Raw genomic sequence first — 57,671 nt, 5'->3', positions numbered from 1 at the left:
GCGTTCTCAAGGTCAAGCTGGGCATTCAGTTCACACTGCCTTGCCAGCTTTTCTTCCAGTTCCTTGCTGTACGCAAATGGCTTGTCATACTCAGTCTTTGATGCTTCAAGGTCATTCTGGTACTGCTCAATCTTCTTTTCCAGGAAATCAATGTTCTCATGGAGTCCGTTGAACAGGTTTTCCAGCTTCACCATACTGCCGACAGGACTTGTGGAAAGCTCTGCCTTGTACTCGGTCTTTCCACGAAGCACCATATAATTGATGCCAAGGAAGTTCTTTTCCACAAGCAGCTCAAATCCGTGGAATTTACCGATTGCAGTTGTCTCTCCGGTCTTGCATTTGCTGATTGCTTCAAGCATCATCGTTCCACCATCCACACGCTCAGTATAGGTTGCTTTGCCTATGGTAATGGCAAATTCCGGATTATCAATCAGCTCTTTATCCCTTGCCTTTACATCCTCTCTTACATTGGCAAGCTTTTCGGTTGCTGTCTTAATGAGCTTCGGGTACTTGATCATAAAGTTATCCTGCAAGCCATATCTCTGATTATCATAGGATGCCTTTAAGAGCTTTAATCTCTGGACATCATTGTCAATCTCCATCTTTTCCTTGATCAAAGGATTACCTGTAGCAACCGCCTTGATCTCTGCATATGAAAGTGTAGCCTCGTCGATATCCTCGCAGCTTCGGCTTACAGCCTTGCTTGTCATAACCTGACTGATAAAACGCTGCTTATTCTCGACGAGTGACCAGTTGTATGCATCAAAGGTTCCTTTGGTGACATATCTGTAGATTGCCACCTCTTCATTTTCGTTGCCTTGTCGTATGCCTCGTCCTTCCCTCTGTTCAATAGAAGAAGGCTTCCACGGACAATCGACATGGTGCATTGCAACAAGGTGTGTCTGCACATTGACACCTGTTCCACACTTATCTGTTGAACCGATAAGAACTTTCTTTTTACCTGTCCTCATCTCCTTAAAAAGTGCATCCCTCTGTGCATCTGTCTTGGCATCATGGATAAAAGCTATCTCATCTGCCGGAATACCATACTGGATAAGTGTTTCCTTCAAATAATCATAGATGGTAAAGTCTTTATCCGGTCCCGGTGTGCCGATGTCCGAAAAAATAAGCTGGCAGCCTATATGACCGTTGGCATTTCCTTTCTCATATTCCTTCCAGACATTCTCCGCTACCTTATTGAGCTTTCCATCCGGATTATTTGGTGCATCCTTATCAATCAGCCTTGCATCTGTTCCGAGAAGTCTTGCCTCATGGGTAATCTTTAGGAAGTTATCCTCTCTTGGATCTACTCCACCGCCTCTGATACGCTCTGCCCTCACAACAAAGTCTTCCATGACCTGTTTTACATACCAGTCAGGCTCCGACTCCACAATAATAGGCTTGCCTCCACGAAGTGCTGGCACATCAAGGTCAAGCATATCTGCTGTCTGCACATCTGCTACCTCACGGAAGATATTCATAAGCTCCGGCAGATTTGTAAACTTATTAAATCTGCTCTTAAAACGGAATCCGCTTCCCTCTACAGTAAGCTCCAGTGCTGTTGTCACTTCACCAAAGTTCGCTGCCCATGAATCAAAGTGATAAATCCCCATCTCTTCAAGTGCCGCTTTCTGTAAGTAAAGCTGCATGACATACATCTCACACATGGTATTGGATATTGGTGTACCTGTTGCAAATACAATGCCCCTGCCATCATTTATCTCAGATAAGTACTGGCATTTAAGCTGCATATCCGTTGACTTCTTAGCTCCACTGCTGCTGATACCTGACACATTATTCATCTTGGAAAAAATCGCAAGGTTCTTAAAATTATGTGCTTCGTCCACCATAATGGAATCCACTCCAAGTTCCTCAAAGGTAATGAGGTCATCCTTCCTGCTCTCATCAGATAGAGCTTTCAGCTGCTCCTCCAGCTTTTTCTTCTGGCTTTCCATCTGTTTTACAGTCCAACGCTCCCCGTTACGCTCCTTCATCTCATCAATCGCATAGCTGATTTCATCAATCTGCTCATTGAGCATTCTTTCCTTTCTCTCTGCTGAGATCGGAATTTTTTCAAACTGCGAGTGAGACATGATAATGCAGTCATAGTCACCTGTCGCAATCCTTGATACAAACTGCTTTCTGCGGCTTTTTTCAAAATCACGCTCTGTGGCAACTAAAATATTTGCTGACGGATAAAGCCTTAAAAACTCTGATGCAGTCTGCCCGATAAGCGGCTTTGGAACAACCATGATCGTCTTATTGGCAAGTCCGAGTCTCTTCTGCTCCATGCAGGCAGCCATCATCTCAAAGGACTTTCCGGCACCGACACAATGAGCAAGAAGCGTATTTCCTCCGAGAAGGATTCTTGCCACAGCATTTTTCTGATGAGGCTTTAACTCAATCGCCGGATTCATTCCCGGAAACTGTAAGTGGCTTCCGTCATATTCACGCAGACGGATATTATTGAATGTCTCGTTGTAATACTCCACATACTTCTGTCTACGCTCCGGCTCTGCAAACAGCCACTCCTTGAACTTCTCCTTAATCATGTTCTGCTTTTCCCTTGCAAGCATTGTCTCATTCTTATTGACTTCGTAATGATATTTGCCATCACCGTCATCAATCCTGTCCCTGACTGTTACAGTCTTTAGGTTCAGCGTATCCTCAAAAATAGAATAAGCATCCATGCGGCTTGTACCATAAGTCTTAGTAGCTGCCACTGAATGCTTATCCATGCTTTTATTCTCAATGAACCATTCCATGCTCATCTTATTTAAGTGTACCTGTATGCCTGTATTGTAAAACTGACTTCTGACTGCCCTTGCCCGCCTTGGCGTATTGAGAAGTTCATAGATAAACTGCTCATAATCAAGCGGTTCAATCCATGTCGTGCCAATCTTTACATCAATGTCTGATGCTTCAATCCACTCCGGCTGCACCTTTTCAAGCGCTGCCACATTGCCTGCAAATCTTTCTGCCTGTGGATTGTCTGTATCCGCTGCCATAGCTTTTGCCACACGAAGCTTGTCTCTCACATTTCCGGAAAGATACTCGTCTGCTGTCTCCCAGCCGATGTCCGGATTATTCTCGTTGTAGCGGTCAGGATTAAGGAAAATCAGTCCATCAAGCTCTTCCACAAGAACTGCCCTTCTAAGCTCTGCCAAAGCATCATCACTTAGCGTTATCTCATATGCTGCCTGTCCGGACTTTTCTGCAAGCACTTCCTTTGCATTTGTAATATCCGGCTCATAGATAGAAAGCATATAGGCAAGATTTACATATCCAAATTCATTGACGGATACATTTAACGCTTCCACGGCAGTCTCAACCCTATCTATGACAGTTTTTGCCTTAATCGTCTGCTTATAAAACATATCCGCTTTTTTCACCTCCCCGTCTTCGTTTACTTCCTCAAGACTGCAAAGAAGCGGATAGTCGCTGTCATCTCTGAAAGCTATTCTGTTTGCTTTTGAGGTAATGGCTCCATACTGCTTTATAAAGGCATCGTATTTCACATTAAGAAGTCTCTGCTTATCAGAAAGCTCCTCCTCGCTGCAGCCATCCATCTGGATATCAATCAGCTCTCTTGTTATCTGTCTGATTTCATCAAGACTTCGGATTCGCTCCTCGGCAGTCTGTGATACTTCTTTTCTTACCATCTCGGAATTTTCCCTGTAATAGAGCTTTCCTTCATAAAATGTGTAAGTGTAGTTTCTCACATCCGGATCAGCCGGGATAACTTCCTCCGTCTGCTCCGCCTCGTCTGCCACTCTCTCAAAATCTGTCATCTGTGCTTTGATATTACCGATAGCTTTGTTTAATGCTTCATACATATTGAAGTTCTCGTCATCATTCACACAGACTGTATATCTGCTGTCCTGTCCGTAAATTCTTGTGTCATACTCCATAGAACCAAGCATCATTTCCGGATGCTCTGCAAAATAAGAGTTGACAGCAATGCCATTCTCAGTCACACCAAGGTGTACCCAGTCCGGCTCAATATCAATCTTTCTCTCCCTCTTCTGCAAAAACAGGATATCTGCTGTCACTTCGGTTCCTGCATTGTCTTTAAATGCAGTATTTGGAAGTCTTATTGCTCCCACAAGTTCTGCTCTTTCAGCCAGATACTTTCGTATAGTAGGATTTGTCTTATCAAGTGTTCCCTTTGTGGTAATCACCGCAACCATGCCTCCCGGTCTTACCTGATCAAGTGCTTTTGCCAGAAAATAATCGTGGATACGGAAGTTATACTTGTTGTACTTTGGATCAAATACCTTGTAATCACCAAATGGCACATTTCCGACAACCACATCAAAGAAGTTATCCGGATATGTGGTATTCTCAAATCCTGTGATACTGATATTGGCATTCTGATAAAGCTGCTTTGCAATTCTTCCTGAAATGCTGTCCAGCTCCACTCCATACAGTCTGCTCTCATGCATGGCCTGCGGCATGCTTCCAAAGAAGTTACCGATACCCATAGACGGCTCCAGTATATTGCCGCCTCTGAATCCAAACTGCATAAGTGCCGAGTTGATGCATGAAGCAATCTCCGGTGACGTGTAAAAGGCATTGTTTACTGTTGCCCTGGCAGCACTGTATTCCTCATCAGATAAAAGTTCTTTCAGCTCTGCATACTCTTTGCTCCAGCCTGCGTTTTCCTCGTCAAATGCCTGTGACAGTCCGCCCCATCCGACAAACTTCGACAGAACTTTCTGCTCCTCCGGTGTGGCAAGCCTGTTTCCTGATTCAATCTGCTTTAGAGTGCGGATTGCATCCATATTCCACTGGTATCTGGTCTTGGCTCCGCCTTTTTCCATTTCCCAGAGGTTATAGTGGAAGTTGTGCTTTTTCTGCGCCGCATCATCTGAAACTACATGTCCATTCTCATCAATCTTGGTATCCCAGCCATTCGCTATTGCTCTTTCCCTGGTTTCAAGACGATTGGCTTTTACACTATCCTCGATATCAAAGAATCTCTTATAGACCGGATTCATCTTATCCCGGTCAGCTTTCTGCTTTGTCTCCTGATAATACCTTTTCTGGTCTTCTCCGCAGTAAAATGGCTGTTTTACCATATAAGATAAGATTTCATATAACTCACGCCAGTCAAGTGCACCTTCCTTACGCACACCATTCCTGTTCTTATAGCTGATCTTCACATATCCGCTTCTGATTGAGTACTCCACAAGACCATACTTATTGTTGGAATATGCTTTTCTTTCTGCATTATCTGTCCCTAATGCAATATCCCTGATAAGGTCAAGTTTATTGGGCATAAATGCAAAATCAGACTGCACCACATCCATAAGGAATGCCCTAAACGGAGTGTAGCAGCTGCAATCTGTTACAAGAATCTCCGCCGCATCACGCAGGTCTTCATCAAGCTCTGCAATACGCTTTGCATAATCAATCGGTGTAATATACTGAAGCTCTGATGGATCTTTTTCAGTTGTTTCAGCTTCTATCTCAGCACCATATTCTGCCTGTGTTACCATGCGGTCTTCATCGGCAGTTTCCTGTGGTATCATGCCTTTTGCACTTACATAATCTCTGTTAGAAGCATAGCTCTCCGGCTCATCCGGTATTGCATAATCATCAATCTCTGATTCTGCCTCTTCCGGTTCCACTTCCCGGTATTCGGCATCAATGACCTCATCATCCTCACGGAGTCCGTCCATCGCAAGCTCATCAATACGAGGTGTCTCAGGCTGGTATTCCCCTGTAAGAATAAGGACGCCAAGCTCTTTTTCGATATCTTTCCATGAAACATATCCTTCAACCTCTCCATCCTCATCTCGCCACTGAAAACGCAGTCTGTTCCCATGAAATGTGTCATATCCGTGCAGTCCCAGTCCGTCAACCGGCCAGCCTGCACCTCCCTGACCATATTCTGCTTTGATACGCTTTGCCCTGGTTCCTGCATCAATCTCAGTTTCAAAAATCTTGCATACCCTGCCCTTGCCACCGATAAAACCTGTACCTCTCATAAGCACCTGTTTGATATATTCACTTGGTACTGTTGCAGACTTTTTGGGATTCAGGTAATTGTATTTACCTGCTAATGCAGCTTTTCTGTCCTGCTCGAACTGACGCATAAACTGATTATTGTTTTCGTCCTCAGTATGAATGGTGCCAATGCTTGCCTGCCCGTTCTGGTCGAAAAAAAAGGAAGCCTGTGTATATTCGGCTTCCTTACTAACACCCAATGAATTGATTTCATCAAGTTCCCTATTCAGTTCTGTATCATCTGATTCTAGTGGAATCGCATCACTATCTGATTCAGTACCACTTCCTCTGCCTGCATCTTCGCCTGCTCTCTTATCTTCCACATCTCCATTGTCGATGACGGATTCTGTGGCTTGTGCTTCGCCAGATACTGCATCTCCAGCTGGTCGTACAGCTGGTTCGCTTCCTCCTCTACCGCTGACATCTTCTCGTACATCTTCCCGAATCTCATCAGCGTCTTGTATCTTGCCGGCTCGTTCTCCTGAAGATAACTCATCGCCATCCTTCCGTATTTGCCCAGCTTCGTGAGATCCTCCGTCTCGTCCGGCATCTCTATCTGCGGATAAAGCAGTCCGTCCACTTCCTTGTAAGTCATTTCTTCTAACATATCCAATTCTCCTTTCGCTCTCGATTGCCTTTAAGTTACAACTAAATTCTCTAAGAACACTACAGGAGACATCGCATACAATGGAACCAAGACGGTAAATGATCTCTTCGTCTTTGATATTTACGATCTGACTAAAATCCTGTTCTTGCACAGATAAGTCAAATCCGCATCTCGTCCCTACAGCATACATGACACTTGCATATACAAGCTGCTCCATGTCCATTTCCTGCTGTAAGCCATTGCGTTTCTTACTTTCTTCCTTTATCACACTACCTGATAGCTGCATAAGCTCGGTCATTCGGTCTCCGAACTCTTCTTTTATTATAAACCAAACATCTGTTCCTGTAAACTGTTTTAATATATTTTTTAGAGACTCCCTGTCACTGTTATCGTACTGCTCAATCTGACCTTCTGACACAAGAAAATCCACATAATCCTTAAGATTTTCTCCCTCAAGGTCCCATGTCAGCTTAACATTCTTTCCTCCGGTATCACTGATATCAAAGATATACCTCATGCGTGGATTCAGTGCCCTTGATGGGAAGATAGCGCAGCCTTTCGCACCACGCTTTACATATCTTCCCACCTTTTTCCAGGTATCATAATCTGCCATGAGTGTGCTTTTTTCCGGAAGTCTCTGAGCTGTTACCATAACGATATTGTCAAATTCATAGCGGTATAACTGACCTGCGACCTTTAACACATCCTTCCAGTTCTTTTCTGATCTGGTGATGTTACCAATCTCAGAATCGTATATCGCTTTGACCTTCATATCAACGCCCATACCTTTGTCCTCCTCTACTTAAACATCTCTGCAAACAATCCCTTAAATAGCTTTAACTCATCCTTATCCAGCTCGATTGCAAATTCATTGTCGATTGCCTGTTTTTCGCATTTATCCTTTTTCTTTGCAATCTTACGCACCACACGAAGAAGCACATAGCATTCCTTGGACTTTGCAATGCTCTGTTTAAATGTCAGCTCATCCTCATCGACTGACTTCTGTGTCTGATAGATAATCTCTTTTAACTTATCATTAATACCATCTACTTCCTCAATGGAAATAATAACGGATGCCTTAGAAGCACCCGATCTGTCCCACTCCTTATGAAGTTCCTTTACTAAAAACTCCATGTTCTTAATTACTGTTGTTGAATCACTTGTCATCTTGCTCTTCCTCCGTTTTCTTTTAATGAAGAAGGGAGCTGACTTTCGCTGATAGGTGCAAAATCAACTCCCTTCATGTCCTCTGCTCCAAGGACTATCTGCTCTGCATAATACATATCCATTGCCTTATTGATGGCATCGTCAAGCGACTCTGCCTTTACTTTCTGTACTCGTGAAAGCACTTCTTTTATCTCAACATCAAATTCCTGTTCCATATGATATCGCCTCCTGTAAAAATCTCATCACCGGCTCTTTTCTTCCTTTACCTGTCTTTCCTTAAAGCCTTCATCGTACTTTCCATCTTCCAGCCTGTCGTAAAAACAGTCTTCTTCAATCGTTCCGAAATCCTCATACATCTGGTGAAGGAAGTCATTCTGCAGCTTCTTTGGCACATCATCATCCTTTGACATATCTTGATAAAAATAGAACTTCTGCTTTAGCTTTGCCCTGTAATCATAGATATCCTCTATCTTTTCCGGTGTGCCATACTCCCTCTTGTATGCCTTGAAATTTGTAGTTGAAAGTGTGGAACCTAGATAAATGCCATGCTCCCACGATACCCCGATTGTGGTATTGTCCTTTGTAGGCTTCTCATCCTTGGGATAACGCTTATACTCTGTCGCACCAAGGGCGATTGTAAGGGAACCTGACTTCATATCCATCACCACAAGATTCCTTGGTGATAATGCTTCAAGCACCATGTAATCATGGTCATTGAAGTTATGAAATGTCTGTCCCCTTTCAAATGAGCGGTTCTCCATTTCATAATGCAGGTTAAAATCATCCACCCAGCCCTTATCGGTCATTCCAATCTCCTTAAGCTTTGCAACACATTCAGAAGAACTGGATTCTTCATCAAACCGAAATTCTTTGGAATCGTTATAAAACCCCTGAAGAAAATGTCCCAGCTGAATATCATCCAGACAGAATCTCGCAGATAAAGTTACATTTGCTGCCCTGTAATACTCTGCGAAGTTATCTGCTTCACCAAGTGTTCTTCCAAGCTGCAACAAATTGTCTGCAAGCTCTGACATGTCATCAACTGCTATAAAACTCTTATAATCATCCAGAGTCATCAGCATATTTGTCTCTGTTCCCCTGTCGTTTTCTGTTACCAGTATCATATCTTTTAAATCCATTCTTACCTCCAGTCTCAGAGAGGGACTATGCCCTCTCTGCAAATTTCCTGTTATGGTCTTCCTATCACAACAATCTTTCCTGTGCTTGCCACATCACGGTAAACCACACCAAGACTTTCATTAAGTGCCTCTACCACTTTGCCATTTCCGACATATACTGCCACATGGCTGATGTTCTTATATCTTCCGTTGCTTGTAAAACTGTAGAAGATAAGGTCTCCCGGCTGTAACTCATCAAAGGAGACTGTCTTTCCGGCTTCATCCAGTCCCTGTGCCTCCGCTGCCGCTGTGGTTGCCCCACCGTAACTAATATCCACGCCTGCATCCTTCCATGAATAATAGGCTAAGGAGCTGCAGTCATAATAGTTACCGCTGTCTCTTAAATCCTGACTATAAGGGAAGCCAACTCTGTGAAGTGCATAGGAGCAGACTGTTTTCTGCCTGCTGTCTGTAATTCCACTAAGGATGGCATTGATTTCATCCTCAGTCATGGAGCTTACTCCCGGACTTCCGCCTCCGCCGCCACTTCCGCTTCCGGCATATCCAAGCTGTCCCATAAACTCCGGACTCATGATCTGCTCAAGCATTTCCACCTGATCAGAATTAAATCCATAGACCGAAATCATATCTCTGTACGATTTCAGTGTGACATTCACATACAGAACCGACTTCGTGACAGTAGTTACATTACCGTCTGCATCTGTTTCTTCCACATCCTTTGTTCCTGCGCTTGTGGTGTATGAACACATATCATTTACTACTGCCTGCAGCCAGCCTTTTGAAATGTCATTCATGACTGTTGCAGTATCTCCGATACCATGCTTGACCATATAGACTGCCATGATGTCATAGTAATTGCTTGGGTTTTCTTCCATACCTTCATAATCCACATATACAAGCTCTCCAAGGTCATATCCGGTATGCTCATTCACTTTCGTATTCACATCCCGGTTAAACTCCTGCACATAAGCACTCGTTACTGTCTGCACGGTATCTCCTGATTCAAGTGGTGGCAGAAATAAAGCAAATGGAGAATTGTAAAGGATTGCTATCACCGCTATAACCGGAACCGCAATCATGGCAACTACAAGAACAAGTAATAAAAGCACCAATCCGATAATCGGTACAGCTGCCTTTACCCAGGTAATCGCTTTTCGCACAATCAGATCCTTTACCAGTTTTGCCACGCTGTCTGTCTGATTCTCCTGTGCTTTCATCTTATCCAGAAAGAATTTTATCTTCCTGCTCCGGTTGGTCATCTTTTCATCCTTGACCTCTATGGACACACCTGCAGCATATCCGGCTGCCATGCCGATTGCAGTACCAACTCCCGGTGCAACCGCTGTTCCTGCCGCTGTAGCAGCTGCCTTTGTCGCAGTTTTTGTTGCAACCTTGGCAGTAGTCTTTGCTGTTTCTTTTGCCGTCTCTTTAGCTACCGTCTTGGCTGTATCTTTGGCAGCTTTCTTTGCTGTCTTTTTTGCCAGCTTCTTTCCTGCCTCTACCTTCTTGATACGCTTCTTTGCCTCGGCTGCCGCCTTTTTCCTGAAAAGTGCTGCCCCCTTGGAAGCAGTTCCGGTAACAGGTTGGCTTGCTTCATATGCAAGATATGCTGCCTGCGATACTTCCTGCCCGCCTTCCATCTGCTCTGTTACTGCCCCGGCTGTAAGTGCACCTGTTCTTCCTGCAATGTGAAGATTGGTGTTCTTGGTCTTGATGGAAGTGTTTGATTCTCTATAGTTTCGCTTAAATCTTGATAATCCCTTATTCTTCGGCTCTGACTGATGAATGGTGCTCTTGCGATAGGACTTCTTTCTATCCGTATCAGTTACCTTTGCACCAGCTGTCTTAGGACCTCTCTCTACTGTATAGATGTTGCTGCCTTTAATCTTGGCTCCCTTTGGCTCGTGGGCATGAATCTTGGCTTTCTCCTTGGTGTGAATGACCATCGGTTTGTCATCGACCTTTTTGATTTTCAATTTTCTCACCTCCTACTTTGAAAAATAAAATAAGCCGCTAGGGAGCAAAAATTACTCCTTAACGGCTATGTAAAATCATTCAATATTCAATTATTAAAAGCAACATAAAACTTGAATTTAACGTTCTCTTTTATGCCTATCAATAAGCAACAAAACAAACATAATAAACCATATCCCCCATGCAATCAAACAACCAATTCCTAGATATTGGATATCTATGATTATTCCAATAATAAAAGGAACTGACATAAACATCATTCTTTTTCCATATGCCTTACACATAGCATTCTCATCGTATTTCTTTCGTTCATCCGCTGATTTCATATTATAACCCGACAAGAAATTAGCAGCTTTTCCTTCTGATTTATAAAACCACATTCCAAACAAAAACATAATCACTGCCATCATAAAGTCAAAAACAATATAGATCATATAATCATAGAACATATAATACAATTTCTCCTTTCAACCAATCACTCTTATCTCTTTGAATTTTCTACATTACTCCTCATCTTTGACCAAACATAGCAAATCAGTATATCCTGACTGCATAAGTAATTGCTTAAAACCAGAAAGCACTTCTTCTTTTGTATAATTGTTATTTTTCAAAAACTCACTATCCTTCTCACTAAGGTATTGGTAGAAAAGAGCTGCTGCCATTACCTCATTTCTGTCTGTATAATCAATGCTATCTAAAAGTATATTCTCTGCTTCGTTAATTTCCCCAGAATCAATCATATCAAGAAAATCTTTCAAATTTTTCCCTGATACTTCATATTTATTTTCTTTTTCAAGTTCAACAGAAACATACTTTTTCCCAAACATTAAAGAAAATAATACTCTTACCATTTCTTTTATCATTCGCATAATATAGTCTTTTTCGTCTGTGAAATACATTTTTCACCTCCATAACTACCGATTTTACTTTGTAACTATGACTTTTCCTTCTGAATCCAGAAGAGGTGTAATAGCCGCTCCATATCCAGATTTCCAACAAAGATAGTTAACCTCAGTCTCTTTATCTACAAGGATTTGGCGAACTCCTTCATCCTTAAGCTGACTTCCGTCTCTAAATGTAACTTCAAATCTTTCTTCTTTCTTTGCCATGTTTATTTCTCCTTTTTTCAAGCGTTAAATTCAAAGTTTCTTTTCCCTAATAATTACAAATATTCCTTGGAAATTGCTTCCACACCATACATTTCCATAAATGCATCCAGGTCCGCTGCATCCCAAATCAACATATTCTCATCAAAGTGTACGATATGCATATCTTAAAATCCAGCCACATGTTCTCCGGTACAAATGATACATTTTAGAACTGCTTCCTTATTTATTTTTCATATCGAATCTTATATGCTTTTTTCTTAAAAATAGGGAATATCTAATTTATTATCATCAAGGTCGGACATTCATCCGACCTCTTGATTATACTATAGATTCTATAAAAATTCATCTGTTATCACTGCAGCATTGCTTCTTTTTTCTTCTGTTCCGCAATCTTCTCATGAATGTTGGTATTATACAGCCTGTACAAATCTGTATCCTTACTAATCTGATTATCAAACGGAATCACCACCGAGCCACACTTGATAAGTCCCATTCCCGATGCAGTATTGGTTACGAATCTTAGCTGTGCCTCTGATACCCCGATAACTTCCGCCATCTTGGAACTGTCTGTATTCGCCTGTTTTAAGAGTGCCACAAACTCAGAGTTTGCAAGCATTGTGGTTGCTGTATAGTTCTGCAACAGATCGACGACATTCTGCGTGATACCGGTACAAAGTCCTCCCTGCTTTCTTACTTTCTTCCAGAGCTGCTGCAGATATTTTGCAGAATACTCGGAATTAAGCAGGACGTGAAACTCATCAATATAGAGCCATGTTGCCTTGCCTCTCTTGCCATTCTCAACAATCCTGTTCTGAATAGACTCCATCATGACAAGCATTGTGATAGGACTAAGCTCCGTACCTAAGTCCCTGATGCCATATACTGTGAATCTGTTATCCACATCCACATTTGTCTGATGATTGAAGATATTAAGTGAACCATTTACGAAAAGCTCCAAAGACAATGCAATGTCCTTTGCCTCATCCTCCGGCTGTGCCATAAGGATATCGTAAAAATCACTCATCACCGGGATATACTTCTCTTTGCTCCTTGCAATGTCGATATACAGCTTTCTCACACAACGATCAATGATTGACTTCTGTCTTGAATTTAAGCTGTCCCCGATACACTGCTCACAAAGTCCAAGCATAAACTCGCCCTTTTCTCTTACCATTCCCTTGGAATCATTCGGATCAAGGCTCCATACATCCATCTCCAGCGGATTCACATAGTTATCCGTGTAGGTAGACATATTTACTACAGTTCCGCCATAAGTCTCAGCAATATCAAAGTATTCGTTCATTGGATCTATGACGATTATCTCATCATCACCCGACAAGAATACGCTGCCCATCTCCATCTTACAGAAGAAGGATTTACCGGAACCCGGCACTCCGAAAACGAAGCCATTTCCGTTAATGAGCTTCTTTCTGTTACCGATATTCACATTCTTGCTGATCTGGTTGATGCCATAATAGTTCCCTGTGCTGTCATTTAATTCCTGCACATTAAATGGCATAAGCACCGCAAGTGACTGGGTAAGAAGTGTACGCATTGTCTCCACCTGTCTTACACCAATCGGAAGTGCTGTGTTGAGTGCCTCCCTCTGCTTTAAGTAGTGTGTGTCAATCGTGCAGCTGTTACGTTTTCCGATAGTCTCTACTGTCTCACATACACTCTCAAGCTCCTTCTTGCTTTCTGCCATAAGAATAATGGTTACTCCCACAAAGAAAAGGCACTGGTCATTCTCACGGACATCATCCATGATTTCCTCAATCTCCTTTTTCTCCGTTCTTTTGGCATATGAGATTTCCGTAGAAAAATCGTTATTCTTATTACGGACTCTCTGCTGCTTAATGATATCCGACTCAATACCAAGGTATTTCTTCTGAAGCACCTTTGTTGTCAGATCCTTGGGAACTGGCACCACATCAATGCTCGTGATGGAATGAACTGGAAGGGAAGTAATCTCATTGATGAATCTGTCTGACAAACTGCTCGGATACTTTTTGATGAAAAGTGCCTTGCAGAATTTACTCTCATCCTCAAAATGGTCTGGGAAATATTTCACCATCCCATTGCACAGATCATTTCTAAAATCTGCCCCAACCTTCTTTGCCTTTTTGATATCAAAATCAAAGCTGCCCTCATCTCCAAGATGATAATAGTCATAGAGCACTTTCAGTCTCTCATTGCCATTAAGTGGTACAATCTCCGCACCAAGCTCAATGAAAGCCTTGTGTATCGTTGCCTCAAGGGTTGCAAACTGTGCCTTTGCCTCCTCGAAGTTCTTTCTCTCAATCGTGATTGTCAGGTATCTCTCCTGCTCAATCCCCTGTCTGCCCTCAATAATCTTCTCCTCAATGATGTCATTGTAGATACTTCTATAATTATTGAAGCCATCGTTTTTCTCAGCAATCAGAACCTTATCACGGAGTTCATCCATGTTTTTGTTCTTATTGTTGATCGTAATCTTATAATTACAGTCCAGCGAATTTAAGAACTTACAGTATCTCTCAAATATGCTGATCTGCTCATCCTCGGTTGCTGTCGTGTAATTGATGTCCTGAAAGCGGTAGCATTTGGAATACTTATTTTTGCTTACTTCAAAAATGCCATTTTCAGCCACCGCCATAATCTCTATGGTTTCCTGAATGGATTTAGGTGTCTTATACAAAGGCTCACTCGCCTTCTTTAATAACTTAAATCCGTCTGTAAATAAACCCATGTCTCTAACCTCGCTTTCTTATAATGAAAGCCCGCCGGGAACTTCACCCTGCGGGCTATGTTCCCGACCTTGCGGTCAGATACTATTCGTTTCTAATGCATTGCCTTATATGCTGCAATGCCTGCTACTGCCGCCACAATGACTGCGACAAGTCCAAGCAACATGTTTCTCGTCTTTTTCTTCATTGCTTCAAACTCCTTCTGCTTCTTTACAGCCGAATCAGCTGTTACAGTCTCCTGTTCTGCCTTTCTGCCTTTCTTCTTTACCTGTTCATTCTGTTCTGCTTCTAACTGCTTTATTGCAGGTTCTCCCTCTGTTGATACATAGGTAAGCGCCCTGTTGCCAAACATAAAGTGCAGTTTCTTTCCCATATACTCGTAGAAATTCATCCCATTAAAGGAATAAAATCCGCCAAGAGCAATCGGTGCCACACAGGGAATTGCCACATAAGCAGAACCCGTAAGACCGATATACTTGTAAAGAAGAAGGACGATACCGCCACCAACCACTACGCTTGCAATGGAAAATATAAGCTGCCTTGCAGTAAGTCCCATTGCAACCGATTCCTGATAGCGGTCAATATCCTTGTTTACTTCGATTACCATTGTCCCTGCCTCCTATCTTGATAAATCCTTTGTCTCCGGCTTTCTTGTCATTCCGATATTTGCCTCATACTTATCCATTCCATCCGGACACAGTTCTCTAAGCTTATCTACATTGAACAGATAAAGCGGATATTCGCAGAAACCGCTCCTTTGCGTGAATCCTGTAAACTCTCCAATGTCATTGTCTGTAATAAACTTTTCAATATCCGGCATGTCATTCACATTCAGATATCCGCAGTAATTTGGTGCTGCAACCGACAAATTCACAGTCACATCCCCAAAAGGCTCCTCATATCCATCTTCATTACACATAAGACCGATAAACATTGCCCTGTTATTCATATACTGCTGGATATCAAATGTCACCTGCGTTTCTCCGGTTATGCTTGAATTATAAGTAACCTGTTTCTTTTCATTATCCATTTCTGCCTCCTTCTATAATCCAAATGCCTTGCTTGTAAGTGTCTGTGCACCCTTCACGCTTCCAACAGTCATTGCTATCGTAAATGTCATTTCACACAGATATATAAGCGTCTGTGCCCAGTCAGCATAACTTCCTGTAAATGCCGGAAGCCCTGCATTGATAAATGCATTACATACCACAATCGCAAGTGCCATCGTTACTGCCTCAAACACACACGAAAGAAAATATTTGCAGTAGGTAGCCATTGTATGACTGACCATTCTGTTTCCTGCCATTGTGGAGCATGCAATCGCACCAAGCGGCACAATAATCAGTATCTTTAAGAACCTGAAATACACTGTGTAAATGATAAAGAATCCACAGATAATAATGATGATTGCAAGCAAAGCTGTAAGTATCAGCATTACCAGACTCTCACCAAATCCGAGTCCCTTAATGATGTCTGCCTGTGTACTGTCAATGGCAAGCTGCGTCGTTGTCCCGGCAGATATAAGTCCCACCAGATTTCCTATGGAAGTAAAAAACGCTTTCATAATCGTGACATTATTTGCAACAAACCATTCTGCAAGTCCCAGTCGGATAAGCATACGCAGGATTGATTCAAACCTCATCTCATCTTTTACATCAATGCTTTCCGAGCAGAAACCGATAACAAAGAACAGCACAACGAGGGATGAGCCGACTGCTACAAAGACTGGCTCTATACCCTCAATGACTGCCCAGGGACCTCCGCCCTTGAAACTGACCGGTGACTGTCCAAGCATTGCAAAGACCAGGGATATCTGATTGTTCCAAAACCCAAACACCGCCTCAAGAAGTGCAAGGATCTTGTCTCCAAGCTTAAAAATATCCATACTTGTTATTCACCTCTTTCCTTTTACTAAAAGGGGAAATGCATTTCCCCAATCTTAGAAGCCTAAGAATGTCAGAACTGTTGAAATACCAGCCATCATGACACCTGCCACAATTCCTTTCAGAGCGGAGTTCATGGTAGATGAATCCTGCTGCTGGTAGGCTTGTGCGAACTCCATGACATTCTTTGCAAGAATGATGACACCAACCGCACCAATGACTGCAATGATAAGTGTCTTTAAGTTCTCAAGCGGCTGTGTTACTGCGGAAGTACCTGTACCTGCTGCAAAACAAGTAGTGCTCATAAGCATTGCTCCCATAAGTGCCCCAGATAATGCCGGAACGAACCTCTTCTTAAAGTGAATGAATCTGTTCTTCATGCCTTTCTCCTCCATCTGATTGTTGTTAGTTGTAATAATCTGTTCTTTTCTCATGTTGTTTGTCTCCTTTTTGATAAAAAAATAAGCCAGCAGGGATAATCCCCTAACTGGCTGTTAAAAGTAACTCTATATGATCAGGCAATGCCTGTTGTAATGATTAAATCGGGCTTTCCCCGATGTGTTTAGCTGTGACCACATCCTTTCAAGGTGCAAAAAAGCACCTTAACCATATTGGCTAAAGTGCTTGTATTAGTTTGATATTAAATTGTTGTGAGTCAGACAAACTTGAAGTTTCCACTTTCCTGTACTTATGATTTTTCATCAAAGCGGCTGCATCATTTCAAGAATAATGCCATCCGGGTCTCTAAAATAAAAAGCTCGACTTTCCCCAAATCCATCTGCTCTAAAGTCGAAATACTGCGGTTCAGACAAGCAATCCACATGATTTTCGATAAAGGTTTTGTAGACCGAATCAATATCATCCGTGTAGAAGCACACTTCTGAGATAGAGGTTGTAAACAAATCCGATTGTGCTTTATGGATTTCGCTGTCTACAAACTGAATCAATTCGACTGGTGGTGCTTCAATAGCCTTCGAACCATTCAAATAAGCAACCCTTGCTTTACAATTTTTCTTACGGAACATTTTATCTGTTTCTTCGCCTTCCATAAAAAGTTCGCCTTGAAATTCAAGCCCGAGAATGTCCCTGTAGAAAGCAATGGAGCGATCTATATCAGAAACGGTTAAGCCAACATGATAAATTCTTCCAATCATATTTATAGCCTCCTGAGAAAATTGCGATTTGTAAAACACATTCTTTTTACATAGGCACAGTATATCACATTTCCTGTGCCTATGCGATATCATTTAATGCTTCTTCCGATATGAACTCATCTTCTCCACAGTTACCTCCGGATAGAAGTAAGTAAGAATCGTTGCTTTCGGAACTCCTGCGGCAAGTGCTTTCTTCACCTCTTCTTTCTGCTCCGGCGTATATGACCAGTGCAGCATTCGATTCGTAATCGTATCTTCCCACTTAGGCTTTTCCCTCTCAGGATTTCTTACAGGCTTACCACCAGCGTTTCCACTAGAACCACTGGCAGCTGCTGTACTATCTGCTTTCTGCGATTCATCAACATACTCAAGCTCATTTGCCTGTTCTCTGTCAATCTTTGCTTTCTGTTCTGCCTCATCCTGCATAGAGAATCTTCTGCTTAATTCTGCATCACCAAGCATCATAAACTGCTCATAGGTAAGAGAATCTATATACACATTCTCGCCCTTGTCCTTCATCTTTTCATAATGCTTTACTGCCTTATCCGATAAAATCTCAAATGGCGGACCGATAAGATTATCTGCTCCCCTTATCTGATGAACATAAGGCTCTCCCTTGCCATCTGCTGTCTGGTTAAACATCGGATGATTGAATGGTATGAACTTATTATCCATGATAGGATCAAAACCACGGATAAAAATAATACACTTCTTATTATCCAACTTTCTGACTTCATCGGGTGTAAACAGTTCCCTGCCTAATACATCATAATTCCTTGAAGAGCTTCCCTGTCTGCCCTTTGTCTCACCGCTTGACTTCTTATCAATCGTACCTTTTCCAAGCAGCTCTGAGACGTACTTATGCGTTGACTGCTCGTTGCCGCCAAGGTAGATGAAAGTATCGCAGTTGCCTGGAATTGTCTCCCAGGTGTCCTTAAAAAGTGCCTTCAACTGGGCAAAGTTCTGTATGATGATAATACTTGAAATCTCCCTGCTTCGCATTGTCGATAACAATGAACAGTAGTCATCCGGCAATGCGACATTCGCAAATTCGTCTAACATAAAGGTCACATGAATTGGAAGTCTGCCGCCACAGTTAAAGTCCGCCTGATAGTACAGTTCCTGAAATATCTGCGTATAAAGTAGTCCAATAATAAAGTTATAGGATTTGTCACTATCAGGGATTACACAAAAGAGTGCTGTCTTTGTCTCCCCATCACCATTTACTCCAATGCCGATATCAGACAGATTAAGCTCATCTTTTGAGAGTAATCGTAAAACCTGCTTGTTCTCAAGAAATGCAAGTCTTGAGTTGGCACTGATGATAATGGAACGGACGGTATCTCCTGCACCTCTCATACATTTGTTGTACTGCTTGACTGCCGGATGATTAGCTCCAAGCGGAGAACTTTCCTCTAAAAACTTCATACGCACATCGAGCTTTGATGCCTTCCCCTGCTCTGTAACCTCTGCCTCTCCAAGAAGTTTAAGTACTGTCTCAAAGTTTCTCTTTGCCGGCTGTACCTCCAGCCACACATAGTAAAAGATAGCCTGTAAGAACAATCCTTCCGCTTTTTCCCAGAACGGATCACTTGGTGTCGCTCCCTTTGGTGTCGTATTGCTGATAAGGTTTGTAATCAGCTTGACCACATCTGTTTCCTCTCTGATATAGGAAAATGGATTGTAACAGTCTGATTTATCCATCTCTAACAGATTAATGACTTTCAGGTTATATCCGTTATTTTTTAACATCTGCCCGCAGCTTCTAAGGATTTATAGCAATAGGTAAGGATTTGATATTATCTCCACCTTTTCCCCTGCTCTACACCGTACGTGAGACTTTCGCCTCATACGGCGTGCCATCATACATTTGCAAATTATTTATTGTCTAAACCTTTTGGTAATCATAATTTTGCCTTATATAATTAACTTTTTTCCATTGTTCTTCATTCAACTTAAATTTTCTTAATAAACCTTGGGCTTCAACCATCTTTCTCGTAAATATTGCCTTGTACACATCTGAATTTATAAAGATTATATTTCCGTTATTATTAGTTCCCCTCTTTTTTAAAGGTTTCTTTCTAATGCACTTCATATGGCTAACATCTAACTTCTTACCCGTTATGTAACAATTTCCTTGCTGAATGACATATGCTGATAAACTATTGTCATTAAATTCTATTGTTTCTGTTGGGTCTCTCATTTTAGCTATGGCTTCAAATTCTCTTTGTGTAATAAGCATTAAATTCTTGTGTATTTTCTCTCGACCTTTTGAAGTATAATTACTTATTTCCTGAGAGAAATTCATAGGACTCCTATGGTGAACTCCCGTTAATGGGAGTAAACACATATCTCCTATGGTTACAATTTTTGTTTCTTTCTGAATACCCATTGTTTGTTTTTGAAAATTAATGTCTGTTTCCTTAAATGGAATTGTTTTGCTAATGTCTCTAAGACGTATTCTTATGGTTGGTAAGAGAGCGTAATTCACATCCGTTAAATTGTTGTAAATATTTGTTGCTATGCAATAATAATTTTGTATTCCTCTAATGGCTGAATTATAGTTTTTAATTGCCACTGTTGGGTTGTCTTTTCGAATGTTAATTATTTTGGCTTTTAGATTGCTTTTTGCATTCTTAATTGCCTTGTCACTCATATCAGTCTTTGCTATATAACCATATCTGGTCTTCCCCTTTGGAACGACTTTTATTTTAAAACCTAAATATGTTGATGAGTTTTTCTTAAGATTTATGACTTTTGATTTTTCTTCACTTATGTCCAATTTCAATCTTGTTTTTAAGAAATCCACTGTTGCGTGATACCATCTCTGTGCTTCGTTATAACTTCCACACATTATTTTGAAATCATCTGCATATCTTATTAGAAATCCATCTTTCAGATTGGTGTATTTCTTCGCATATGTTCGAAATGCTGCAACATTAGACATTCTGTTTGGTTTGAATGTTTCCCATTGATTACTTATCCACCAATCTAATTCATTTAAGACTATTAGGGATAGTAGTGGACTTATTATTCCACCTTGTGGTGTACCTTTTGTCGGTATTCCTTCTCCCTTTATTTCTGACTTAAGTATCTTACTTATGATACTTATTAAACGCTTGTCTCTTATTCCAAGTGTCCATATCTGTTTCAAAAGTTTTCCGTGGTCGACATTGTCGAAAAACCCTTTTATGTCAACATCAACACAGTAGTAATGCTTGTACATATTTATCATACTAACTGTTCTACTAATTGCGTGATGTGTGTCTCTGTTTGGTCTAAAACCATATGAATGGTTGTGAAACTTAGGTTCACAGATTGGTTCAAGGACCTGCAATATGCACTGCTGAACCAATCTGTCCCATATACACGGAATACCCAATGGTCTTTTCTTGTCACTTCCTGGTTTTGGAATGTACACTCTTCTGACAGACTTAGGTTTGTAGTCAGCTAACATCTCTCTCACTGTATTAATCACAGTTTCATCTGTTAGTTCTTTAATATCGTCTATTGTCTTTCCATCAGTTCCCTTGGTATTACTACCTTTATTACTCTTTAGGTTTCTATATGCTAACCTGATATTTTCTTCTGAACCAATAATCTCCAGTAACTTATAAAAGTTGTTACCGTTTTTACTTGCTGAATACAATGAATCATATACTCTTTGCATATCATAATATTCGTTGTATCTCAATTTGGTTTTCTTTAGCATGGTCTGTAACCTCCTATCTAGGAGTGATTACATCTCTTAGTCTTACTCGAACCCATACCATTCGACTTTAATTTGCTTAACTGTATGACTAGAGGTCTTCCCTCCACCGCTTATTATCACGGTTTCTTCGGTACTATACCTCCGCTTTCACTGACATAATCTCACTTATATCACTATTGTGATTTTCCCGTTTGATACGTTTCGTAGAAAGTAGATTCTCCACGCTGTCAGCTTCCAACGTTCCAAACACACTATCTTTACATCTATCCTTAGGTTCCTTCTATGAGCCTGTTACCTTGACACTGCCTGTAACAATGTATGGACTTTCATAAAGGCGGAGTCTTACTCGCCCACAGTAACGACACTATTTGTGTCACTATGCATTTCTACATAGTCCCGATATAGACCCGTACATTCGAAGTTTCGTCAGAAGAGCTTAACTCTCTTCATTCTCACCATAGATAGTTTATAGACCCCCGGCATATAGGATACACATCTCACCTCTGAAATGCTTTCGACATCTAATCTGTTTCGGTATCTCTCTGCCGACTTCACCGAGCTTCTTACACTTTAGTTTCTACTAACTTAGGTGCAAGTCGGAGGATTAGGGTTGCCTTTCAGGACGTTACTCCATCATTCGACATATCGTGTGTTTAGTTCTCCGATTTACTACTATTTTTTTTATTCAATTATTAGTTGCAATCGTGCCATAGCTTTTCACTATGGAACGTTTCGCACCTCCCTTTGGATCGGTACAGATAAAGGAACAGTTATGCGGCATCTGCATCAGATTCGGCTTTACTTCATAAAATGTCTTTCCTGCTCCAGAACCACCACAGATAAGTATATTTCCATTGAGCTTGAGCCTTCTGAAATCCAGCGACATCTTCACATTCTGGCTGAGTATCCGGTTGAAATTTTCATCCTTATCTGCAAGTATCTTGTTGACCTGCTTCGGATTTTCAAATCTTGCCGTACCAAATTCCTTACCGGGCATATAGTTTCTCTGACTGGTGTAATACATAACAATAGCCATCGCATAGATACCTAATGCAATGGCTACTGCTTTTACTGTATTGGAATTGTAATAGTTGGCAAAGGGAACCGCACATACTTCATTGAATCTGTCCATAAATTCATTAAATGCTATTCCCTCTATCCACGCACCATTTATCAGATAACCAAGATACCCGGCTAACACTGCACCCACAAGAATGAATATCAGTGACGGCTTTTTCTTTGTTGTCTGCATAGGCTGCTACCTCGCTTTCTTCGTGGTAACAGTTTTCTTCTGTGTGGTCTTTTTCTGCTGCTTCTGCACTTTCTCGTAACGCTCCCTGACAGATGATTCCACCTTATCATAGTGAGTATAAAGCTCGGTTCCTTTCTGGGTTGTCACCACACGATTCTGCTCATCGTAGAGCTTATAATCCTTGGTTGAATCAAGGAAGGTAAGCATTGTCTTTCCACCATGAATCTCCATGATGTTTTCCTTACGGAGCCATACATATCTTGCCTCTTCTCCCCATGTGCCTGGGATTCTTGTCTTTACAGCATGGTCGTTTTCTTCAATAATCAGCTTCTTGCTGATAGTCACATCTGACAGGTTCGCATTTTTTGATGCTGCAACTGCCCTCATTCTCTCAGCAAGGTCCTGATAGCCTCTGACACGATTGATAAATGCATCCTTGTCCATCATGACTGTATGGGTGCCATCCTCATTCTTGCTGCCAAGCACACCGATTGTCTCAAGCTGTCTGATAACACTTTCAGCCTGCTCACCATTGATGCTGAAATTCTCTTTGACCTGATCCACACTGATAGCTTTCTTTTCCATTGCAAACATTCCGACTTTTTCAATCAGTCCGTCAATGGCGGAATTAACCTTATCACCTTCTATCGTGTGGCTTTTCTCGTTTCCCTGCTGTTTCTTCAAAAAATCCATCAGCTTGCCAAGGGATTTTTCATCTCCATTCTTCAGATAATCGTCAAATGTGGCAATCTTGCCAAACTTGAGCTTCTGTATCATCATATTCACACGTGGAACTGCCTCAGTATGGAAGATAACCTCACTCAATCCGTCTTTCCTGTTACAGTCTGGAAGTACCGAATACAGGATTCCATACTTCTTTGCCATCTTTTCAACCTTTTTCATATCTTCGGTATTAAACTGCAATACCTGTAAATCACCGCCCTTTAAGAGCAGCTTTCTCATGGATGTCTTGCCAAGTGACTTTTCATAATCAAGCATCCCTTTTAAGAAATCTATTGCCCTCTGCATGGCAGCTATTCCGCCACTTCCTACCTTCATGGCAATCTCAATGCCATCATAAGCTACACGGATGATCTGCACCGCTTCCTGAATCTCTTCTGCCATTATCGCACCTCCACTTTCTCTCTGACTGTTGTTTTAAGTGTTTCTGTCTCTGTTGTACGGATTTCCTCGGCTGATACATCAATACCATAAGCAGTCAAAATATCTGCCAGATGATTGATTGCTTTTTCCTCCTCGATACGGTACATCTCAAGTGCCACAAGCAGGTTTTCCACCTGCTCCACCCATGCAGGCTTCATATCATATTTAGACCTGTATGTGACCATAATCTCGTCCGACTCAGCCTCATCCGCTGAATGTGCCAATGCTTCAATAAGAGAAATCGTATCTTCCTTGCTGCCGCTTCTGAATGCGAACTGGACAACAAAGTTTTTCTCTTCCTCTGTAAACTGATGCTCCACACCATTCATCTCTGTTACTGCTTCATTTACTACTGCTAAATTCATAAGTTCCTCCTAATCTGCCATGCTGTTTTCAAGCACAGCAATCTCAATGATCTCCTTCATCTTTTCCGCTGAAATGTTGTTGTTGATAAGCTCTACAAGCTGTGACTCAGTAAGTCCCTTTTCTATTGCACTCTTAATCTGCACAAGCTGCGCCGGAACAAGGTCTCCCGATGCAACCAGCTTTACAATATCTGCCCTTGACTTTTTCTTAAATGACAGTCTTGCAAAAAGACCTGCCACTCCGCTGTTGCCGCTCTTTCTCACACTTCTCTCAATCGGAAGTCTCTGCACCACATTTCCAGTACCATCAACTATCGGAATCTGATAATAGACCGGAATCCCGTTTGCCACAGCCTGCATATTCTGAGGAACTGCAACTGTATCAACCATCTTTTTATCTGCCTGTGATACGGACTGGCTTTCCTGCAGCTCTGCCTTACTTTCTGCTTCTTTTTTATTCTCTGTGGCAACACTTATGATCTTATCTTCCAATGACTCTATTCTGTCTCCCATACGCTTCATCTCCTTATCCTTTTTCTCAATATCATCCCTGAGTCTTGCAATCGTACTGCTTGCCTTATTCAGTTCATTCTGCTGACTGTTTATAAGAGCGTCCTTATCCTGGTTCTCCTTGACCAGACGCCCCCTGACTTCCTCATCATCTTTGGAAGTCTCTATTTCAGAAAGCTTCTTATTCAGGGCATCATACCTTTCATTCTGATGATTGATCTTTGCAACCACTTCATCCATCTGAGAAATGAGTGCTTTCACATACTCAGACTCTTCTGGAATCTGGTTCTTGACTTTATTCAGCTGTTCCAGAACTTCCTCATATAATCGTCGCATGGTAATAGGTTTTTCCCCTTTGTCCATAACCTCCTTAATTGTTTGAACAGGTACACCCTTTTCATAAAATTCAAGGGACACCTGCATCTGATGAACCGAATACTTGGTATTCTTGATAATATCAATCACATCTTTTGGAACATCCTTGTGCAGACATTCCGATAAAATCTTCATCTGTTCAATGTCGTATGACTTATTGAGATAAAGGCTGATCTCCTCCTCTTTCAGTCCATATTCATAATCACTTTTTACAAGAGCAATCGTATCTTCACTAAAATGCTTATTTCGGAGAAGCTGCAATTTTTTCTCGATTGCTATCGCACTAAGCGGTTCTCTGTTTTCTTCCATATATGCCTCCTAACTACTAAAAAAACAGCCTAACGTTCTGGCTGCTCTTTCCTGTCTCGTATTGTCTCTTTGTTGTACTGTGCATCTTTTCCATCTGATACGCTGTCTGGAATAAGACTCTTCCATATAGATTTACCAATATTCAACTCTTTGAATACTGCCCTTTCTTTTGCACATGCTTTGGAATACTCCTCTTTATAATGTTTACGCAGTGCTTCCACCTCTTCAAGGCTATATCCCTGTGATAAAAGTTTCTGTTTCAAAGTTTCCCATTGCAGATGCTCATCCGTAAAAAATTCATCTCCCTGGAGGAAAGACTTCTCAGCAGGTTCTAACTCTTTCATATCATCTGCTATATCAAAAAGTTCTCGACTTCTCTCCCTAGCCTTATAAATGCGGCTTTTCTCTGCTGAAACTTCTTTTCTTTTATCTGTCAATGAGCTGATTACACTGACAAGCTCCTCTGCTGAATGAATGTCATGATTTACAAGGAACAAATACTCCTCCTGCAGTTTATGCATCTTACGGATATCATCCTTATACTTCCATACCTGACTGTATGGCTTCTTTTTCAGCTTTCCTATCCGGTATAGCTTTGCATAGTATCTCTTTTGAAGCCCCGACATCTTTGCCCTTCGGTATCTTCTCACCTTACACTTACAAAGAACCGGTTGTACTTCTTTCTGCTGTTCCCGGTAAAATGAAATATCCTCTTTTTCTATCCTTTCCCGGATTGCCTCATCAGAATACGTGTCACCTAATGTCTTACATCTGCGAAATCTCGTCATTCCTTGTGGCTTTACCGCCAGATACTTTCCCTGCTTGACCTCATATCCTTTGTCAGATAACAGCTCCAGAAACTGCTCATAATTTCCTGCCTGCAGTATGCAGGAATCCAGGTCTCTCTTAATCATATCTGCCCATACAAAACTGCCTTCACGATATTCGCTCCAGTCCTTATAGCTTTCATGCTCTTTTTCCTTACTGCCATCATCAACATCAATGATTGAAAGACCATATTCCTGACACAGCTTATTCGTGATTGGCTGGATATACTTTGCCCAGTCTCCTTTTTCATAGCGGTACTTTTTCCCATCCACAAAACTCACACTGTTAAATACAATGTGTGAATGAACATGTGCTGTATTATCATGCACCACATATACTGCCTCATATGATTTTCCAAGATACTCTTCCACGAATCTCCGGGTTATCTCAAATGCCGTATCAGGATTCACTTCATCTTCCTTAAATGAGAGAATGATATGATATCCCTGCCTTTTATCAACTTTTCCAAACTTCCGTTTTGTAGCTTTCATCTGTTCAAAAGCAGAATCGACCTGACAGTTGATTGCACCAACGAGCCTTCCATCCTGTGTTTTCTCCGGATTCATCACATAATCAAGAGATCTCTTCAGATGTTTTCCGTGAAAATGCCCACCACAATCCTTCATATTAAGGATTTTACTGATTGCCAATCTTTACCACCGCCTCATCTACCTTCTGATTCAGTTTTCGCATATAAGCTATCAGCTGTGTCTTATCTTCCTTGGAATACAGCCCGGCATTATTGTTAAATACTATCTGATTGATATTTATTCCAATTCTGTTGACTTCATTAATGAGTTCCTTCATAATCTTCCTTACTTCCGGATAATCATTTGGTTTCTGACTGATAAGAAGACGGATATACTCAGCCTCATTCATTCCATTATCACATGCCTTTTTTGCAAGAATCTTGGCTTCCTCTGGCATTAGTCTTAGTGTTTTCCTAATACAATGAACTTTATCTGCCATAGACTCACCTTCCTCTCTTACCCGTACTATAATCCTTAATTCCTTCTGCAACTGTCACCGCAGCTTTTTCCAAATCATCCCTGCTACTTAGATGACTAATGAATGATTCCACCAAAGCAGCTGCCATTTCATCAATCTCCTTTGCATAACAGGTCTTTTCAAATAACCTGTCCAGCCTCTTTTCATCTGCTTTCAAACTGTCATACTTATCCTGAAACTCACTGTAATCTTTAAAATCCTTTGGATCATTCCTGTGTGCATCAGCATCAAGTATCAGTTCATAGTTCCATTCACAAACAGTATCTATAACATCATCTATCGGGTATGGTTCAATTTCACCATTCTCCTCAGCTACATCCTGTCTGTACATCTTTCCATCAGAATCTATGCCAATAGCATAATCATGACCTTCCATATAATTAAGCAATATTGCAGCATCTTCTATCGAAGGGTTAAGTAAGATATCAAATGTGTCTGCCCAGGCAATCAGTTCTTCTGGTTTTGAAAATAGCGTAACTTCTGCATCCATTGCTTCCTTGCACCTCCTTATCCGTGTTTAGTAAATATTCACCAAAGCTCCAGTCTCCAGTTAGTCCCCGGCGACTGCTAGATACGCATTAGAGACATCTCTGTCCTAATGCCATCTAGTTAGGGAGAAAATCTCCCTAAAACCCTCTGTTTATGAAAGTGGGGGCGCTTTTTGCCCCCACTTTGCTACTTTGGGGGCGCTTTCTGCCCCCATCTTGTTATTTTGGGGGCGCTTTCTGCCCCCACTTTTATTTTTACTTCAGTCCAGATTTTGTCGTGTCCAAATTGCGGGGGCACTTTTTGCCCCCACTTTGACATTTTGGGGGCGCTTTCTGCCCCCACTTTGCTGTTTTGGGGGCGCTTTCTGCCCCCACACATCAAAATCCGGTTTTTCATGCCCTGACTGGTTCATCTGCTCGCTTATTCATCCTGTTCAGATTAAGCTTTGCCGCTACAAGCCACTCGTTGTAATCCTTATATCCGGCTGGAGGCGGACAGTCTTCTACCTCATATCCAAGCTCATAATACTTTCTCATAAGTTCAGCTGCTGCTTTTCTCCCCGGCTCATCTCCATCAAGGCAGAACCGGATGGAAGTAATCTGCGGATGTTCCCGAAGAAAAGTCTCAAGTGGTGCATCTGCAAGCATCCCAAGTGCCAGCTTATTCGATTCATAATCTGCGAAGATATCGACATAACTCATAAGGTCGATTGCAGCCTCAAATACTACAAGCTCTGTACTGTTAACATTTACCACATTAAATCCATAGTTCTTATCATTTCCTGTGACATCACACTTGAATGGCTTACCCTGCTTATCAAACACTCCCCGCATACTTGCAAATCTTGTCACTCCATTTTTATCATTTCCTTTGAAAACAACATTGTGGTAATGCCTGCTCTCATAAATCAGTCCATCTTTTAAAAACAGATCTATGACTGCTCTGCTGATTCCTCTCTCCTGATTCAGATATGAAATAAGATAGGAATTATCTCCTGCCGGTTCCGGTAGGACAAACGGCTTTCTCTCCTCTGCCTGCTTCTGCGATACCTGATGAACAAGTGGCTGCTTTACAGGATTCTCGATCCTTCTGTATCCTGCAAAATCTAAAAGCCAGAACACAGCCTCTTTTACACTCATTCCACAAAACACCCGCAAGAAATCTATCTGTGAGCCGCCATTGTTGCCTTTGTCAAACTGCCTTGACCATCTGTACCAATGGCTTCTGTTATAGATACGGATGGAATCCATCTCTTTTAAAGTGTGGTATTTGCCAATCCTCTTTACTGTATACCCAAGACTTTCTGCAACTGCACACAAGTCAACACTCTTTGCTATGGCAAGCTCTTCATCCGTAAATCTTCCATCCATGCTTTCACCTTGCCTTTCCCTGCTCTGCTACAAGCGGTGACTTGATATCAAGTGTCCGGTAATCAGTGCTCAGGGTAATCTTAGGATTATCAATCATGCCTTTTTCCCTGAAACTGAAAAATTCACGATTGTCTCCACCGACTATGATATGGTCAATGAGCGGTATTCCCATCAGTTCACACAGCTTGTTCATGCGGTCTGTCATCATCGTGTCTGCCTTGCTTGGGAATACATTCCCGGATGGATGACAATGGATTAACATCATGCTTGCAGCATTGCTTAAGATACTTGATTTAAACAGCTCTCTCGGATGTGCCATTGCCTCATTTAAAGAACCAACACTTGCAAAATGCACATTGATAGGTTTTAAATCTGACCTTAGATTGACCACACACACTACTTCCCTGTCAAACTGGCACATACAGTCTCCCATGACAGCAGCTATATCCGCCGGATTATTAAAGGTGTGCTCCGAATAAATCGGAGCATCCTTTACAAGTCTTACCGAAACCACATCAAGCTTGAAGTCATTCTTCTTTGGCATCAGACACCGCCTCCTCTCCAAACTCGACACGGATAACAAAGTCACCTTTCTGGCTGTTTATGAGAGCAATGAGTTCTTCCATTGTAAGTTCCTGCTCCATAACTGCCTCCTATCTGGACTTTTCCTTCGCATCATATACAAGGGGAGGTTCTGCAACGATACCATCAAGTCTCTTGTTTGGTGTATCAGTTGCAAGGGTAAGTTTTCTTAAATCCTTATCATAGTGATATACCTGATTGGAAAGTCTCTCGTCCAAAGACACCTCCTGCATATTTACCTCGACTACCATCTGTGCTAGCATCTCAGGGCTTCCCATATCTGAAGATACTGCAATAACCTCATGCACGCTCGAAGGGAGAATATAAAGGTCACTCTCTAAACTCTCTGCCAGCTCATGAAGCTCATTCTCATAAAGCATGGATGCTGCACCATTGATACCATTTTCATTGGAAATCACCCACATCGTCTGCTCCGGTGGAATCTCAGCTATCATCATCTCTGCGATCTCCTGTGGCATCCCATCCCTTGCGAACATTTCTTTCATAATGTCATTCATACTACGAACGACAGGTGGGAAGAGTCTTCTTGTGTTTTCCGCTGCACACTTAAAGAGCTGTTCCTCGCTCATTCCAAGTCTTTTCGCAAATTCATTTGTAATTTTTGAACTCTGCACCGCATCCTTATCTGCACTGATTATTACCTTATACACAATAGAAAGATCCTGGAACTCTCTGTGCGGCACCTGTTCCAAAAATGTCTTATTCTGCTCTGTATTGATGAGCTGGAATACAATCTTCTCGTTAGCATCTCTCATAATGCTGTCCACATCAACAACCGGAGCCTGCTCATATGCCCTTTCCATGAAGTCACATGCAGCCATAAGTGTTTCCTCAAGGTCACCACAATCCTGATACTTCTTATACATGTCATTGATATAAATCGTAGGCGAAATGTTCCTGCCTTCCTCTCTTAAGATGATGCCATCAAGAGTCACATTCACCTTTTCCACGGGTTCTACCACAAGCTCCATTCCTTTGAACTTCTCAGGCATATAATCCATAAACTTTTCTTTTACTACTTCCTTAAAAATCTCGTAATTCATCATATTACGGTTCCTCCTTAATCTAAAAAAGCGGGGAACATAAGTTACTGGCTTACATTCCCCGCAAGGTTAATTGTTACTGTTTATTCTTTTTCTTTCTTCCACGAAGTCCGACTCCAACACCTGTAATAAGTGCAAGTGCACCGATTCCAAGATAAAGAAGCGGATTTGCATTGTCGCCTGTCTGTGGAAGCTTAGGCTCTGTCGGTACATTGACAAGCTTAAGTGTTGTTACAACAACTTCCGGTGCATTGTCATCATATCGAAGAGTTACATCGTGAGCTGTTTCATCAAGGATATATCCGTCAGCTGCTTTTGTCTCAACTACTGTATAATGGATATCTTCCTTAAATGAACCATCCTCATTGTAAGTACAGATAGGAAGCTCCTTGCTCTCTGCATGACCATTCTTGTCAGTAGTGAGTGTATCAAGCACCTTTCCGTCCTTATCCCTTACTTCAAATACAACACCCTCGATCGGCTTTCCGGTTACTTTGTCAGTTTTCTCAATGACAATCTTACCGACTGCCTGTTCATCTTTCATGGATACCTTCTGGATTTCTGCTGTCTCCTTTACTTCAAAGGTTACATCACTTGCCACCTTATATCCATATGGTGCAGATTCCTCTCTGAGTGTGTACTTTCCGACAGGAAGTCTCTCAATCATATGAGTCTTTCCTGCCTCTGATGTCCAGCTCTCAACAAGCTTTCCATCAGCATCAATAACCGAAAGCTTTGCTCCAGGCAATTCTTTCTTGCCTGTGATATCAGTCTTTGAAATTTCTACCTTGATCGGTGCATTTTCAAATGCTGCCTTAAACTCGATAACCTTTACCTTATCTCCCTGATATGAAGCATCCACATCAAAAATCTTATCAGACTTCACATAGCCCTTTGGTGCCTCAATCTCTTTGACATAATACTGTCCAAGTGGAAGGTCAGAAGTAAATGTTACTTTGCCATCCTTTCCAGTAACACCTCTCTCAATCTGTGTATCTGCTTTGACAATGACTTTTCCATCTTTATTTACGATATCCTCTTTCGCAAATAAGCCGAATACTGCACCTTCAAGAGCATTCTTCGTCTCTGAATCAGTCTTTGTGACAGTAATCTGCACCTTCTGTCTCTCATTGGTTACATCCATTCCCGCAAATACAACCTTTGTATTCTGGTCGATATAAGAAAGGTCTGCATCAATCGGTGTATCATCCAGCACAAATCCATCTAATGTCTTTGTCTCTACAAGATAATACTTGCCAAGTGGAAGGTCATCAATTCTTGCAATGCCCTTATCGTTCGTAACAATGGTTGCTACCTTGTCACCAGCTTTGTGGTATACAGTTCCAAGTCCGTCTGCACTCACAATATCCTCTTTTGCATATACATCAAAGGTTACTCCTGCGAGACTATCCTTGAAGTAATTGAAAATGAAATCATACCAGTGTCCCTTCATAAGAGTGGTATCTGTTACAAACTCACCATCCTTGTTGATTACGATAGAACCTGTCGGAACCTCGTCCTTCATCTCGACATGCTGCACATCGCCTGTATCCTCTACTGTAAACTGAATATCGGTTGCTTTCAGGTATCCGTATGGAGCAAACTCCTCACGAAGTGTGTAAGTCTCGCCAACTACAAGCTTCTTGATTACATGAGCTTCCTTTGCATCAGATGTCCATGTGTCTACCACATTTCCATCCTTATCAAGTACAGTAAGTGTTGCACCACTAAGCTCTGCGCCACTTGTAATATCCGTCTTTGTAAATTCAAAGGTTGTCGGAGTATTTTTATACTCGCTGCTATATACAGCAGTTTTCACATCCTGTCCCTGATACTTGGTATCAAAGGTTACTACCTCTTCGTTTGTCACATATCCGGCAGGCTTTTCAATCTCTTTTGCAACATACTTTGCAAACGGATAATCCTTAACAAAAGTAATCTTTCCGTTTTCATCAGAAGTTGCTTTCTCAAGTAAAGTACCCTTTTCGATGATTACCTTGCCATCCACATTCTTGATGTCCTCATCTGCATAGAGTCCAAATACAGCACCTGCAATCGGTGTATTATCTTCTGAATCAAGCTTAGTCACTGACATATCAAGTTTCTGTCTGTCATTAGAGAAAGTAAGGCTTTCTTTGATAACAGGTGTCTTATCATCCACATAAGTGAATGTGACTGTCTGCTCATTCGGATTTAATACATATCCGTCAGGAGCAGTTACTTCTACAACCTTATACTGTCCAAGAGGAAGGTTCTTTGCTACTGCCTTTCCATCTTTTCCTGTTGTAAGAGTTGCCACAAGGTCGCCCTTGCTGTAATACTTTGTACGGTTGCCATCTGCGTCTTTCTGCTTGTCTGCTGTGAAAATATCTTCCGCTGCATACACCTTGAATACTGCTCCTGCAAGTGAACCCTCTTTATAGACAAACTCCTTATCCTCAGAGTTTGCAAAAAGTCCGCCCTTAAATCCGTCAAGTACCTCTCCCTTCTTTTCAACAGTAAGCTCTCCTACTGCCGGGGCATCAGAATATTCCACTGTGATGATGGCATCATTGGTATCTCCATCAGTCTCAAATGCTGTGTCTGTATCAACCGAAATGTTGATATAGTTATCGTTTACCACATATCCGAATGGTGCTTTTATCTCTTCAATGCGGTAGTTTCCGATTTTAAGTGCTTCTGGTAAGATTAAATCGCCATCCTCATCCGTAAAGAATGAAGTATGCTTAACCTTTGACGGATAAGTCGTGTACTGGGTTACATATTCATTCTTATCAAGGTTGAAAATCTTAAACTCAGCATTTGGTACAAGTACTGTCTGCTTTGTATCAGAATCCTTCTTGATTACACGAAGCTTTGCTGTAAACTCTCTGTCCAAGAAAACTCTCCATGTCTGAGGCTCTGTTGGATGATTCTCCTTTATCTTTACCTCAAATGGCTTGATTGTTTTCATGTTATGCGGAGTCTTTGATTCTACTACCACATAGGTTCCATAAGGAATTGCAATGGAAACTGCATGTCCCTTATCATCGGATGTGATTGTTGTTGCTCCGTTTTCCCCGATTACTACCGGAGTTGCCTTATCAAAGTCATAACTTCCATCTGCCTTTACAGGTAAAGATGATTTCAAATAAGCTGTGAACTCTGCACCTGCCAATAAGCCTGCTTCAGTATCATCGCCATTGTCAGATACCTTGATAAGCTGGAATGGCTGCTTGATGACCTGCTCTGCTGATGTTGTGCTTCTTGATACCTCTGCTACAAGGTCTCCCTCATAGTCGCATACTACATCATGCTCCTCTTCGTCTAAGAGATACCCCTCTGATGGAGTGATTTCTTTCACATAATAATTTCCAAGGTAAAGGTTATTGACCTCTGCTTCGCCATTCTTATCTGTTGTAAGTGTTGCTACAAGGTCTCCTGCTTTGAATACGACTCCTGTTGCTCCGTCCGGATGCACGATATCGTTTCTCGCATAAAGACCATAAACTGCACCTTTAAGGCTTGCATCTCCCTGGGCTACTGCCTTGCCTGATTCCTTATCTACCTTGTAGATATGAATCTTTGCTGTGGTTCTGTCATTTACAAATGTGTGACTGAATGATGCCTTTGCCTGTGTTTCAGGTAATACATTGAAATTGAAGCTGTAAACATCTTTACTATTTCTGATATACGCATATGGTGCCTGTGTCTCTGAGACATAATATCCGTTAGAGATTGGCAGATCCACGCTGTAGCTTGCCTGTCCGTCCTCACCTGTAGTTACTGTCTCAAGAGCTGTACCCTTTGTGACAATAACCTGTCCGGCATAGTTTTTGATGTCATTTCCGGCATAAAGTGTGTACTTGCCACCATCAAGAGGGTTATCTGTGTCAGAGTCCTTCTTTACGACAGATACATCCGCTTTCTGTCTTGTATTCTCAATCGTAGTTGATTCATACTGTACTGTCACAGTCTGGTCCTTATACTCAACTGCTACTGTCTGAGGTGTGGTATTGATTGTATACCCGTCAATGCTCTTAATCTCAGTTACCACATAAGTTCCAAGATGAAGGTCAGATAATACCACCTGTCCGTCAGTTCCTGTTGTAAGGCTTTCTGCCACAACATCGCCAGCACTATACACCTTTGTACCATCTGCCTTATAGATATCTGCTCCAGCAGTTACCTTAAAGGTTGCTCCGGAAAGCTTCTTTTTCTCATAAGTGAAGTTGCTTCCATTCCATGAGCTAAGCACCTCACCCTCTTTATAGATTGTGATTGCTCCAAGCTGCTCTTTATCTGTTGCAGAGATTCCCGTTGTCTGTCCTGCTTTTACAGTAAGTGTATGAACTTTACCGGAAAGGACATATCCCTTTGGTGCAGTAATCTCTTTTACATAATAAGTGCCTGCGACAAGTGCAGCTGACTTTGCATATCCGTTTCCATCTGTTGTCATGGTCTGTATTCTGTTTGTGCATCCGCTGTCAGAATAGATTCCATAGACTGCACCGGAAAGCTTCACTCCGCTTGACTCATCTGTCTTTGTAAGCTCACCATATCCGATGTTCTCTGTCTTGACCTTGATATATGCTTTGATAGGATCTGCTGTCGGTCTTTCAGAAATAAACTCCTGATATCCGCTCTTTCCTGTAAGCCAGAATACACAGCTTGATGTTGTCTCAACCTTGCCAGCATTGGATGTGAATGTTCCTGTTGTAGCTGTAGTATTTACGCTCGTTGAAGAGATTGTAATACTGTTGCCATTCTTATCAACAGAATATCCGCTGATGCCAAAATCAAAATCCGATAAAACACCATTGCTGTCAGATAATGTTGTTTCAAATCTCTGACTTCCCTCATTCCACTTTAATTCATAAGTTGGTGCCTCACTGGTTCTGCGTGATGCAAAACTTGGAAGTGTTGCATTGTAGGAGCTGCTGATATTGTCCCTGAGTCTCTCGTAATAGCTGTATGAAGAATCAGGACTTGGTGCTGTGTTACAGAGCTTTCTCGCTGCCGAATCACCACTTCCGGTTCCAAAGATATCTGCTACAATAACCCATACCATTGCCTGAGTTGCGATATACTCATCGCACTGACTGTTGCTTGGTGCCGCCTTTTGTGTACTGTTAAACCCATAATAAAGGCAGTAACTTAATAGCTTTCTCTGCTGTGCTGACATTGATGTGCTCGCATCATCGTAGCTGTTCATAAGCTGACCGCCATCTGCTCTTAATCCGAAATTCATACAATATGCAGAATTTCCGTCAAGAATTGAATACAGAATCTTGCCATGATTATATCCGGGCTTCAGCTCACTTACTTCTCCGGAATTTTTGACTGACGCATTCCAGAACGCAATATTTGCCTGCGGACTGGCTGCAAATGCTGTTGTTCCATTCGTAAAGAGTGTTCCAACCAGTGTGAGCATAGCCATAAATCCTGCCATAAAACGCTTTAGTTTCTGTTTCATGTGCTCTTTCCTCCTTAATTTACGCATAAAAAAAGAAAGACATAAGTTTATGGCTTACATCTTTCTTCCTTCTACTTCTATTCGTTTTTATTTATCTGTGACATCGAAACTCGTAATAGTCTGTGCCGCCTGTCGTGTAAACTCCATCATAACTGATGTAGAATACCGGATCTGTTTCCAAAAGTAACATACTTGCAATATATTCTGCGATTGCATCCTCAGATGATAACCGCTGTCCATCAATGGTACTTGCTTTGTTGAGGTCTGTCTCTACAAACACACTGTAATAAGAGCCTTCCATACCATCGTAAGGATAATACTCATTGTACTCTTCCTGCGTGATACTGCCATCATTCAAATGGTTCTGTAAATTCTGCTGTGTGGTAATCATCCCTCCTGCCTGACACTTTGCTGTTGCAAGTGACACAACATTCTGTGGACTGTATGCCACGGATGCAGGCTGTGGATTGCTCACATTATCTTTCGGACTGTCTGTAGTCTGACCACCATTACCTGCATTACTCTGATTTTCGCCAGCTTCCTCATTATCATTTACTGAAGCTTTCTGTTCCGGCTCGTCATTCTGCTTTGGCTTTTCTTCCTGCTTTGAAGCAGTTTCATTATCAGCGGACTGGTTGTCTTCCTTATCAGTCTTCTCTTCTGAATCTTTAGCCTCGGCAATATCTTTCTCTATCTCTTCTTTTCCAGCTTCGGTTGTGACCTCTGTGACAGCTTCCGTTGCCATTTCTGCTTCTTCAGTTGGCTTTATGCTTTCCGTCTGTTTCTCTGTCTGATTATCAGCCTTTTCCTTACCACCATTACAGGCAGCCATTGAAAAGACCAGTACTGCGGATAATAAGATAATACTTATCTTCTTCATAGTAATCACCCATCCCTTCTCCGCAAGAGGGACGGGCTTTGTGTTCCGTGCCATCCACCCTTGCGGTGAACTATTTATTTGTAATGCACGGGACACATAGGACTGTCCCGTATTCTGTGCATCTTAAACTCCTTTCATTATACCAGCTCTCTTATTTTAAAGAAATACTGCATAAGTCGTCTGTTTTTCTTATAATTCAAGAATAAACCCTTAGCCTGCATATATGCTCACCTCCTCTCAGAATGTGCCCATTCTTACGAATGAAAGAAATATCCTTGCCACCATAGCGAATAGAAGAAGAATTATCCTGGCAAGTCCTAAGACCAGCTTCAACACTCCAAGAATTATCCTCAATATCCACTTGAGTATCTCTAAAATCACTGTTCCTACGGCTCCCATAACTCTTCTCATAATAATCAGTCTCCTTTCGACATCCATCCCATTGCAAGTCCTGCAACATCTGCATCGTCCATAACATCTTCTGTAGGTTCTTGTGCTTCACTATTGGCTGCCTGCATTATTACCGGCTGACCAACATTCATCCCGGATATCACTCCGCCTAACAGCCTTATGACCTCTTTCCTAGCCTCATTGGTTGCTGCTTCAATGACTTCTTCCTTAATGTCATCAATATCTTCTGAGCGGATATATTCAGCCCTCTCTTTTTCCTTCTTCTTGATAACAAAAGTTTCTTTTCCATAATTATCAATGTAGAACTGAATCGCATCTATAATGAACTGGTTCTTAGATTTGAAAATCTTCGGATCAAGGTTCTGAATCACATCATTGATTTTCACATGCTGAGGATTGCTCATGTTGAGGCGGACAGAAGTTTTTACTTCATATTCAAGTCTTCTTCCCATCATCTGCCTCCTTATGATAATCGCTTAGTGCTTTTAAGCCCCATCGTGGCAAGCTGCTCATATCCTCTTGCATTTGCCTTTACATCAAGGTTATAGGAAATGTTCTTTGCATCATGGCTACCAAAATTCTTCATCACAACTGCCCCGCCACCGACAAATACAATCGGTGTAGTCTTTAAGTTATACCCAAACTCACGGATTGAGTTATATACCTTATCAACAAAATCCTCTATCTCTGCCTTGATAATGGCAAAGTATTCATCATCAATATCTGACCTGCCATATCGCATGATGTTCTGTATCTCTGACTCGTCTACCTCTCCGTTAAGTTGTCTTACACACTGTTCATTGATAGAACGCATACAGGTAATAAGACCTTTTGGTATCGTCACACACTTTGATTCATCCGGTGACTTGTTGATTACCGGCATAATGTCGATTGTCCAGCTTCCAATATCTACTATCAGTGTTTTCTTTGCCATAGCAGGAATCTTGTCCACTACTGCTGCATAGCACTGAGGAAATACTGCCACATCATCAATTTCAATATGATATGACTCATTCTCATATTTGAAGCTTACACGCTTATTCTTTGTCAGGTACTTGATAAAATCATTCTTCTCTGCTCCAAATCTTGTAAGTGGAAGTCCTACAGCAAGAAATACCTTTGCCTCTACAAGACCTCTTCTTTTAAGTTCCTTAGCAACTGCTGCAAGAGTGAGAAGATAAAAACTGTCATCTTCGACCTTTGTATCCTTTACTTCCTGCCTCACAGTTCCAACCTTATAGAACTTTCCTTCATACTCAAGTACATCGCCGAAAAGTGCCGGAGTTGTTGTAATCTCCTTAACACCTGTGACAAATACCTGAGAGATTGTTTTCATCATTGACCATCCATGATCAATGCCGATTACTTCTAACTTGTTATTCATGTGTTTTGCACATCCTTTCTTCTTAAACAGCCACTTGAACATCTTAACCACCTACTTTCCTATCAGCTTTCGCATACAAGGAAAACAATAACCATTCCCTTGATAATATGGACATCCGACACATTCCGTCGGAAGTTTCTGTTCTTTTTTCTTAGATGGTTTACAACATGTTCCATTGGCACATCTGTTGTTATGTCCCCAGAAGAATCTACAATGCATACAATCTTTTAATTCTCTTTCAAGCTTTTCTTCTGGAGATACAAACCTGCGTTTCTTATGCTTATCTCTTTTTTCAACTGTTCCCACCAGAGCTCTCCTCCCTTCCAAGGAGTGATTGCTCTCTTATCTGTTCCATTGTCCTGTCCGACTCTCCTGCCGTCCTAGCTAACGAATACAATACGATAAGAACAATAATTATTAATGCTATGCTAAATCCTATCACCACTTTATCCTCCTTCAAATTAGTTGCCATATAGACAGAATTTGAATTTGGAAGTGATATAGTCTACATGGCTATGCTTAACGCTAAGCATGTAGGTACACGCCAGTCTTCTAGACTCCTATATCGCCCCGTGTACAAAGAGGTGTTCTCACCTCCGGGAGTTACAGACGAGCCACAAAATGTGTTTCACGACGCCCTTCTGAATTATCAGAAGCACTATCTCCTCTTTTAGCCTTTTGAGGATAAGGACGAACTTCTCGCCCTCTGTGGTTAATTATCCTTACGCAACATGCCGATTCCTTTTACCAGATTTCCATCCAGCTTCTCGCCCTTCATCTTTCGATCCATCAGACTACTAATATGATAGCTGTGACTTTCATCCTCCAGGTACATGCCCCGTAATTTTACTACCTACAGAAATTCTGTAGTGCAAACTACTTTGCAAATCTGTAACTGATTATTCAATTGTTATGTCCAATCTCTCTTGGACAATTGATATTCTACAATGCACTTTAATTTTACGGAAGTGACACCACTGGTGTATTCTTACGAATTTTCACCAGTTTTTGGTGTATTTGTCATTTCCTTTAATTTGTTCCATGTATGCTTAGGCAGTTCTCTTGCCGGCTCTCTGAATAGTTCAAGATATTTTTCAAATAATTCCGTATTGATTAATGCTGAATTACCGACTTTATAGACTGCTCCTGCCTCTCTCGCAATTACTATGATTCTCGATTTACTTATCCCATAAATAATCGCTCCTTCCTCTGCATTGACAAATTTTTTCATAAAATCCTTTGTATCTGAATAGCACTTATATGAGTAACTCATTCATCAGTCTCCTTTCACATTTGGCAATGGATGTTTCATTTCTGTTGGCGATTCTCTGAATTGCTCCATATATTCATCAAACACCTCCAGATTAATCAGAATAGTATTTCCTTTTGCTTCGCCTATCTTATATACAGCTCCAGCTGCTCTAGCCATTTCGATAAATCTATGATGTCCTATGCTGTAAGTCATTGAACCCTCTCCGATTCTCACAAACTTCTTTTCCACAATTTTATTTGAACTAGGAACTCTTGCAGAATGTTTCATAAATTTCATCAACCTTTCCTTATGTACTAATATAATCTTTGCAAGCTGATATCTTGCTCCAGCAGCCAACGCTATATCCATTGCCTCATCTTGTGTTACATCTAATAAAGCCATTACCTCATCAATACGAATAAATCTTGGTTTTACAGTTTCTTTTCTATAGGCACAAACTGAACCACTCAATGTATTTACCATAACATCACCTACTTATAAAACTCAGAATCTGTAATATGAAAAGTTTCAAGATACTTATCCAATATTTCTGTATTAACAAGTACAAGCTGACCAATTTTATAACAAGCCTTGGCATCCTTAGCCACTTCTTGAAATTTTGTCATTCCCATACTGTACATTTTTGCACCATCTGAATATCTTACAAACTTTTTTGCATCCTCATATCTATCTTTCTTCTTTGATTCATTCATTGCTGTGCTCCTTTCACTTTGACTTCATAACAAATGACGTATTTTCTCCATAACGCAAAAAAGAGGACATCTTCTAAATTTCTTTAGAAAATGTCCTCTTAGTAGTTCATATTTGATTGAATCTTTTTCTTTTCAGATTGTGTACTCTTTCATACTGATGTAAATGACTATGTCAAAATGCGTCTTTTAATGCGTCCTTTGACGTACTCAAATGCCTCAACCCCGCATAAACACTAGGTTTATTTATCCAAGCTCTTCATTGTCGGGAACAATAACACATCTCTAATCGCTGGTGAATCTGTTAATAACATCACAAGTCTGTCTATTCCGTATCCAATACCACCTGTTGGAGGCATACCGATTTCAAGAGCATTTAAGAAGTCCTCATCTGTGTGGTTAGCTTCTTCATCACCGGCATCTGCGGCAGCATCCTGAAGTTTGAATCTCTCTCTCTGGTCAATAGGATCATTTAATTCTGAATATGCGTTACACATTTCCCATGTGTTGATAAATAATTCGAAACGCTCAACTTTCTCTGGATCGTCAGGTTTCATCTTAGTAAGTGGTGAAATTGCGATTGGATGATCCATAATAAATGTTGGCTGAATTAAGTTCTTTTCACAGAATTCCTCGAAGAATAAATTGATGATATCACCTTTCGTATGGCGTTCTTCATATTCGATATGATTTTCATCAGCAATCTTCTTAGCTTCTTCATCTGTCTTAACTGTATCGAAATCAATTCCTGTATATTTCTTAATGGCATCATTCATTGTAAGACGTTCAAATGGCTTGCCAAGGTCGATTTCAATTCCGTTATATGTTATCTTTGTTGTTCCGCAGACTTTTTCTGCAAGATAACGGAACATACTCTCTGTAAGTTCCATCATTCCGTTGTAATCTGTATATGCCTGATATAATTCCATAAGTGTAAATTCAGGGTTATGTCTTGTATCTACACCCTCGTTACGGAATACTCTGCCGATTTCGTATACTCTTTCTAAGCCACCGACAATAAGTCTCTTTAAATATAATTCAAGAGATATACGAAGTTTTACATCTTCGTCTAATGCATTATAATGTGTCTCGAAAGGTCTGGCTGCTGCACCACCTGCATTCGACACAAGCATAGGTGTCTCAACCTCCATAAAGTCTCTTGTATCTAAGAAATTACGGATTTCTTTAATGATTTTCGAACGCTTAATAAATGTCTCCTTTACCTCTGGATTCATAATTAAGTCTGTATATCTCTGTCTATATCTTAAGTCTGTATTAGTCATTCCATGATATTTCTCTGGAAGAATCTGAAGACTCTTTGATAACATTGTAATATTTGATGCGTGAATTGATATTTCGCCTGTCTTAGTTCTGAATAAGAAACCCTCTACACCAAAGATATCACCGATATCTGATTTCTTAAAATCTGCATATTTATCTTCACCAACAGAATCTCTGGCAACGTATACCTGAATATTACCTTTAAGGTCCTGAATATTACAAAATGATGCTTTACCCATTACACGTTTGAACATCATACGTCCGGCTATTGAGACATTAATAGGAGCTGCATCCATAATAGCTCTTCTCTCGTTGTAATCCTGATTGATTGCATCTCTTGCCTGCTGCTCGTCAAGACCATCAATATTTACTTTCTCTCTTCCGGCTAAAATCTCTGTTTCATGAGCTTCGTATTCTGCCTTAGCATCTAAGGTATGACATGTTACGTCATATTTTGTTATCTCAAATGGGTTCTTACCATTTGCCTGTAAATCCGCTAATTTCTCTCTTCTGACTTTTAATAACTGGTTGATGTCCTGTTCTTGTGTGTTATTCTTTTGTTGTGCCACAACTTCCACTCCTTCTATCTCATCTCATTTCTACTATTCTTCTATATTTCTCTGGATATCAAGAATCTCGTACTGTGAAATTCCTGCCTGTGTTTCAACATCTACTATTTCTCCGACTTTGCAGCCAATTAAAGCCTTACCTAATGGTGATTCATTAGAAATCTTATTATTAAGACTGTCTGCTTCTGTTGAACCTACAAGGTTAAATTCTAATTCTTCATCATATTCTATATCGAATAATTTAACTTTACAGCCTACGTTGATTTTCTCTAAGTCTATTTCGTCTTCGTCTACAACTTCAGCATTCTTAAGAATCTTCTCGATTTCTTCGATTCTCTTCTCGATATGTCCCTGCTCTTCTTTAGCAGCATCATATTCTGCATTTTCTGATAAGTCACCCTGTTCTCTTGCTTCTTTAATCTTGTCAGCAATTTCTTTTCTTCTGACAACTTTTAAATTCTCAAGTTCACTTTCTAATTTTTTTAATCCTGAATAAGTTAATATATTTTTTTTATCTGACATTTTTCCGCGCCCTTCCTGAACAATTTCATATACTAAACAAGGATTATATCCTAAACATTTGCCAATGTCAAGGTCGTGTCCTTGTATTATATTTACAACATATTTCTACTTTAATTACTGCTTTTACATATCATATAAATATATTGATATGTCATATATTTTAGTTAATTTACTAAGTTTACATATTACATTAGTTTTGTTAACACATTTACAATTATATTTATAAACTATCTGCCATATCTAAATAAATTTTTCAATCAGCTCTGCTAATTCATCATAACTTTCTGTCTGGTTTACCATATTTCTTATATTAGATGAATGTGGCATACCGGTTGTATACCATGCTACATGTTTTCGCATTTCACGAATTCCCGTATATTCGCCTTTATATTTAATAAGAAGTCCTGCATGTCTCAAAATCATCTTCTTGACTTCCTGTCTGTCAGGTGGTTCATTGATTACGCCTTTTTCAAAATAATCGGCTATATCTCTGAATATCCATGGATTACCTCTTGCGGCTCTTCCAATCATTATTCCATCACAGCCTGTTTCCTCATAGATTCTCTTCGCATCTTCTATGCCTCTTATATCACCATTTCCGATTACAGGAATACTTACATTTCGCTTTACATCAGCTATGACTTTATAGTCTGCATTTCCTGAATAATACTGTTCTCTGGTTCTTCCATGAACAGCTATTGCAGACACTCCACAACTTTCCGCTACTTTTGCAATCTCCACCGCATTTACATTCTGCTCATCAAAGCCTTTTCGAATCTTGATGGTTACAGGTCTGTCTACTTTCGATACAATGTTTGTAAGTATTTCTTCGACCAACTTTGGATTCTTCATAAGCGCACTGCCCTCATGATTATTAACAATCTTAGGAACGGGACATCCCATATTTATATCTATTATGTCAAATGTCCTCTCTTCACAGAGTTTTCTTGCCATATTGCCCATTATCTCTGGATCTGAACCAAATAATTGTACTGCTATCGGATTCTCTGATTCATTGGTTTCTAACAAAGGCTCAGTGTTTTTATTCTTATATAAAATAGCTTTTGCACTGACCATTTCCGTATACAGAAGTCCGCAGCCCATCTCTTTACAAAGTATTCTATACGGTAAATCTGTTACACCCGCCATAGGAGCAAGTGCTATATTGTTTTTAATTTCAACATTTCCTATCTTCATCTGTAAATTACCTATGAAATACCCTTGACTCTGTTATAAATGAGGCGAAGACCCTTAAGTGTAAGGTTACTGTCATAAATATCAATTTTATCGGTTGAATCTGCAATGATTTTACCAAGTCCACCTGTCGCTACTACTTTGATTCTATCGTTATCTGTTTCTTCTTTAATCTTATCGATTATATATTCTGTCTGACCAATGTATCCATATACAAGTCCTGCCTGCATACTTGAAATAGTATCTTTAGCAAGTATTGAATCTGGTTTTCTGATATCTATTGTTGGTAATTTTGCTGTATCTTCCCACAATGCCTTTGCACATATCTTAATTCCCGGTGATGTAATACCTGCTGCAAATGCACCATCTTCGGTTATATAATCGTATGTTGTTGCTGTTCCGAAATCTATAACGATAACAGGTCCGCCATACAATTCATATCCGCCTACTGCATCTACGATTCTGTCTGCACCTATCTCCGGTGCATTTCCGGTTACAAGTTTAATTCCTGTCTTTATGCCCGGGCCTACAATAATTGGCTTTTTGTTAAGATATTTAACCACTGTATTTTCAAATGAATGCATTACATCCGGAACAACTGATGATATAATTACATCTTTAATTCTGCTAGTTTCAATCTTTCTACTGTTCAGAAGATTTGTGATTAATATTCCGAATTCATCTGAGGTTCTCTGTATCTTTGTAGTTATTCTGAATGTTGCTGTTATATCTTCATTTTCAAATACTCCCAGTGTTATGTTTGTATTTCCTATGTCTACAACTAATAGCATCTTATTTCTCCATTTCATGATTATTCACATTCGCCTAACACGAATATCTTGTAGAATGTCTCTAGTGATTCTAACAAATCTCTTTTCTCTGTCTGCAACTGTTTAATCTTTAAACCACAGCCTATATCATCAAAAGTAACATCATAATCATCACACATTACTTTGAATTCTAATGTTCCATCCTCTGTAAATTCCAGAGTAATAATTCCTCCGATGTCCTCTGTAAATAATACGCACATTATCTTCAGTTCATCTTTAATACTATCCGGCAATTTATCAAAATCAGAATTAAAATAATATTTCTGCTCATATGAGTTTGCTCCACAAAGCACCGTATTTTCTCCCATATTCAAAAGTCCTTCCACATTTACTTATTTAGTTATATGTTCTATCGCCACAATGCAATAAAACTGATTATCATCATTGCCAATAGGAATATTCCTGCTATGAATAACGCAATGGTTTTAGCAATCTCTCTTCGCTGGTAATATTTTACTCCCATACATAGATTAAGTATTGATGTGAATAAAAATTCTAACGTAAATGCTTTCTCGTATTTAGTCTGGTCAATAAAGATTACTATTGCAGCAATTATAGCTCCGATTCCCATAAAGATATTAATTGTATCATATATTCCTGACGAGTGCAGGTTTCGTCTTCGTCTGTCACTTTTCGAACTATCCTTTTTCATCTTTACCTCCTTTTACCTCACATATTCTAATATGTACTTGGTTTAAGAGTTGCTGCCATTATTGCCTTGATTGAATGCATTCTGTTCTCTGCTTCATCAAATACTACAGACTGCGGTGATTCAAACACTTCGTCTGTTACTTCCATTTCTTTTATACCGAATTTCTCATATATTTCCTTGCCGATTTTAGTCTTAAGGTCATGAAAAGCTGGAAGACAATGCATAAATATTGCTGTATCTTTTGCATTTGCCATAGCATTTTTATTAACCTGATATGGCATTAATGCATTAATTCTCTCTTCCCATACGCTTTCGTCCTCGCCCATTGATACCCATACATCAGTATAGATAATGTCGGCATCTTTTGTTCCTTCTTCTACACTTTCAGTAAGCACAATGCTTCCGCCTGATTCTTTAGCATATTCTTTACAGATTGCAACTAATTCTGCATCCGGGAAATATTCCTTAGCTGTACAAGCTACGAAATCTAAACCTAATTTAGAGCAGGCTATCATAAGTGAATTACCCATATTGTATCTTGCATCACCCATATATACGAATTTTAATCCGGCTAATTTACCGAATTTCTCTTTAATTGTTAACATATCAGCTATCATCTGTGTTGGATGGTATTCATTAGTAAGACCATTCCATACAGGAACTCCTGCATATTTAGCAAGTTCTTCTACTATATCCTGTCCAAAACCTCTGTATTCAATACCATCAAACATTCTTCCAAGAACTCTTGCAGTATCAGGAATACTTTCTTTCTTACCAATCTGTGAACCTGCCGGATCAAGATATGTTGTTCCCATACCAAGGTCATGTGCAGCTACTTCAAATGAACAACGTGTTCGTGTACTTGTCTTTTCAAATATTAATGCTACATTCTGACCTCTGTAGTTATCTACTCTTAATCCCTTTTTCTTCTTCTCCTTAAGTTCTGCGGACAAATCTATAAGATATTCTATCTCTTCTTTCGAAAAGTCACGTAATGTCAAGAAATTTCTTCCCTGTAAATCTATTTTCTTCATCTTATTCTCCATTCTGCAAATGCATTATATTAAAGCTTCTTATGTGGCATCTGCGACACGTAATATATATTTATATTCATTTACTAATAATACTTAATTTTTTCTAATAAGTCAAATAGCAAGACTCATCTATTTACAGAAAATATTAAATATTTTCATTCAATAGTTAAGTCCTGCTATTATAAATAATATCAATTAGTGTTTTGATACCTTAACATTATGAATAATATCAATTAGTGTTTTGATACCTTAATATTATGAATAATTTATTTCTGATTACTGGTCTTTAACAACTTCTGAAAGTGTCTTTATGCTGCCTGCTAATCCCTGAATCTCTGATGGAATAATAATCTTTGTAGCTTTTCCATCTGCTGCTTTAGCAAATGCTTCTAAGCTCTTAATCTGTAATACTGATGCATCGGCACCGGCTTCTTTAATAGCTCTGATACCATCTGCATTAGCGTTCTGAACAGCTTTAATAGCTTCTGCCTGACCTTCTGCTTCACGAATTGTAGCTTCTTTCTTAGCTTCTGCTTTAAGAATTGCAGCTTCTTTCTCAGCTTCTGCTGCAAGAATAACTTCTGATTTCTTACCTTCTGCAACAAGAATTGTAGATGTCTTCTCACCTTCTGCTCTAAGAATTGCTTCTCTTCTTTCACGTTCAGCCTTCATCTGTTTCTCCATTGCATCCTGAATAGCTGCTGGTGGAATAATGTTCTTAAGCTCCACTCGTTTAACTTTGATACCCCAAGGGTCTGTTGCAACGTCTAATGATACTCTCATCTTATCGTTAATTGTCTCTCTTGATGTAAGTGTCTGGTCAAGTTCGAGATCACCAATGATATTTCTAAGTGTTGTTGCTGTAAGATTTTCAATAGCCATAATTGGATTCTCAACACCGTATGCGAAACACTTAGGGTCTGTTATCTGATAGAATACAACTGTATCAATTCTCATTGTTACGTTATCCTTTGTGATAACAGGCTGTGGTGCGAAATCAACTACCTGCTCTTTTAATACTACTCTTCTTGCAATGTTATCAATGATTGGCACTTTGAAATGTAAACCTACTGACCATGTACATTTATATCCACCTAGTCTTTCAATTACAAATGCCTGTGTCTGTGGAACGACTTTAACACATGAAATAATAAGTACAAGAATTACTATTATTATAATGGCAAATATCCATCCACCTATGCTGCCTGCTGCTAGAATTACTGAATTCATATTCTTCCTCCATTCATATTTTGTTTTGCATGATTCAGATATTTAATATCTAAATCACAATTAACCTGATTGTAATATACTTATACAATCTAATATGTTATATCGATTTTTTAACAATCAACTTAACACCATTTACTTCTACTACCTTAACAATCTCTCCTTCTTTAATCATTTTACCATCAACTGATTTAGCTAACCATATTTCTCCCTCTATCTTAGCCTCACCGATATTATTCTCATCAATAATAGGCTTAGTAATTACTGCTGTCTTTCCTATCAGTTCATCTACATTCGTCTTTAAGGTATTCTTCCTAAGGTATTTTACCGCTATTGGTCTTGTAAGTACTAATGTTATAAATGATACAATTATAAATAACATTACCTGTACAATAACTTCTGCGCCTGCTAATGCTGCAATTATTGCTGCGACTGCACCAATTGCAAACCATATGGTTGTAAGACCTAATGTAAAGATTTCAATTAACAGTAAAACAAGAAAAATAATCAGCCAATATATTGCTTCCATATCTTCACCCTTGAATTTAATCCTTTCCTGAAAATCTTTGTTAATGTATCTTTGTTAATAATAATCTATTTTCAATTATTTTACAAGTGATAATGCTTTTTATAGCCTTTTCTAACGTATGATATTATGCACGTTAGAAGAGACTAAAAATTCGCACATATATAATAGAATTAAATCATCTGTTATATATGTGCGAATTTTAAGTTATCTACTATATTATTAGTTATAGAATACCTGGTTGCCAATAATTGAATAGTTGTTATAATTGCTGTAATTAGCGCCACCGCATGAACGGAAGCTCGAATAATTAGGAACATTATTTGTTCCTGAAAGTGCATCTTTAGCTGCAGTAATTGATTCACTGTTAGGTCCTGCTGCCATTACTGATGCAAGTCTTCCACTTGCTGCAACGCTGAACTGTCCAGGTGCGTATATAACAGCTGACATTGTGCTTCCATATGCACCACCATTTAAACGGTTAAGTACAACATTTGCAACTGCTAATTTTCCCTCATATGGTTCATATCCTGCTTCTGCACATACTAAACATGCTAATAAATACACATCATTTTCTGATACGTTATAAGCTGAAGTCTGAACTGTCTCTACGAATTTGCTTGCTGAAGCAATTTTCTTTTCCTCTGCTTTAGCCTCTTCTTCTTTTCTCTTAGCCTCGGCTTCTTTAGCAGCTTTCTCTTCCTCTTCTCTTCTAATCTGTTCAAGTTCTTCTTCTCTTGAAACTGCCTGACCTATTACTAATTCTACTTTTGCATAATCTGTTGAAACATATCCGATTTCACCATCATAATTGATTTCTAACCAGTCATCTGTAATCTTTGTACATCTATATACATCGTTCTGTTCTGCAAGTCCCCATACACCTGCTTCTGTACTTGGTAACTTTCTGATTCTTATTGAATCTTCTAATACAGTAACTTTCCATGTACCAACTTCATTTGCCTTATATTCTGCATCTGCATCAAATAATATATATGCTGTAGCTACATATCCCTCAACACTTCCCGAACTAATCTTAGTCCATTCTTCGCCTCTTTCTAAAACAGTTCCACCTGCACCCGCATATAATTTACCAACCACGTCACTGTTCTCATCAGCGGCTGCTCTTATATTAAGGTACTCATCTACATTAACCATAAACTTGCCTGCAAATGCTGATGTAGGCTGTTCCTGTGTGGCAGGTTCTGTCTCTGCTTCAGTCTGAACTTCCGTTGGGACTTCTGTCTCTTCTGTCGCTTTAACAATTTCTGTCTCTGCCGGCATAACGTTAGCTACTTCGTCAATCAACATATCTGTTGATTCTACTTCTTCTACTATTGCTGCCTTATTTCCACTATCTTTTCTTGTAGTAACTTCTGCCGCGCCAACTACCAGCATACCTGACATAGCCATTACTGCTGCCGATGTAGCAACTGTTGTCATTCTACTTTTAAGTCTCATGAAAACCTCCAATAATTACAATTGTTATTCATATTTGTTACAAAATTGTTACGTTTTGTTACGAAAGTATTCTAACAGAGATTCATTTATTTGTCAAGTTTTTGGAAAAGCCTCGACTTTAAGGCACTTTTACAATATGTTTTTTTACTTTCTTTGTATATTTAGTATAATTTTGACACAATTCGCTAATATGTTTTTGTAATTTTAAGAAAAAAAGTGTATAAGATGTTGCAAAATTTGCAATAAAGGGGTATTATTCTCGTAGGAGTTATCCTAGGTTAAGGAGGAATAAAGTATTATGGCAACTAAATCTAAAACAAGCGCAGCAGATTCTAAGGCTAATGTAACTCCAGCTACTACCAAAGCCACTGCTGTAAATGCTACTACAGAAACAAAGGCAACAGCAAATAGCACTGTTGAGGCAAAAGCTGTCGAAGCACCTGCTAAGAAAGCAACCGCTAAGAAGCCAGCTACTAAGAAGCCAGCTACTAAGAAAGCTACTACTACTGCTAAAAAAACAACAGCTAAGAAAGAAGCTGCAGTAATTAACTCAACTTACGTTCTTCAGTTTAGTGGGAAAGAAGTAGTTGCTTCTGATATTCTTGAAACTGTTAAGAAAGTTTGGGTTGATAAATTTCAGGGTAAACTTGAAGAGATTAAGACTATCGAAATTTATATCAAACCAGAAGAACACAGAGCTTATTTTGTAGTTAACGGTTTATCAAATGGCGATTATTTTGTTGAACTTTAATTTGTAGTACATAATGAAGTGATTAATTTCACTATTAGTCTTTATTAAGTTTTGTAAATATATTCACAAAACTTAATAAAGATAAAAACTCCACCTTATATATCAATGCATTATGATTTTTGTAAATACGTTGATATATAAGGTGGAGTTTTTATTTTAATTATTTGTTCATTCACTACACAATACTTAATCAGAAAATTATAAGACAAAACGTATTGAGGATTAATCCTGATTATCAAACGTTCTGTCCTATATTCCTAATCAGAACCCTTTCTGTCTGAATGCTTCATACATCAGTATTCCTGCTGCATTTGCTGCATTAAGTGATTCAACTTTACCAAGCATAGGTATCTTTATACGTTCATCTGCTGCATTAATCATCTCATCGGTAAGTCCGTTTCCCTCGTTGCCTATTGCAAATGCAGATGGCCTGGTATAATCAGGTTCAGAATAATTTCTTGTGCCTCCAAGGGCTGCAGCATATACTTTTACACCGCTTTTCTTTAACTCATCTACCTTACCCATAATGTCATCACAATACATAAATGGAACTCTGAATATTGAACCCATTGTAGACCTTACAACCTTAGGATTATAGATATCCACAGTTCCTTTATTCATTATTATTCCGTCTATTCCTGCACCCTCTGCTGTTCTTAATATTGTCCCAAGATTACCTGGATCTTGAATATTTTCCAAGATAAGATAGGTTTTTCTATCAAGAATGTCATTAAAGCAGGCTTCCTTCTTATTCACTATTGTCAATATGCCCTGTGGAGTAACAGTGTCCGACATTTGTTTAAATACATTATCCTCCACTAATTCATAATCTGTATCAGCAGTCAGTTGCTTAATATTGTCATTAGAAGAGTTATTTAAATTATTATAAAAGCTTTCCGAAATATATATTTTTACTATTCTATCTTTCGGAATCTCGACACACATTCTTATTCCTTCGACTATGAACTGACCTGCTTTATTTCTTGCCTTAGCCTGCGTCTGAAGTTTCATTACATTTTTAATCTGTGAATTAGCTGTTGAAGTTATCATTAATCTTTTCCTGTAATTACTTTTGTTATCTTGCTAAATGTTTGCTTATATCATACTGATATTCATCTATATCTTTCTTCATTGCAAGTGCTTCATCGATTTCATAATCTACATATTCACCATGAGAATATGCAACAACCCTGTCACTCTTACCCTGGCAAAGTAAATCAACTGCATATGCACCCATTATTGAAGCATATACTCTGTCTTTACATGTTGGGCTTCCACCACGCTGCATATGTCCTAATATTGTAGCCCTTGTTTCCATTCCTGTTTCAGCTTCAATTCTCTTAGCCATTGCCTGTGAATCACCGATACCCTCCGCATTTATTACGATATGATGTTTCTTGCCTTTCTTCTTAGTATCCTTGATATGCTCGATTAACTTAGCCTCATTGCCATCATATCTCTCAGGAAGTAATATATCTTCAGCACCATTTGCAATACCACACCATAATGCGATATAGCCTGCGTGACGTCCCATAACTTCGATAACACTGCATCTCTCATGAGATGTTGATGTATCTCTGATTTTATCAATTGCTTCCATAGCTGTATTAACTGCTGTATCAAAACCAATTGTGTAATCTGTACATGCGATATCTAAGTCGATTGTTCCCGGTACACCAATTGTATTTATTCCTAAATGAGATAACTTCTGTGCACCCTGGAAAGAACCGTCACCACCGATTACAACTAATCCGTCGATACCATGCTTCTTACATATCTCTGCACCTTTCTTCTGTCCCTCTGCAGTTCTGAATTCTTCACATCTTGCTGTATAAAGGATTGTACCACCTCTCTGTATAATATCAGCGACGCTCTTAGTATCCATATCTACGATTTCTTCATTAAGAAGTCCTGCGTAACCTCTCATAATTCCTTTAACTTTAAGTCCTTTAGAAATCGCTGTTCTTACTACAGCTCTGATAGCTGCATTCATTCCCGGAGCATCTCCACCGCTTGTAAGTACACCAATTGTTTTTACCTGATTTTCCATAATATTCCTCCATTTATTCTATATATATTTACTTTTTTATTTCACACAAACACATATAATATTGTAATTCATTTTTTAGGCTATTTCAATGCTTTTTTCTACAACTTTTACATTATCAGTACCATATTTTTCCGACAGCCGATTAACCATGCCAGCATCCGCATTTACACGCATATTTCTAGGAAATACTTTCTTTGCCTTTTCAGCTTTACAATAAATTATAAGTGTATCATTCCCATCACTGTTTCTTATGAATTCTAGAAGCTCATTTTCCTTAAGCATATACTCATTCTTATCCTTGAACTGAATCCATAATTCTCTTGGCACTTTATCAAAGCTGATAATCTGGTCACATATTAATTTGCCCTGCTCATCATCTCCGATAGAGACCTTTCCTTTGACAAATATCTTTTCATTTTCCTTAAGCATATATCTGTATCTTTCTAAAACATTTGGAAATATGAGTATCTCCATAACACCATATAAATCTTCAAGTGTTATAAATGCCATTGTTTTACCGTTTCTTGTGGTCTTAAGTGTGATAGTATCAATCATTCCACCGACAATCGTAACCATGTTATCTTTAGCTATAGTATTACCCTCTTCATCTGTTATGAAATCTTTAGTAAATGATTTGACATTTTTTCTCCATTTATCTTCGTACTGCTCTAATGGGTGTCCTGAAACATACACACCTAGAACTTCTTTTTCAAAGGCTAATTTTTCTTCCTTTGAATACTCTTCTAAATCAGGCATTCTTATTTCATAATCTGCCTTATCTTCATCAGAAACCAAGTCAAACAGACTCATCTGTCCTGTTATGGACTTCTTCTTTTCTTCATTTACTGAATCAATAATTCTTGAATATACAGTCATTAGCTGTCTTCTGTTGCCATCTAAGCTGTCAAATGCGCCTGCCTTAATAAAGTTCTCGACAGTACGTTTATTAACTTCTTTACCTGATAACCTCTCTATGAAATTCTTAAGACTTGTATATTTACCATTTAATTCTCTTTCTTCCACAATGGTGTCTATTACGGATTTACCAATACTTTTTATCGCACTGAGTCCATATACAATACTGTTGTTCTTAACTGAAAAACCGCTCTCACCCTCATTGATATCTGGTGGCAATAGTTTGATTCCCATACTTCTGCTTGTTACAATGTATTCTGATACTTTTGTACTATTTTCAATTACAGATGTCATAAGTGCAGCCATATATTCTACCGGATAGTAATATTTTAAAAATGCTGTCTGATAAGAAACTACAGCATAAGCAGCCGCATGAGATTTATTAAATGCATATTTTGCGAAATCCATCATATCATTATATATTTTTATCGCAATCTGCTCATCTATACCATTTGCAATGCAGCCCTTAACATTTTCCTCAGTATTACCATAGACGAAATTCTTCTTCTCTTTCTCCATTACACTTTGTTTCTTCTTAGACATGGCACGTCTTACAAGATCACTTCTTCCAAGCGTATATCCTGCTAATTCTCTTACTATCTGCATTACCTGTTCCTGATATACAATACAGCCATATGTTGGTTTAAGAATCTTTTCTAACTGCGGACAATCATATGTTATATTATCAGGATTATTCTTACCCTCAAGGTATTTAGGAATAAAGTCCATTGGACCCGGACGATATAAAGAAATACCTGCTATGATATCCTCTAAACTCTGTGGTTTTAATTCTTTCATGAAGTTCTTCATTCCTGAACTTTCAAGCTGGAATATACCATCTGTTTTACCTGTTCCGATATAGTCTAAAACATTTTTGTCATTGTAATCAATCTTGTTAATATCTATTTTTCTGCCCGTTGATTTCTCAGCATATTTGACAGCATTCTGTATTACGGTAAGGGTACGAAGTCCTAGAAAGTCCATCTTAAGAAGTCCTAATTCTTCTAGTGTAGTCATAATGTACTGTGTTGTAACAGAACCATCTGAAGCTCTTGACAGAGGTACATATTCATCAACTGATTTCTGGCTGATAACGACACCTGCGGCATGCATTGATGTATGTCTTGGAAGTCCCTCAAGTCTTTTCGCCATATTGATTAGATTCTTGACCTCTTCGTTGCTGTTATATAATTTTCTGAAATCTTCACTCTGGTCTAACGCTTTCTGAATGGTTATTCCGATATCTTTCGGTATCATTTTCGCCACTTCGTCTACTATTGCATATGGCAGGTCTAAAACTCGCCCGACATCACGAATAACATTTCTTGCCGCTAAAGTACCAAATGTAACTATCTGAACGACTCTGTCTTTACCATATTTTCTAACAACATAATCTATTACTTCCTGTCTTCTTTCGTAGCAGAAATCAACGTCTATATCAGGCATTGATACTCTCTCTGGATTAAGGAATCTTTCAAAGAGTAAATCATATTTAATCGGGTCAATATCGGTAATTCCCAAGCAATAAGATACAATACTTCCCGCTGCAGAACCTCTTCCCGGTCCTACCATTATGTCATTACTTTTAGCATAATTAATAAAATCCCACACAATTAAGAAATAATCAACATATCCCATCTTATTGATTATTCCTAATTCGTAATCTAATCTTTCCCGTAATGTTCCGTCATCATCAGGGTATTTCTCATTAAGTCCCTTTGTACACAGATAATTAAGATATTCCCATGATGTATAACCTTCTGGAACATCGTATCTAGGAAGTTTTGTAACACCGAATTCGATTTCAACATTACATCGTTTTGCTATCTTATGTGTATTCTCTAATGCCTGTAAAGCATATGGAAACAGCTTTCTCATCTCGTCTTCAGACTTCAGATAGAATTGTCCTCCCTCATATCTCATTCTATCCTCATCAGAAACTTTTTTACCGGTCTGTATACATAATAATATGTCGTGAGCCACACTATCTTCCGCATTAATATAATGCACATCGTTTGTCGCTACTAATTCTATATCAAGTTCCTTGCTCATTCTAAGTAAGCTGCTATTAACCATCTTCTGTTCAGGTATTCCATGGTCTTGAAGCTCTAGATAATAATTCCCTTTGCCAAATATATCCTGATATTTAAGTGCTGCTTTTTTACCCTCTTCATAAAAACCTCTTGCAAGATATTTCTGTACTTCTCCGGCAAGACACGCACTAAGTGCGATAATTCCCTCATGGTACTGTTCTAACACTTCATAATCTACTCTTGGTTTATAATAGAATCCATCTATGAAGCCTTTAGATACTATCTTCATAAGGTTGGAATAACCCTTATTATTCTCAGCTAAAAGTACTAAATGATGATATTTATCCTCACTCTGTCCTGCTTCTTTATTAAATCTTGAACCCGGTGCTACATATACCTCGCAGCCAATAATCGGCTTAATTCCAACTTCTTTAGCTGCTTTGTAGAAATCTATGACACCATACATAACTCCATGGTCAGTAATTGCAAGGCTGTCCATTCCTAACTCTTTAGCCCTTGCCACTATCTCTTTTATCTTACACGAACCATCTAACAGACTGAATTCTGTATGTACATGTAAATGAGTAAAGCTCATAATTTTCTCCATTCTGCTTCAATATATATTAGTTTCAAAATAGTTATCACTTGGATAATTTACTTTTGTTCACTTTCACAAACCACTTGATAACATTATAATAAGGTGATAACTTTTCATTATTTTTACAATATATTAATTCAATTGTTTCTATATTTAAACTCATAATTGTTTTATATACAGCCTTTCGTGCCTCTCTTAACTCATATGCATTCAAATTTAACAAATCTATTGTATATTGATTTCCCTCCACTATACCATCCGGATAATATGTAAACATATCCTCGCACTTTGGATTCAATGGAGAAACAAATTTTTCAAAATCATATTCATTTTTCTTTCTACGTCCACACGTATTCGTATTGTTGCATGAAGCAATAATATTTGAATAAGCAAGTGATTTTCTACTTATCCCATCTTTAGGATTTCTCGGTTCTATATGCTCATTATGCGAATTTGCAATTCCGATACTGCTACAACAATATGCACATAAATAATGCTGCTCTTTAAGCAACTCTTTACGTAATTCATTTTTCAAGCTATTAAAAGACTCTGTATCATATGTTGCTGTCGGATTATTTTTCTTATATAAATATAACCACTTTGGTTCTTCATTCTTTTGAATATATATCAATTATACTGACTCCTTTTTAATTCCATCCTTGCCATTACGACGTCCGGATTATTTTCACTTGTAATATCTGCTAATTTTTGAATTTTTATTTCCGCTTCATTATATTTTTTTTCTCTCATATCCACATATATGGAATGAATAAATTTATCTGTCTCCGGATTTTTTGATTTTGCCCCCATAAACATCTCAAGTATTGCATTTGCATCATATCCAAATCTGGATTCTATATATTTGATTTCCTCATCTTCAACATCTATAAGCCATAACTCATTAGATGATGCTAAAAGTATAGGTGAATGTGTTGCTGCTATAAACTGAACATTTGGAAATACGGTTCTTAAGGCTTTAACAATATTCCATTGCCATACCGGATGTAAATGCAGGTCTATTTCATCAATCAATACAACACCTCTTGTATACTGAATATTTTCTTTTTTATATGGATTTAAAACAGCCATTCGATATGCAATATCAAATGCCATCCAAACTAATGACTGATATCCGGC

50 protein-coding genes and 2 pseudogenes (2 of these 52 cut by a window edge) are annotated in these 57,671 nt (G+C 39.4%); 1 reads left to right on the top strand and 51 read right to left on the bottom strand.

All coding sequences use genetic code 11. From position 1 onward, the window contains the following. The 46 genes and pseudogenes from OCV48_RS14100 to OCV48_RS11720 all read right to left on the bottom strand — a co-directional run. Window positions 1-7,403, bottom strand: the 5' portion of a protein-coding gene (locus tag OCV48_RS14100) for a helicase-related protein (RefSeq protein ID WP_147592054.1). 130 nt of this gene lie to the left of the window's left edge; the window shows 7,403 of its 7,533 coding nt (coding positions 1-7,403); it begins with the start codon at window positions 7,401-7,403; the stop codon falls past the left edge of the window. A gap of 14 nt (window positions 7,404-7,417) precedes the next feature. Then, window positions 7,418-7,786, bottom strand: coding sequence for a hypothetical protein (locus OCV48_RS11940; protein ID WP_147592053.1), 369 nt, complete (start codon window positions 7,784-7,786; stop codon window positions 7,418-7,420). Continuing rightward, window positions 7,783-8,001 (bottom strand): DpnD/PcfM family protein, encoded by a 219-nt coding sequence (locus OCV48_RS11935; RefSeq protein ID WP_015567852.1) that lies wholly within the window; start codon window positions 7,999-8,001, stop codon window positions 7,783-7,785. The genes OCV48_RS11940 and OCV48_RS11935 overlap by 4 nt, the downstream gene beginning before the upstream one ends. Before the next feature lie 27 nt (window positions 8,002-8,028). Next, window positions 8,029-8,925: a hypothetical protein gene (locus OCV48_RS11930; RefSeq protein WP_147592052.1), complete on the bottom strand. Its 897-nt coding sequence runs from the start codon at window positions 8,923-8,925 to the stop codon at window positions 8,029-8,031. Between the two features lie 50 nt (window positions 8,926-8,975). Next, window positions 8,976-10,910, bottom strand: a complete 1,935-nt coding sequence (locus OCV48_RS11925; RefSeq protein WP_394803284.1) for a C40 family peptidase — start codon at window positions 10,908-10,910, stop codon at window positions 8,976-8,978. A gap of 108 nt (window positions 10,911-11,018) precedes the next feature. Further along, the gene (locus OCV48_RS11920; protein ID WP_330415344.1) at window positions 11,019-11,348 is read right to left on the bottom strand and encodes a DUF3784 domain-containing protein; all 330 of its coding nucleotides are present in this window, start codon (window positions 11,346-11,348) and stop codon (window positions 11,019-11,021) included. Between the two features lie 54 nt (window positions 11,349-11,402). After that, a complete protein-coding gene (locus tag OCV48_RS11915) occupies window positions 11,403-11,798 on the bottom strand; it encodes a DUF6483 family protein (RefSeq protein ID WP_147592051.1) in 396 nt (131 codons plus the stop codon). 24 nt (window positions 11,799-11,822) lie between these two features. After that, window positions 11,823-12,008, bottom strand: coding sequence for a DUF6440 family protein (locus OCV48_RS11910; RefSeq protein ID WP_147592050.1), 186 nt, complete (start codon window positions 12,006-12,008; stop codon window positions 11,823-11,825). Between the two features lie 352 nt (window positions 12,009-12,360). Then, complete coding sequence (locus tag OCV48_RS11905) at window positions 12,361-14,736, bottom strand: VirB4-like conjugal transfer ATPase, CD1110 family (RefSeq protein ID WP_147592049.1); 2,376 nt, start codon at window positions 14,734-14,736, stop codon at window positions 12,361-12,363. 92 nt (window positions 14,737-14,828) lie between these two features. Then, window positions 14,829-15,341, bottom strand: a complete 513-nt coding sequence (locus tag OCV48_RS11900; protein WP_118375167.1) for a PrgI family protein — start codon at window positions 15,339-15,341, stop codon at window positions 14,829-14,831. 12 nt (window positions 15,342-15,353) lie between these two features. Beyond that, entirely contained in the window at window positions 15,354-15,764 is a 411-nt protein-coding gene (locus OCV48_RS11895; RefSeq protein WP_004611541.1) for a DUF4313 domain-containing protein, read from the bottom strand. Between the two features lie 12 nt (window positions 15,765-15,776). Further along, entirely contained in the window at window positions 15,777-16,619 is an 843-nt protein-coding gene (locus OCV48_RS11890; protein ID WP_008120647.1) for a hypothetical protein, read from the bottom strand. A 54-nt stretch (window positions 16,620-16,673) separates the two neighbouring features. Next, entirely contained in the window at window positions 16,674-17,051 is a 378-nt protein-coding gene (locus OCV48_RS11885; RefSeq protein WP_147592048.1) for an electron transporter RnfA, read from the bottom strand. 267 nt (window positions 17,052-17,318) lie between these two features. Continuing rightward, entirely contained in the window at window positions 17,319-17,771 is a 453-nt protein-coding gene (locus tag OCV48_RS11880; protein WP_147592047.1) for a VOC family protein, read from the bottom strand. Window positions 17,772-17,864: 93 nt separating this feature from the next. Next, window positions 17,865-19,544 (bottom strand): annotated as a pseudogene (locus OCV48_RS11875) (VirD4-like conjugal transfer protein, CD1115 family); the annotation flags it as partial. Between the two features lie 115 nt (window positions 19,545-19,659). Beyond that, a complete protein-coding gene (gene ltrA, locus OCV48_RS11870) occupies window positions 19,660-21,483 on the bottom strand; it encodes a group II intron reverse transcriptase/maturase (protein WP_147592045.1) in 1,824 nt (607 codons plus the stop codon). A 688-nt stretch (window positions 21,484-22,171) separates the two neighbouring features. Continuing rightward, window positions 22,172-22,735, bottom strand: a pseudogene (locus OCV48_RS11865) (type IV secretory system conjugative DNA transfer family protein); the annotation flags it as partial. 6 nt (window positions 22,736-22,741) lie between these two features. Then, a complete protein-coding gene (locus OCV48_RS11860; RefSeq protein ID WP_147592043.1) occupies window positions 22,742-23,860 on the bottom strand; it encodes a PcfB family protein in 1,119 nt (372 codons plus the stop codon). Beyond that, window positions 23,860-24,264 (bottom strand): hypothetical protein, encoded by a 405-nt coding sequence (locus OCV48_RS11855; RefSeq protein WP_147592042.1) that lies wholly within the window; start codon window positions 24,262-24,264, stop codon window positions 23,860-23,862. Before OCV48_RS11855 ends, OCV48_RS11860 begins: the two co-directional genes overlap by 1 nt. A 9-nt stretch (window positions 24,265-24,273) precedes the next feature. Next, window positions 24,274-25,458, bottom strand: coding sequence for a hypothetical protein (locus OCV48_RS11850; RefSeq protein ID WP_147592041.1), 1,185 nt, complete (start codon window positions 25,456-25,458; stop codon window positions 24,274-24,276). 29 nt (window positions 25,459-25,487) lie between these two features. After that, window positions 25,488-26,936: a relaxase/mobilization nuclease domain-containing protein gene (locus OCV48_RS11845; protein ID WP_262559774.1), complete on the bottom strand. Its 1,449-nt coding sequence runs from the start codon at window positions 26,934-26,936 to the stop codon at window positions 25,488-25,490. Further along, a complete protein-coding gene (locus OCV48_RS11840; RefSeq protein ID WP_147592040.1) occupies window positions 26,923-27,255 on the bottom strand; it encodes a plasmid mobilization protein in 333 nt (110 codons plus the stop codon). Before OCV48_RS11840 ends, OCV48_RS11845 begins: the two co-directional genes overlap by 14 nt. A gap of 4 nt (window positions 27,256-27,259) precedes the next feature. Beyond that, window positions 27,260-27,784: a multidrug transporter gene (locus OCV48_RS11835; RefSeq protein WP_117715737.1), complete on the bottom strand. Its 525-nt coding sequence runs from the start codon at window positions 27,782-27,784 to the stop codon at window positions 27,260-27,262. A gap of 391 nt (window positions 27,785-28,175) precedes the next feature. Beyond that, on the bottom strand, window positions 28,176-29,153 hold the full coding sequence (locus tag OCV48_RS11830; protein ID WP_147592038.1) for a DUF3991 and TOPRIM domain-containing protein: 978 nt from the start codon (window positions 29,151-29,153) through the stop codon (window positions 28,176-28,178). A gap of 4 nt (window positions 29,154-29,157) precedes the next feature. Further along, window positions 29,158-29,697 (bottom strand): JAB domain-containing protein, encoded by a 540-nt coding sequence (locus OCV48_RS11825; protein WP_004611525.1) that lies wholly within the window; start codon window positions 29,695-29,697, stop codon window positions 29,158-29,160. Between the two features lie 109 nt (window positions 29,698-29,806). Further along, window positions 29,807-30,802 (bottom strand): DUF5688 family protein, encoded by a 996-nt coding sequence (locus OCV48_RS11820; RefSeq protein ID WP_015567847.1) that lies wholly within the window; start codon window positions 30,800-30,802, stop codon window positions 29,807-29,809. 73 nt (window positions 30,803-30,875) lie between these two features. Beyond that, a complete protein-coding gene (locus OCV48_RS11815) occupies window positions 30,876-36,254 on the bottom strand; it encodes a SpaA isopeptide-forming pilin-related protein (RefSeq protein WP_262559765.1) in 5,379 nt (1,792 codons plus the stop codon). Window positions 36,255-36,345: 91 nt separating this feature from the next. Continuing rightward, complete coding sequence (locus tag OCV48_RS11810; protein WP_262559763.1) at window positions 36,346-37,134, bottom strand: ICP22 family protein; 789 nt, start codon at window positions 37,132-37,134, stop codon at window positions 36,346-36,348. Between the two features lie 237 nt (window positions 37,135-37,371). Next, window positions 37,372-37,545 (bottom strand): hypothetical protein, encoded by a 174-nt coding sequence (locus OCV48_RS11805; RefSeq protein WP_262559762.1) that lies wholly within the window; start codon window positions 37,543-37,545, stop codon window positions 37,372-37,374. A 5-nt stretch (window positions 37,546-37,550) separates the two neighbouring features. Then, window positions 37,551-37,997 (bottom strand): hypothetical protein, encoded by a 447-nt coding sequence (locus OCV48_RS11800; RefSeq protein ID WP_005340579.1) that lies wholly within the window; start codon window positions 37,995-37,997, stop codon window positions 37,551-37,553. An 11-nt stretch (window positions 37,998-38,008) separates the two neighbouring features. Beyond that, complete coding sequence (locus OCV48_RS11795) at window positions 38,009-38,971, bottom strand: ParM/StbA family protein (RefSeq protein ID WP_394803283.1); 963 nt, start codon at window positions 38,969-38,971, stop codon at window positions 38,009-38,011. Between the two features lie 9 nt (window positions 38,972-38,980). After that, entirely contained in the window at window positions 38,981-39,235 is a 255-nt protein-coding gene (locus OCV48_RS11790; RefSeq protein ID WP_004611518.1) for a hypothetical protein, read from the bottom strand. Next, a complete protein-coding gene (locus OCV48_RS11785) occupies window positions 39,222-39,374 on the bottom strand; it encodes a hypothetical protein (RefSeq protein ID WP_262559758.1) in 153 nt (50 codons plus the stop codon). Before OCV48_RS11785 ends, OCV48_RS11790 begins: the two co-directional genes overlap by 14 nt. A 543-nt stretch (window positions 39,375-39,917) precedes the next feature. Then, complete coding sequence (locus OCV48_RS11780) at window positions 39,918-40,202, bottom strand: DUF6462 family protein (RefSeq protein WP_172794139.1); 285 nt, start codon at window positions 40,200-40,202, stop codon at window positions 39,918-39,920. Between the two features lie 3 nt (window positions 40,203-40,205). After that, the gene (locus OCV48_RS11775; RefSeq protein ID WP_147592033.1) at window positions 40,206-40,664 is read right to left on the bottom strand and encodes a DUF6462 family protein; all 459 of its coding nucleotides are present in this window, start codon (window positions 40,662-40,664) and stop codon (window positions 40,206-40,208) included. Window positions 40,665-40,672: 8 nt separating this feature from the next. Continuing rightward, entirely contained in the window at window positions 40,673-40,894 is a 222-nt protein-coding gene (locus OCV48_RS11770; RefSeq protein WP_005340583.1) for a DUF6462 family protein, read from the bottom strand. Window positions 40,895-41,133: 239 nt separating this feature from the next. Continuing rightward, window positions 41,134-42,741 carry a lysine--tRNA ligase gene (lysS, locus tag OCV48_RS11765; RefSeq protein WP_147592032.1) on the bottom strand — a complete coding sequence of 536 codons (1,608 nt, stop codon included), beginning with the start codon at window positions 42,739-42,741 and terminating at the stop codon, window positions 41,134-41,136. A 33-nt stretch (window positions 42,742-42,774) separates the two neighbouring features. Then, window positions 42,775-43,263 (bottom strand): transcription elongation factor GreA, encoded by a 489-nt coding sequence (gene greA / locus OCV48_RS11760; RefSeq protein ID WP_147592031.1) that lies wholly within the window; start codon window positions 43,261-43,263, stop codon window positions 42,775-42,777. Between the two features lie 240 nt (window positions 43,264-43,503). Next, on the bottom strand, window positions 43,504-44,460 hold the full coding sequence (dusB, locus tag OCV48_RS11755) for a tRNA dihydrouridine synthase DusB (RefSeq protein WP_147592030.1): 957 nt from the start codon (window positions 44,458-44,460) through the stop codon (window positions 43,504-43,506). An 11-nt stretch (window positions 44,461-44,471) separates the two neighbouring features. Next, the gene (locus OCV48_RS11750; protein ID WP_021982059.1) at window positions 44,472-45,248 is read right to left on the bottom strand and encodes a type III pantothenate kinase; all 777 of its coding nucleotides are present in this window, start codon (window positions 45,246-45,248) and stop codon (window positions 44,472-44,474) included. A gap of 20 nt (window positions 45,249-45,268) precedes the next feature. Beyond that, a complete protein-coding gene (locus OCV48_RS11745) occupies window positions 45,269-45,595 on the bottom strand; it encodes a DUF6145 family protein (RefSeq protein ID WP_021982060.1) in 327 nt (108 codons plus the stop codon). A 41-nt stretch (window positions 45,596-45,636) separates the two neighbouring features. Continuing rightward, entirely contained in the window at window positions 45,637-45,939 is a 303-nt protein-coding gene (locus tag OCV48_RS11740; RefSeq protein ID WP_021982061.1) for a hypothetical protein, read from the bottom strand. A gap of 26 nt (window positions 45,940-45,965) precedes the next feature. Beyond that, entirely contained in the window at window positions 45,966-46,973 is a 1,008-nt protein-coding gene (gene argF, locus OCV48_RS11735; protein WP_394803282.1) for an ornithine carbamoyltransferase, read from the bottom strand. A 276-nt stretch (window positions 46,974-47,249) separates the two neighbouring features. Next, entirely contained in the window at window positions 47,250-48,203 is a 954-nt protein-coding gene (locus OCV48_RS11730; protein ID WP_147592029.1) for an SPFH domain-containing protein, read from the bottom strand. Window positions 48,204-48,300: 97 nt separating this feature from the next. After that, window positions 48,301-48,729 (bottom strand): NfeD family protein, encoded by a 429-nt coding sequence (locus OCV48_RS11725; RefSeq protein WP_147592028.1) that lies wholly within the window; start codon window positions 48,727-48,729, stop codon window positions 48,301-48,303. 219 nt (window positions 48,730-48,948) lie between these two features. After that, on the bottom strand, window positions 48,949-50,187 hold the full coding sequence (locus tag OCV48_RS11720) for a cell wall hydrolase (protein WP_147592027.1): 1,239 nt from the start codon (window positions 50,185-50,187) through the stop codon (window positions 48,949-48,951). 298 nt (window positions 50,188-50,485) lie between these two features. Here OCV48_RS11720 and OCV48_RS11715 point away from each other — a divergent pair, with 298 nt between their 5' ends. After that, entirely contained in the window at window positions 50,486-50,938 is a 453-nt protein-coding gene (locus tag OCV48_RS11715) for a DUF6465 family protein (RefSeq protein WP_021983911.1), read from the top strand. Between the two features lie 261 nt (window positions 50,939-51,199). On the opposite strand, the gene OCV48_RS11710 is transcribed toward OCV48_RS11715, so the two are convergent. The 5 genes from OCV48_RS11710 to OCV48_RS11690 all read right to left on the bottom strand — a co-directional run. After that, complete coding sequence (locus tag OCV48_RS11710) at window positions 51,200-51,988, bottom strand: TrmH family RNA methyltransferase (RefSeq protein ID WP_147592026.1); 789 nt, start codon at window positions 51,986-51,988, stop codon at window positions 51,200-51,202. Between the two features lie 25 nt (window positions 51,989-52,013). Next, window positions 52,014-52,988 carry a 6-phosphofructokinase gene (gene pfkA / locus OCV48_RS11705; protein ID WP_147592025.1) on the bottom strand — a complete coding sequence of 325 codons (975 nt, stop codon included), beginning with the start codon at window positions 52,986-52,988 and terminating at the stop codon, window positions 52,014-52,016. Between the two features lie 75 nt (window positions 52,989-53,063). Next, on the bottom strand, window positions 53,064-56,531 hold the full coding sequence (locus OCV48_RS11700; RefSeq protein ID WP_147592024.1) for a DNA polymerase III subunit alpha: 3,468 nt from the start codon (window positions 56,529-56,531) through the stop codon (window positions 53,064-53,066). Between the two features lie 46 nt (window positions 56,532-56,577). Further along, window positions 56,578-57,165 (bottom strand): retron system putative HNH endonuclease, encoded by a 588-nt coding sequence (locus OCV48_RS11695; RefSeq protein WP_147592023.1) that lies wholly within the window; start codon window positions 57,163-57,165, stop codon window positions 56,578-56,580. Next, a protein-coding gene (locus OCV48_RS11690; protein WP_147592022.1) for an AAA family ATPase crosses the window boundary here: on the bottom strand, window positions 57,162-57,671 show its 3' portion. It continues 747 nt past the right edge of the window; 510 of the gene's 1,257 nt are visible here — the last part of the coding sequence; its start codon lies off the right edge, out of view; its stop codon occupies window positions 57,162-57,164. Before OCV48_RS11690 ends, OCV48_RS11695 begins: the two co-directional genes overlap by 4 nt.

Origin of the sequence: Bovifimicola ammoniilytica, from assembly GCF_025567085.1 — a bacterium.
Classification (GTDB): Bacteria; Bacillota; Clostridia; order Lachnospirales; family Lachnospiraceae; genus Bovifimicola; species Bovifimicola ammoniilytica.
This window is presented reverse-complemented; position numbering and strand designations above follow the sequence as displayed.

What these genes read in the sequence shown, in the direction of transcription:
- OCV48_RS11940 (WP_147592053.1), bottom strand. Translation starts at nt 7,786, where the DNA reads ATGACAAGTGATTCAACAACAGTAATTAAGAACATGGAGTTTTTAGTA.
- OCV48_RS11935 (WP_015567852.1), bottom strand. Translation starts at nt 8,001, where the DNA reads ATGGAACAGGAATTTGATGTTGAGATAAAAGAAGTGCTTTCACGAGTA.
- OCV48_RS11930 (WP_147592052.1), bottom strand. Translation starts at nt 8,925, where the DNA reads ATGGATTTAAAAGATATGATACTGGTAACAGAAAACGACAGGGGAACA.
- OCV48_RS11920 (WP_330415344.1), bottom strand. Translation starts at nt 11,348, where the DNA reads ATGTTCTATGATTATATGATCTATATTGTTTTTGACTTTATGATGGCA.
- OCV48_RS11915 (WP_147592051.1), bottom strand. Translation starts at nt 11,798, where the DNA reads ATGTATTTCACAGACGAAAAAGACTATATTATGCGAATGATAAAAGAA.
- OCV48_RS11910 (WP_147592050.1), bottom strand. Translation starts at nt 12,008, where the DNA reads ATGGCAAAGAAAGAAGAAAGATTTGAAGTTACATTTAGAGACGGAAGT.
- OCV48_RS11905 (WP_147592049.1), bottom strand. Translation starts at nt 14,736, where the DNA reads ATGGGTTTATTTACAGACGGATTTAAGTTATTAAAGAAGGCGAGTGAG.
- OCV48_RS11900 (WP_118375167.1), bottom strand. Translation starts at nt 15,341, where the DNA reads ATGGTAATCGAAGTAAACAAGGATATTGACCGCTATCAGGAATCGGTT.
- OCV48_RS11895 (WP_004611541.1), bottom strand. Translation starts at nt 15,764, where the DNA reads ATGGATAATGAAAAGAAACAGGTTACTTATAATTCAAGCATAACCGGA.
- OCV48_RS11890 (WP_008120647.1), bottom strand. Translation starts at nt 16,619, where the DNA reads ATGGATATTTTTAAGCTTGGAGACAAGATCCTTGCACTTCTTGAGGCG.
- OCV48_RS11885 (WP_147592048.1), bottom strand. Translation starts at nt 17,051, where the DNA reads ATGAGAAAAGAACAGATTATTACAACTAACAACAATCAGATGGAGGAG.
- OCV48_RS11880 (WP_147592047.1), bottom strand. Translation starts at nt 17,771, where the DNA reads ATGATTGGAAGAATTTATCATGTTGGCTTAACCGTTTCTGATATAGAT.
- ltrA (WP_147592045.1), bottom strand. Translation starts at nt 21,483, where the DNA reads ATGCTAAAGAAAACCAAATTGAGATACAACGAATATTATGATATGCAA.
- OCV48_RS11860 (WP_147592043.1), bottom strand. Translation starts at nt 23,860, where the DNA reads ATGGCAGAAGAGATTCAGGAAGCGGTGCAGATCATCCGTGTAGCTTAT.
- OCV48_RS11855 (WP_147592042.1), bottom strand. Translation starts at nt 24,264, where the DNA reads ATGAATTTAGCAGTAGTAAATGAAGCAGTAACAGAGATGAATGGTGTG.
- OCV48_RS11850 (WP_147592041.1), bottom strand. Translation starts at nt 25,458, where the DNA reads ATGGAAGAAAACAGAGAACCGCTTAGTGCGATAGCAATCGAGAAAAAA.
- OCV48_RS11840 (WP_147592040.1), bottom strand. Translation starts at nt 27,255, where the DNA reads ATGGCAGATAAAGTTCATTGTATTAGGAAAACACTAAGACTAATGCCA.
- OCV48_RS11835 (WP_117715737.1), bottom strand. Translation starts at nt 27,784, where the DNA reads ATGGATGCAGAAGTTACGCTATTTTCAAAACCAGAAGAACTGATTGCC.
- OCV48_RS11830 (WP_147592038.1), bottom strand. Translation starts at nt 29,153, where the DNA reads ATGGATGGAAGATTTACGGATGAAGAGCTTGCCATAGCAAAGAGTGTT.
- OCV48_RS11825 (WP_004611525.1), bottom strand. Translation starts at nt 29,697, where the DNA reads ATGCCAAAGAAGAATGACTTCAAGCTTGATGTGGTTTCGGTAAGACTT.
- OCV48_RS11820 (WP_015567847.1), bottom strand. Translation starts at nt 30,802, where the DNA reads ATGATGAATTACGAGATTTTTAAGGAAGTAGTAAAAGAAAAGTTTATG.
- OCV48_RS11815 (WP_262559765.1), bottom strand. Translation starts at nt 36,254, where the DNA reads ATGAAACAGAAACTAAAGCGTTTTATGGCAGGATTTATGGCTATGCTC.
- OCV48_RS11810 (WP_262559763.1), bottom strand. Translation starts at nt 37,134, where the DNA reads ATGAAGAAGATAAGTATTATCTTATTATCCGCAGTACTGGTCTTTTCA.
- OCV48_RS11805 (WP_262559762.1), bottom strand. Translation starts at nt 37,545, where the DNA reads ATGAGAAGAGTTATGGGAGCCGTAGGAACAGTGATTTTAGAGATACTC.
- OCV48_RS11800 (WP_005340579.1), bottom strand. Translation starts at nt 37,997, where the DNA reads ATGGGAAGAAGACTTGAATATGAAGTAAAAACTTCTGTCCGCCTCAAC.
- OCV48_RS11795 (WP_394803283.1), bottom strand. Translation starts at nt 38,971, where the DNA reads ATGTTCAAGTGGCTGTTTAAGAAGAAAGGATGTGCAAAACACATGAAT.
- OCV48_RS11780 (WP_172794139.1), bottom strand. Translation starts at nt 40,202, where the DNA reads ATGAGTTACTCATATAAGTGCTATTCAGATACAAAGGATTTTATGAAA.
- OCV48_RS11775 (WP_147592033.1), bottom strand. Translation starts at nt 40,664, where the DNA reads ATGGTAAATACATTGAGTGGTTCAGTTTGTGCCTATAGAAAAGAAACT.
- OCV48_RS11770 (WP_005340583.1), bottom strand. Translation starts at nt 40,894, where the DNA reads ATGAATGAATCAAAGAAGAAAGATAGATATGAGGATGCAAAAAAGTTT.
- greA (WP_147592031.1), bottom strand. Translation starts at nt 43,263, where the DNA reads ATGTCAGATAAAAAAAATATATTAACTTATTCAGGATTAAAAAAATTA.
- dusB (WP_147592030.1), bottom strand. Translation starts at nt 44,460, where the DNA reads ATGAAGATAGGAAATGTTGAAATTAAAAACAATATAGCACTTGCTCCT.
- OCV48_RS11750 (WP_021982059.1), bottom strand. Translation starts at nt 45,248, where the DNA reads ATGCTATTAGTTGTAGACATAGGAAATACAAACATAACACTGGGAGTA.
- OCV48_RS11745 (WP_021982060.1), bottom strand. Translation starts at nt 45,595, where the DNA reads ATGGGAGAAAATACGGTGCTTTGTGGAGCAAACTCATATGAGCAGAAA.
- OCV48_RS11740 (WP_021982061.1), bottom strand. Translation starts at nt 45,939, where the DNA reads ATGAAAAAGGATAGTTCGAAAAGTGACAGACGAAGACGAAACCTGCAC.
- argF (WP_394803282.1), bottom strand. Translation starts at nt 46,973, where the DNA reads ATGAAGAAAATAGATTTACAGGGAAGAAATTTCTTGACATTACGTGAC.
- OCV48_RS11730 (WP_147592029.1), bottom strand. Translation starts at nt 48,203, where the DNA reads ATGAATTCAGTAATTCTAGCAGCAGGCAGCATAGGTGGATGGATATTT.
- OCV48_RS11725 (WP_147592028.1), bottom strand. Translation starts at nt 48,729, where the DNA reads ATGGAAGCAATATATTGGCTGATTATTTTTCTTGTTTTACTGTTAATT.
- OCV48_RS11720 (WP_147592027.1), bottom strand. Translation starts at nt 50,187, where the DNA reads ATGAGACTTAAAAGTAGAATGACAACAGTTGCTACATCGGCAGCAGTA.
- OCV48_RS11715 (WP_021983911.1), top strand. Translation starts at nt 50,486, where the DNA reads ATGGCAACTAAATCTAAAACAAGCGCAGCAGATTCTAAGGCTAATGTA.
- OCV48_RS11710 (WP_147592026.1), bottom strand. Translation starts at nt 51,988, where the DNA reads ATGATAACTTCAACAGCTAATTCACAGATTAAAAATGTAATGAAACTT.
- pfkA (WP_147592025.1), bottom strand. Translation starts at nt 52,988, where the DNA reads ATGGAAAATCAGGTAAAAACAATTGGTGTACTTACAAGCGGTGGAGAT.
- OCV48_RS11700 (WP_147592024.1), bottom strand. Translation starts at nt 56,531, where the DNA reads ATGAGCTTTACTCATTTACATGTACATACAGAATTCAGTCTGTTAGAT.